The organism is Leptospira terpstrae serovar Hualin str. LT 11-33 = ATCC 700639, assembly GCF_000332495.1.
GTDB classification, from domain to species: domain Bacteria; phylum Spirochaetota; class Leptospiria; order Leptospirales; family Leptospiraceae; genus Leptospira_A; species Leptospira_A terpstrae.
The window spans coordinates 972,727-1,019,419 of record NZ_AOGW02000010.1; the positions used below are offsets into that span (position 1 = coordinate 972,727).

Here is a 46,693-nt window from a genome sequence, read left to right on the forward strand (position 1 = left end):
CTGCAAGTGGTGAATAACTATCATGCATGGAATTGACTGAACCATTGGAAGCTGCGGTTGTAGATGATAACCAAAGAGTAGATTCAGTTAATGAAAATCTAAATTCTTTGCCTTCCCAGAATCCCGAATGATTCCATTCGGAATAAAAAACACCAAGAAACCCGAGTATAAAAAAAGCCAACATCACAAAGAAAATTACCCAAGCGTGGCGAAAGGAATTTGTGATTTTGCCGTATAAAAATACGCAAGAAGCTGGCAAAAAGAGAATCGAAAACATTTGAATGAAGTTTGAAACTGGAGTTGGATTTTCAAAAGGATGAGCACTATTGACACCAAAAAATCCGCCGCCATTGGTACCAATTTGTTTGATGGCAATTTGTGAAGCCGCAGGTCCTAACGGAATCGTTAGAGGTTGTCCATCAAATCCCAATGTATGGATCGGTTCTTGAAACGACTGAACAACACCTTGGCCGACTAGAAGTATCGCCACAAAAAAGGAAATAGGGAAAAGAATATAAAAAGTGGAACGAAATAAATCTTGCCAAAAATTTCCAAATTTAGTGGTTGAAGATGAAACAATTGCTCGACTTACAAACGTTAATATTGAAATTCCAACGCCTGCACTAAGAAAATTCTGCGGAGTAAGTCCCACCATCTGTGAAAAATTGCTAAGTTGGCTTTCTCCAGAATAGGCTTGCCAATTGGTATTCGTAATAAAAGAAATTGTTGTATTCAATGCAAGGTCAAAGTCCATCCCTTTGAAACCCAATGAATTCATAGGTAAAAAATTTTGATATTTTAGGATTAAAAATAAAATTCCGCCTCCTAAAAGATGAAACACAAACAGACTGTTCAAGTATTGTTTTGGTGTTTGCGATGTGGGCTCACCTGAATATAAAAACTTTTGAAACAATCGCTCAAACGGCAAAACTTTTGCATTTAATACAAATGCCATGTAATAGCCGACAAAGGGTGAAACTAGAATTAGTAGCCCAACAAAAAAAGGGAAATAGAGTAACTCAACCATAAGGAAATTCTCTCATGATTTACTCTGATCGTAAAGAGTTGGTGTCTTAAGGTAATCGTTTAAGAGATTAAGAAAAGATTAAGATATTGGAAATATTCACCAAGTCGGAAAATACACCACAAGTGCCCATACCAAAATTAGAAAGATAAAAAACAAAACGGAAAAAATCCCTTTGGTAAAAAATTCAGAATCCAATGAACCTCGCCAAACAATAAACACAGAATCTTTTGCTAATGGAAATTCTTCCCCATCCCAAATGGGATCTTGCAAAACAACTCCTCCCGAAAACAAACTTGAAAGGTGACATTTACTATCTTCTTTCGAATAACAAATGGCATATAACAATGGTTTTATGTCTTTTCCTGTAACAGAACGAATGCGTTTGTATTGAAAACGAATGATAGGTCCATAGACAGAACCACCAGACCTTCGCCGAACAAGAAGTGGAGAACGAAACTCACCGGCATCTGTATCATCCAAATAAAAATCTCGTAGATACAAATAACGGTAATTAAGGTTATCTGATACTTCTTCCGGAAGGACATCCATTTTTGAAGTGATCCCCAAACCATAACCAATGGAATCTCCCAAAAACAAAACAGAATTTCCCCCAGCAAGTAAGGATAAAAAAACAGCGAGTAGAATCTTAAGTCCTGTTCTTTTCGAAAGGACAATTCCTAAAAACAAAACTGGCAAAAAGAATACAAGGATGACCCAAACAGAAATAGATAGCGGGAAAAAGGCACCAAAGGGGAGTAAAAAAAATCCAAAACCCAAAATAAGAGAAAGCCCCGTCCAAAAAATAAATAAGGATGAGGCAGGATCTTCGTTTGGTTCCGGTTTTTTTCTGCTTTGATTTTCAACGAAACCAACAAACATCCATTACTCCTTTACTTCAAATGAACTACGAATGGTTTGCCAATAGAGGTCTGCTGTTTCCTTTTCCCTTTTTGGATAAGATAAGGAAAGAAAGTAACCACGAGGTGCGTTATAAAGATAATACTCTTTCATTTCCATGGCAACCGAATTTCCTATTTCATCCACCTCAGTCCATTCACTCAAATATTCCGATTTGGATTCCGACCTTTTAAAACCCAGTTTACGAATCTGGGTGGGAGTAAGGGAACGTAATGAATCCCAAAATTGAAAGTAATTTTTGGTATCACGAAGTGGCCTTGATTTATCAAAACTAGAGCCAATGGATAAAATGATTTTTGGAAGATTTTTCTTTTTTTTGCCGGAGGTTTGCAGTTTTAAGGCTTCATCCCATTCGGTTTGACCCACAGGTAAATAATTAGAGAGAAACTGTACAAAACGTACCATCCGGTAAATGGTATCTCTGTTTTCACCATAGATTCCTAGGCGATTCCCAAACAAACCCTCATACCTCAAATTCGCAGAAAACCGAATTCGGTAACGAAAGGACTCTGACTCTAAAACAATTTGTTCTTTTGGTTTCGATTCCCCAACATAACATCCGTAAGGTTCACTAACCAAATCCAAGGGTATGGTTTGGTCTGACCATTCATTGGCTGCCCTGTTTGTAATTTCATTGGAACGAACAAGCCACTCTGGGAAAAAACCAGGTTCTTTTTCTAATTTCAATCGATAACAAAGTTGGATCCCTTTTCCAAGAAATACTGCTTCTTTTTCTTTACGGACTTCGTACAGAGCCTCAAGTTCCTTCGCGGCAATGTCTGCTTCTTCTTTTACCGGAAATTCTTTATAATACTCATCATCGATAAGAAAACGCATCTTGCCCGAAGGTGTGACCAAATAATTCCGACCATGGGCATCTTTTTTTTTGACCGTAGATTGTTTGTTTTTAAATTCAGAAAGGAACCTATGGAAACTACGGCTCTCCTCTTCTTCTGCATCAGGAATCCAAGGTTTTTGTAATAAAGGATCCACAATGACTTTAGTATTTGGTTCTGGTTTTACAAAAGAAGCGGGGATAAAAAAAAGAATGAGCAAGATTCCAATTTTTACTTTTTTATCTATATTTGTTTTTAGAAATCGAAGAGAGTGGTTCTCCCCTGACATCGTTAAGCCTGAAATTTGGATTGGATAAAATTCAGTGCCATAGTAAAGATCTTGGAAAAATCTCTTTTATGGTTTTCGTCATTCACACGAGCCAAAAGCCCTTTTAGCAGAGTTTGTACTTGGGTATAATTGGGAACTTCGAAAAATGCTTTTTGGATATGGGGCCAAGCCATTTTTACCATTTGCATAAATTCAGGACTTCCTTTTTTAAACTCTTGAATCATTCGATCTAACGTAAGTTTAACGATCTGATAGTTTTTTAGTTTTTTAACAATTCCCACTAAAACTTCGCGACTCAAATCCGATTTAGAACTCATCATTTGAAAGAGGGAATTCCAATCGACAGGTTCATTTTTTTGTTCTTTGAGAACTTGTGTTCGTAAAGAAACTACTGCCTTTTCAAATTCGGAAAGACCCCGTAACCAGTTTTGGTATCCCACTTGGTCCGATTTGGTTTGGAATCCCGTGATGGTTTGCACAAGTTCCATAAATTCTTTGACACTAAAAATATCTAGGCGTGCAAGATTTGGATCAACTTTGGCGATTGGCTCCGGTTCTTCAAAGTCAACATCGATGTCCTGAGAAAAGTCGTCATCGTCTGTATTTGCATTGGATGTTTGAGATCTTCCTTGTGAGGAATCAGAATCATCAAATTCCAAATCTTCAATTTCATATTCTTCTGAAGGAGCGGAAGTTCCGTTTTTAGATGATGGTTCCGGGATCGGATTGTCTTTGGGGTCTGGACCAATTCTTACTTCTAAGAGTTCGCCCGTGAGGTTTTCGGCAAAGGTTTCTATAATTTCCAATAAGATGGATTTATCTCTTTCGGGAATGAGGGTTTGTTTTTTAGCCACTGGTGTGGGGGGGGCATTGGCAACGGCCAAGGCATCGGTAAGAGACACCGGCTCTTTTTCAGATTCGGCACTGGATGGCATGGCAAGAGCAGCTTTGGCAGACTCAGCCATTAGGCCCTTGGGTTCAATGATCTCACCAGTCAGTGGGTTTTCCAGGACCGTTAAAATTCCTTTTTGAGTGAATACAAAATCTTTTGGATGAGTGACTTGCAATCGTTCTATGATTTCTTCGGCTACAGAGGAGAAACTAGGTGGAGGTGCATTGGTAATTTTGTCCAATTCCTGAGCTTTTAGTTTTTCTTGTACTTTGTTTAGGACTTCGATAAAATTGGAATTTAAATAAGTAGAAACTTCATTTTGAGGAACACCTAACATAGTCGCAAATTGAGGAAGGTGTTCAAAGAACTGGTCAGTCTTTTTGATATTTCCAGTCATGTAGGATTTGATCTGTTTTGCGACCTCTTCCACCTTGGTAGGGTCCATTTTCCTAGCTTTCAGTAGTTTTTTGAAAATATCGATATGGGCGTGGAAATAGGATAAGAATTCCCCATAAGCGGTAAATTCAAACTCTCCGTGCGCTTTTTTTTCTAAAACCTTTTTAGAACCGTCTGACATAGTAGGATCTCATCCAATGCATAGGAAAAGTCACAAGGGTCAAGATTTTTACGAACCGATTGACGAAATGCAGGGAGAACGGAGTTTAGGAATATGAATCGTTTGTTTGTTTTGGTTGTATTGTGTTTTGTCATGATCTTCTCTACATCTTGTCAAAAGAGAGAAGACAAAACCGTGGAAAGAAACCTCTTTACTTTCCTACTTACATGTACGGGGGGAAGTCTCACAGCCTGTAACGCAGATTGTGCAGCCAAATATCCCGATGTGACTGGAGATAATTACCCAGCAGCTTCTACATGTTTTAGTGCCTGCTCCACCAATTGTAACTTATCTACCACCTTACTTTTACTGACTAACAAGTAGTAAGGATTGGTTTTTTTCTTTAGAATTTAAGTTCCATACACGAGGAAACTGGCAGCAACAATGCCTGCCGTTTCCGTCCGGAGCACCCCACCAGGAAGAGTGAGTCTTGGAATCTTGTTTGTTTCCATCCAATCTTCCTCATCCGTATGAAATCCTCCCTCAGGCCCAATGACAGGAATTTTTCCTGATAGAGAACTGACTCGAAAAACTTCCGACCTGTGCGGATGAAAGACCACCAAACTCTCTTTATGCGCATTCATCCAATCATTTGCCGTTTCTATCGAAAGGGTGAGTAGTTCTGTTTGTTTGGACTGGGCGGCCGCTTCCTTTACGATTTTTTCGGCCCTCTCTAAGTTGAATTCTTTACGAATGGAATGTCGAAAGACAAGAAAAACAACAGCATCGAGTCCGATCTCTGTTACCTTTTGTAAAAAAAAATCAAAACGGTTTCCTTTCGGAAGGGCAATGGCTACCGTTTTCCGATCCGTTTTTCTTGGCACTTGGGTTTCGTTTAAAAATTTTAATTCTTTGGAATGAGGAGAGAATTGGTAATCGTAAAGACCACCAACCCCATCCCGAATTTGGATGGTGGTATCTTCCTTACTCAGTCGTAAGGCACGAAGGTGAGCCATCTCTTCAGGAGATAGAACAATAGTGGGTTTTTTGGAAAAGCCAGTGCGAAAAAGAATGAGTCCAGGCTCTAACAAGGGTTTATCGACTTAAGTTATCCACGGCAAACAAGGAAGCATCAGGATTGACAGATTTATCCACTTCTTGGATTTCCCAAACGGTGATACTACCTGTATTCAAATCTAACATCTCGAGCCGAGATGCTTTTTGAATTTCTTCCACCTTTCCTGAAATTTCTTTTACCTTTACTGGTCCGTATTTTAGGTTCAATGTTTTAAATAAAATTCCATCTCGATCATGAAAGTCAACACGGTAAGGTTTTAAATCCTTTTTCCCAATAAGAAGGACTAACTTTTTATAAAAATATGGAAGGATTGGTTTTAAAGAAACTCGGTAATACACTTCTCCCCCAATTTCTAAATCAGCATTCACAAGGGGATTGTAGTTGGCCTGATAAGAATAACCCGAAAGATCTACATAAAAAAAACCTGTTCCCATCAAAGCTTCATACTTTTCATCATCTGTTTTTCGAAAGAGTTTGGCACTGAGAACATTGAAGAAAAAAACATTTTCCCCTTCATCTTTGGTTAGAAGTTTGGATTCGAGTCCCCTTCCTTTTCTGTCAAAAAGAAGGAGTGCGTCTTCTCCATTAAAAAACCGGTTGATCTTCCAAGTTTCTGAAGTTCCATTCCGACGAATGAGGACATAGGTCCCCTTCACAAGACCTTTTCCGAAATCCAATTCTCGGTCAAGCCTTGCTAAAAGTTCCTGCGCCGATAAACTTGTGTCAGGCGGCGCTTGGGCATCCATCGAAACAAAACTAAAAAAGAATATGAAGGTCCAAAGTTTTCGCATGTATAATTTTTATTCCGCTCTCATCGAAGGTTTTGTATAAGAATACAACCCATGAACACTACCTTGTGCTTGGGCCGACTCCGTCCTTCGTTCAAAACGAAGTTTGCCTTCCCGTAAAGCTTTGTGTAGATCGGGAATATTGCGAAATCCCATGTCTTGGAAACTTTGTCTGAGTCCTTGCACAAGGTAAGGAATGAGATTAAGGACAGAACCCTTATCCACAACATATCCAGAAACACCTTGTGCCACTTTGATCTTTTGTGATTCAGAGAAATACCGTTTGTCTCCACCTTTACTCATTGCTTCTAAACTTGCCATTCCTCTGTATTTCTTTAGACGAATTCCATTTTCATAAAAATACTCACCAGGAGCTTCTTTTGTTCCGGCAAACATAGATCCCATCATACACATGGAAGCACCAATCGCAAGAGCATTGGCAATATCTCCAATATTGGAAATCCCTCCATCAGCAATCACAGGAACACCATGGGCTTGCGCATACTCCGCTGTTTTGAATACAGCAGTTGCTTGTGCACGACCCACAGCCATAGTATCTTGTGTGATACAAATAGATCCAGGACCCATACCTATCCGAAGTCCATCCGCACCCGCTGCAATTAGGTTTGCTGCTTGTGCTTTGGTAACTACGTTTCCACCGATGACATCGATATTTGGAAAATTGGATTTAATCCATTGGATCATTTCCATTTGGTAACTAGAGTTTCCTTGTGCAGAATCAATAATGATAGCATCCACTCCCACTCCGGCAAGGGCTGCCATTCTTTCGCGTGACTCAGGTAAGGTGGAAAGAGCGGCTCCCACTCGCAGTCGTTTTTGGTTATCTTTGGAGGATTGAGGGAATTCTTTATTTTTTTTCAGGTCACTGCGGCAAATGAGAGCCACAAGTTTCCCTTGTTTATCCACGATGGGAAGTTTTCCTTTTTTACTCGTGCGAAGTATATCATTAGCTTCTCTTAAACTAATTCCAACATTTGCAGTGATAAGTTCTGTGGTCATCACCTTACCGAGTTTGATGTCACGATCTCTTTCAAAATCTACATCTCGGTTGGTAACAATACCAACTAACTTTGTGTTGGCGGTTCCATCTTCTGTGATTGGAATTCCACTAAAACCGTATTTTTCTTTTACAGCGTCCAAATCAGCAAGAGTATGTTCTGGAGAGAGTAGAATCGGATCTTTGATAAATCCATTTTCGTATCGTTTTACTTTGCGAACAAGATCCACTTGTTCATCGATACTGTTGTTATAATGTATAATTCCAATTCCGCCCATAAGTGCTTGGGCAATCGCCATCTCCGACTCTGTGACTGTATCCATGGGGGAACTCATCAGCGGTCTTTTGAGTGAAATATTTTTGGAAAGTTTTGTTTCTAGTTCCACATCACTGGGGTTAAAGTCGATAAAACCGGGTAGTACTAAAAAGTCCCGATACGTGAGTCCCATGTTGACCGAGAAGAGCTCTTGTCCGTTGACTCCGTCGAGAAGCTCTTGTCCTGGTAGGGGTTGATTTGACATAATTATCCTTCCTTTTTCTACTTTAGGTAAGAAAACTCTCCTTGCAAGAGAATTTCAGGAGAAATTCGTCCGATAATAGTAAGTAACACGACCTTTTATGGAAACTCTAGAAAGAAGTAAGCGATCGTTGGATGTTTTTTCCGACAAAGAAAAAAAACTCCATGTTTTGACCAAATTTTTATTAAACCAAGAATTGAGTCTAAAGGACAATATCCATTCTGGGGAAAGTTGTTTTTTAAAAAAAGTTTCAGCAGACGGGAACAAAGTCCTTATCAGCGTACGTCCAACCCTAACCCTCTCCGTAGGTCAAAAAATCACTCTTTATAAAATTTTAGGAAGATACCTGCATTTAGAATGCACCGTCGAACAAGAAAAGGCGGAATCCCAGTATGTTCTTCATTTAGACAAAATCGCGATTGCTAAAAAAGATAGGGAAAGTTCCCGGATTCCCGTTCCTCCTGGTTCTGCTTGGATTACGAATGTAGTTTCCAGTAAGGCAAAAATCGAAACGGATATGTTCCATGTCCCAACGGCCGTGAAAGTGAATTTTCAGGACTATGAAACGAAATTAAAAGACACTGTTGATTTCATCAAAATATCTACATTTAATTCCAGCGATGACACAGAAATCATTCGCCAAATCAAAAAAACAAAAAAGGGCCTTCTCCTTGAAGATGCCACTGACAGAAAGTGTTACGAAACTTCTCCCAACGAAGATTTTTTGGTATTTTCGGAAGAAATCGAAGAAGATATCGATAAAGAAATCAATAACAAACGAAACCAAAAAATTAAATCAGAGCTCATCCTTCCGATTCTTTATCTAACCGATGAAGAAGAGTCCATCCCTATTGGTTACATTCAAATGCAGAGTAAAACGGAAACCTTTGATTTAATGAAAGCCATGGAGATGAAAACAGTTTGTTTCGAAATGGTAGACCGGATTCGTCATTCCAATATGATCAAATCAGACGGAAAATTCCCGGTCATTGATATTTCCGAAGGAGGACTAAAAGTAATTGTGGACCATCCCGATTTAATCCAAAGTCTTCCCAAACTTTCTGGATTTCAATTTGATATCTTTTTTAAAATGCAATCTCCCCTGACAGCTTTTGGAACCATTAAAACAATTACCAAAAATGAAGAAGGCCACCTAACAGTGGGCCTAGCGATTGCCGGCCACTCCTCTCGTTCTGGGGAGAAAAAAAGATTTTTAGAAAATGTAGAGTTCTTTCGAAAACAAAATCACAAATCGTAAATTATAATTCTCCGTAACCGAGAACTTCCATCGACCACCTCTCTTCTAATTTTCTGGAAGAAAAGGTAATGGATTCTGGATCCATTTCTTCTTTTAAAAAAGCAAAGTCCGGACCGTCCACTTCCTCTCCTTCAATTAAATAGAAGGCTTCTCTTGTAGGATCTAAACTTTGGATACTTGTGGTTCGGATTTTTTCATAAATTAAGTAAGATGTAGAATCTAATTCTTTCTCTCGCCAATTCTTAAGTTCAGTATTGTTTCCATCGAAAACAAAAACCAAACGGTGTTGGAGGTTTTCTCCTCTATGGGCCAAAGTGCGAGAAAGATAAGAATTTCTTTGTGTTTCTAATAGAGAAACCAAACTTTCGATTTCTTTGGATTTTGGAACACAGATCAGAGGCAAAACAAAATCTATCGTACAAAACGGCTCAGCAGTGATTCTTTCCTTAATCAACAAAAGGATACGAGAAAGGTCTTTTGTTAGATTATCTGAATGGAACCAAACACTGTGATGGCGACTCCCCGACAAACTGGACCACTGAGTTTCCAAAATAGGATTGGTTTCTGCTATGGGAAGGGTATTGGAATTTGTTAACACCAAATCAAAACGGTCGTTTTTCTTTGGAATGGCCGCACATAAAAATGGTCTTGGGAATTCATCCAAACGACGTTCGAGTAAGTCCTCGGCAAAAAACAAGGACTCTGTTAAATCACGCGAACTAAAGGTGGGAGTTTGGATGATCCGATACGGCGGGGTTGGCATAAAGGATAAACCTTCTTTTTCAGCATCCCTACGCATGGCAGTTCCAGGAAGGACAGATAGAGGAAAGGCCTGCACCCATTCCCCAAGCCCATGTTCCAAAAAGAAATGAATTCCCCGTTCAACATCGTCTGGTTTGTCACCGGGAAGTCCAATGATGAGATCCAGAAGTAACTCAATCCCCTCACCTGCAAGCATCTTGGCTACTTCTGCTACTTTGTGAGGACTCCCGTAACGTTTCACACGTTTCAGAGTTTCTTCGTTGACTGATTGTAATCCAAGTTCCACGCGAGTGAATCCCGCCTTACGAAGCTTTGTTGCTAGTTTCGGTGTCACACCTTCCGAACGTAATTCGGCAAACATTGACATCTTTCCATCCGAATTCACTTCCGCAATGGCATCTAAAAAATTTTCAAATCCAGGCCTATGGTTGAAGGTGGGATCCAAGAATACTAGTTCGCGAGCCCCCTTTTCTTTTAAGTTAGAAATGAGTTTTATGGTTTCTGGAATGTCTAGGGTACGGAGGTTCTGTGAAGATTTAGGATAAAAACAATAAGTGCACTGTGACTTACATCCCCGCACTGTTTCTAAATACGTGGAACGTTTGGGGTCCACTTGTAAATGTCCCGTTGTATAAGGAGAAGGAAAGTCAGTTAAAGGGAAATCCGCTGCCGCCTGTTTACCAAACGAAGAGAGTGATCCATTTTCCTTTCGGTATGCTATATTTTCCAGTCCTTCTAATGAAGACTTCGAAAGTATGGTGCGCATCAAGTTTCGAAAACTATGTTCTGCTTCCCCTGATACTGCAATGTCATACCCACTTTCACCGAGGACATAAGGATTGTCTTCGTTTACTTCGGGCCCACCAATGAGAATGGTTGTCTCTGGATTTCTTTTTTTTACTTCTTTAGCAATGTAAAGGCTACGTTCCGTATTCCATAAATAAAGAGAGAGTCCTAAAAAATCAGGACCTTCTTTTACGATGCGGTCAATGAGTTCCCGGTCTCCTAAGGAATCAGTATCTTCCGGCGAAACCACATAAGGACTCAGTCCAAGGACCGGGTCATCTTTGGATTCCAGACAACTCGCTAAACTAGCAGCTGCTAGGGGAACATTTCCTGTGGCAGCATAGTAGGACGGAGGTGGTACCGGTAATTGCAAAAATTGTATTTTTGCCATAGCTCCTGCCAGATTCCAGCCAGAGAGAGATTTTCGCAAAACCTTTCAGGAACGAGACACGACCACATCGATAAATAAAATCAAATTTTCAGAGAGATTTCTAGCAAATGTCCTTAACATCATCCGTTCTGAAATGTCGTGGTACATTTGGGAAAGAGTCCAGGCATCTCGGCTAGTTTTAGATTTGTGAAGGTGTTCAAAAAAATAAGGCCGAAACGACCAGTTTTTGCCCAAAAAAGAATAGTCCGGTTCCATTTTGCCTGACTTGTCTCGGGAATAGTTTGGAGAAACTTGAAATCCAAGAGGACTTGTGATGTACATCCGAAAGAAATCCCCATCACCAAAGACATTAGTTTCAAATCCACCCTTCCATTCCCAAATTCCATTCTCTTCTGTAAACCCCATCATAATTTCAGAAAGTTTGTCCTTCCAGATGGTCTCCCATTCAATCTGACGGTTCATTTCGCCTTGTTTACGAGCATGAAAGTATTGTAATGAAGACTGCATCTCCATTCTGTATTCAAATCGTTTCGCAAAAAATGGTTCTGGTTTGGCAAAATAAAATCCTTGGATGTATCTGGCTCCATAGTTTAAAGCATTATAAAGTTCATCTTCCGATTCGATGCCTTCAAAAAGAAGACTGCTTCCCAAAGATTCACCTAACTTTGATAGGTTGAGTAAAATTTCTTTGAAGTTTCTTGAGAAGGTTGACCTTCGTAACATTTGTAAATCGACTTTGATAATTTCAGGATGGAAAAGACCAATTCGGTCTAAGTTACTTGCTTCCGAACCCGCATCATCAACGGCAATCGAAAACCCTTCTTGCCTATACAACTGCAAAACAGGTCGTAAAAGTTCTAGATTATGCGGGAACCGTTCCTCAGTAATTTCAATGACTATCCGCTCCGGATCCAGACCCACTTCTCTCACCATCTGAATGGTTTGGGGAAGTTCTGTTTCCAATTGTAATAGAGCATGGTACATAACGTTCGGTGAAATGTTTAAAAATAACTTGGTTTCTGGTGGCGCTTCTTTTGCAAACTTTTGTAAGGCGGCCATACGGATTTCTTCGTCGACTTGTTTTTTTAGGAAAAATATTTCGTCGTAACCAAAGGTTTGGGACAAAAAGAATTCTCCAAGACTTAACAGTCCTTCCGGTGTGGAAAGACGCCCCAAAAGTTCATAGCCGTAAATGCCAGTGGATTCGGACGAAAGGATGGGTTGGAATACGGGAACAAGAGTTCCTCCGGACAACCAATCTTTCCAATCTCGTAGGAATTTATGACTTTCTCTTTCTGTGATCATAGATGGATACAGACTTTATATTGCAAGATCGGTACCAGTAAGCATTGTAGGGTATTTTACTGCATTTTGCTTAAAGGAAAGGCAATAAGGAACAAGGAAGGTGGGGAAATGTTAATAATGCTTACTAAATAAGCAAAATGAGAAAAAAAAACCATCCAAGTTGCCCAGGATGGCTTCCGCTTTGAGTAGTAATTACTTAATGTCTCTAGCTCTTGTTTTGAATGAATCATCCAATTTTGGCTTTTTAGAAGGTTTTGGTTCTTCCACAACTGGCGTTTGTTTAACTTCTTCAGAGGCACAGTTAATCATAAATACAGCCAAAAAAGCAATGATCAGCATAGACGAAATTTTTTTCATGTTTTTGCTCCTTAGACTAAATTGCCGAGTTTAGTAAATAAGTCGAGGAAAAAACGACCATTCTTATAATGGAGGGGATATGCCCCAAAATAATCAGTTCTTTGTATTTGAAGGGATCGATGGTTCCGGGAAAACCACCGTCTCTCGTTTGGTTTCCGAAGTGCTTCTCACAAAATCCATCCCCAACCTCTGGCATAGAGAACCCACAGACAGTGTGCACGGAAAAAAGATAAGAGAGTTCTTACAAGGAAAACTCAAACTATCAAAAGAAGAACAAATTGAAGCTTTTATTGCAGATCGTGAATGTTCGGTAAATGAAATCATTCTACCTACATTGAAAAGTGGTAAATCTATTGTACAAGATAGATATTATTTTTCCACTGCTGCCTACCAAGGTAGAGATGAAGAACATGCTGCAGACATTTTATATAGAAACGAAGACAAAGGTTTTCCAGAACCAAACAGAGTGTATTTTTTAGACCTTTCTCCAGAGGAAGCACAAGAACGTCGCACAGGTCGTGGCGGAGCTGAAGAAGTATTTGATGAAGATTCTGAACAGTCTCGTATTTACCAAAACTATTTGGCGATTTTACCTGAGTCTACGATCTTCGTTGATGCCACGGCAGAACTCGACGAAGTTGTTGCTTTCTGTGTTGAGGATATTCTCAAGTCTCTCGAAAGTTAACTTAGTTTTTTACCATATAGACCATCATATCACCTAACTGAAACCATTTGACTAAACGGTCCATCACCCGTTTCCGGAGTTTGAAGAAAAATCCTGCTCCGGGACGAGTGGTCATCCCACTTCCATAGGTAAAAGAAACAGGTTTGTGGTAACCCAAAGACAAAAGTAGGTTCTTCAAACCTTTATAAGAGTAGTAGTATAGATGTTCGGGAACATTTAAATACCTCCAACTGAGTCCGCCAAGTTTTGCCAAAAGACCATAACGGCAAGTGGATAAAATAAGCACTCCCCCAGGTTTTAAATGACTTTTGATTTTTTTCAAAGTTTCTTTTGGACTGTGCAGGTGTTCGATGGTGGCCCAAAGTGTGATCACATCAAACTGGTTTTGAAAGTTTGGATCCCAATCTAGAAAGTTCTCTTGAAAGATATTTAATTTTAAAGTTTCCCTTGCAAATCGAACGGGGCCATCAGCAATTTCAATTCCATACGCATCATAGCCCCGATCCTTTTGGTAGGCCACAAAATAACCCGCAGCACATCCAATGTCCAAAGAAGAAAGTTTCGCTTCTTTGGCAAGTCCTGAGATTCGTTCTTTTTCCCAAAAGAAAAAATCTAAATCTTTTAGGTTCAGTTGGAAAACACGAGAGATCTCCGCACGTAATTTATCAGAGTAATAATTGTCATACCCTCGTTCTGTCCTTTGGGTAAAATAGGAATCATCATAGTATTTTTTTACGTCAAGGAAGTTTGGTTGGGGATTCACTTGCACAAGTCCGCAAGAATTACACTCAACGATTGAGAAGGATTCACCTAGTGGGCTTTCTTTCGTAAATATAGGACGGAAGCGGTTTTGGCCGCAGCTATTGCAGGGAATTAGTTCCACAGAATACCTATCGGACAGATTTGGAAAAAACGGAAGTAGTTAGAAACCGAATGAGGTGGAGAAAAAATGCCAAAACACAAAGTACAAGGATGATGCTGGACGATGTTGGAAAATAAATGAGCTCACCATTTCGTTCGATTCCCACCAGTGAAATTAAAAAACCGGAAATAGTCGCAAGAACCGAAAACAAAGCACAAACAAAAGTCAGGAGTTTTAAGGAACGAATGAGAGGGAGTAAGGCAAAGACTGGCAATATCAAATGAGCAATGCTATAAAATGTTCCGAGTAGATTTACCGCAACAGTGAGAGAGGCAGCAAGGATGATATAAAACAAAAGATCAAAGGGAAGAGGATTTCCTACTTGGATTTTGTATTCGTCCCTATCAAAACTAATAAAAAGAAACCTTCTGAAAAAACTCAAATAGAGGATAAAAAAGAAAACTGCGATATAAATCCCAAAGGAATCGGCTCTTACTTGGGAAGTTAATATATCTCCAAAAAAAGCAGCCATCAAATGGTTTTGTACATTTCCTCCCAATGCCAACATGAATTGAGAAGCCGCAGAAAAAAATACGAAGAGAATGCCGAGGATGACCTCTTCTTTCAGTCCGCGTAGTTTTCTCACATACAATAGAGGAAACACTAATACACAGGAAAATACAATCGGGAAAATTTCACCAGGCCACTCCATAAACAAGGATAAGGCGACAGAAAAAGTAACCGCTTGAGACAAAGTCACTCCAAAGAAAGTCATCCCTCGAAGTACAATTAATATCCCAAGAACTGAAAGCAGTGCTCCCACAAGGCTACCCACAACCATTTGTGGTAAAAATAAAGTCCAACTAGAAAGAATATTAGTCATGGTGGTGGCAGTTTGGAGGCCTTTCTCCACTAGTGATATTGTAGAGTTTACCTTCGTCTATTTCGTAAATTTCATCAAACCCAAATCCCCAATCATGTTCCAAACTATGAGTGATAAAAAATAAAGAACGATTTCCTTCTTTTAAGTATTCCGATAAAACAGTTTGAAAGAGTTCTCTGGCATTATGGTCCAAAGAATCCATTGGTTCATCCAAAAAAATTAAATTGGCTTTGGTAAGAAGAGAACGAAGGATTAGGACTTTTTGTAATTGCCCCCCACTACAAAGGGAAATTTGTTTTTTCAATATAGAACTAACACCCGTTCTTTCAATGAGAGCCATATCTTCCTCAGAAAATTTCTTTTTAGGAAGAAAACTAAGTCCAATGTTTTTTGGCATCAAAAGTACATCTTGTACTCTCAAAGGAAATTCCAAAGACATCCGTTTGGCTTGCGGCACATAGGATGTAGTGATTTCTTTGGAAAAGGAAATTTCCCCCGAAAGTGGAGGCAAAAGGTCGGTTAAGGTTCGGAACAGTGTGGTTTTACCAGCTCCGTTTCCCCCAACAAGTGCATAGGTTTTGCCGGAATGGATATGCAAATGGATGTCGGATACTACAGGAAATTCTTTTCTGTAACCCACGGACAAAGCATCGGTATGGATAAAGGTAACGGGAACTTCGCTTTTATTTGGTTTTGTCGCTTGCATCTCGTATCTTTTGTAACATCAACCGAAGTGTGTCTTCATAAGTAAGAGCCTCTGGGCTACCGCCCACGGAAACAGGCAATGTGACTACCACAGAACCTGGAACTTTTGAGGATACATACTCTGCATACTTTGGATTATGATAAGGACCAATCAAGATAATTTTTATCTTTTCTGCAGTCATATAACTAATCACTTGATCCATATAACGGACAGAAGGTGGAACTCCAGGGCGTTCTTCTATCGTTAAGTTTGCATTGAATTTAAAACGAGCTGCTAAATAAACAAATTGGTCATGGAAAACGGCTACTTTTAACCCAAAGTAAGGTTCCATCTTTTTCATTTCTTCTTTGGTCAATTGGATCAGTCGTTTTTTAAAAATATTAAAATTACCCTCGTAGTATTCTCCGTTCAAAGGATCCACTCGAGTGAGAGCATTTTTTATATTTTGGGCCATTTGGATGGCATTGATGGGATCATTCCAGTAGTGTGGGTTTCCATAGATATGCATGTCCCCCATGGAACGATCCATCATCACCGTTGGTTCCCCAAGGATTTTTACTCCAAAAGATGTATCACAATACCCGGGTTGGCCTTTTTGAATTTTGATATTACGGGATTGTTGTTGGAGATACGGAATCCAACCAATTTCTAAATCGAGACCAATCACACAAAGGACATCGGCCTCGCTTAGTTTTACAAGAAAGTCAGGCCTTGTCATCACAAAGTGGGGGTCGTCTGTTCCTCGAATCATTCCAGAAACCTCTGCCCTGTCCCCTGCGACTTGTTCTGCAATGTATTTGATGTCGGGAAGGCTTGAGACAAGAGATACCTTAGCTAGGAGGGTTTGATTAAAAAAAATCGACAGAATAAAACTGAGAACGATACGTTTAGAGAACTGATTCTTCCATACTGTCTGTGACATGATTTGCCTCTTTTGATTTAATAACTATGTGCTGGGTGAGAACCAAGAACAGCAACTGTTTGAATATAAAACCGATACTCTCGCGTTTCTTCCCCTGAAGACCGTGAATAATCTTGTATGTAACGTCTTTCTATTGATCCACGCACCTTACCAAATTCAGAACTATGGAATGTCATTTGAAATGACTGAGCTTCAATTGCATTTTTTGCGGGATCTCCATTTTTATCAACAAGGGATTTGTCCGTAAAATAATCATAACGAAAACCAACAGACCACAGTTGGTGGAATTTAAAATCTAAAAATGCATAAGCGCCCCACTGGTCTTTGGAAGGAGCTTTGAATTTCTGAAAAGTGACAGGGTCCATACTGGAAGGAAAAATTTCTTGTTGGTACCAACCCTCTGCCATAAGCATAATTTCACTTAAATTAGAACGGTTCCAACGAAGGACTGCATCCATCCCATACAATAACCTTTGGTTTTTTCTTTCCGTTGTGGGTTCAAATCGAATTCCCGAAAATCCAAACTGAGTTCCCCAGTTGTTACCAAAATAGTAAAAATGTTTTAAGTGAGCATAGAGCAGAGGATTATTTTTTTGGATCCCGCCATCGTGTGAGTGTCCCCATTTTCTTCCGTTTGTGGCACCTAACACTAATTCCTGAGTAATGAATTTCCAAGGAAATAGAATACTAAACTCAGCGCCGGTATCAATTGCAGATTCCCAACCGATGAATTTTTCGTGAACAATCGGTGTCATGGTAAAAGCACGGTCATGAGCATGGATTTTATTCAAACGACCCACATCAATGAACATCTGCCCTGCTTTAAGAGATGTATTAAAAGGTAAAAAAGGAAACTGTACCCAAGCTTCATGGACTTCAAAAAAATACTTACCATTTTCACCGTGAGCAGCACCCACAAAATTTCCACGCATCCACTGATCCACAGCACCGTTAAACCCAAATTCGGCGGTCCGAATATCAAGTTGGTTGTCAATTCGTTCGCCAGTACCACGAGGTTTATTCCGATCCCAGGCACCAACAATGTCAATGGCCGCGTAAGCATCCATCATAAGATTTTGCGCCGAACGATTGATCTGTTGGTTCGACTGGACTGGTGAAGAAATCCCTCGACTACCTTCCGTTCCCTTTTCTCGTTTTTCTTGGTCTTGTAGGTCCTTTTCTAAATCGGCTTCCCAATCGGAAGTGACAGTATTTGATTTAGAATCTGAGCCCGCATTTTTTTTGTTAGTTTGTGATTTGTTTTCTAATTCTTTTTCCCATTCCGGAACTTCCGCTAAAAGAAGGGCTGAAAACAAAAGGGAGAGAATCACTCCCCCTATCTTGATTTTAGAAAAACGATAGTTTGGTTTCACGTTGTCTTATATAAAAATGAATCTATTGAAAGGAACCTGCGGTTCCAATGTTACTGGAATAGATTGTAATCGATTTTATGGTAGCCTTGTTGATCCGCAACCCAATTCTATCCCCACCAAAATCTGCAGCAACACCATCTTCTTCGAATTGGTATGTTCCTCGGCTAGCGACAGAACAAGCGGACTCCCAACCAAACACATGAGCATTCCCACTTTCTTGGTGAACTTCCAAACAGAGTGTTTTTTCGGAAGATACAGTCGAAGACCAAGTTCTTGAAAGTGTTGCTAAAGCTGAATTGGTACCATTGGATGCGATTTTATTCACAGTGGTTGGTAAAATATGAAATCCAGGTCCGCTTAAGTTTGTTGTAGAAGGAAGGATCGCATCAACACTGGAGTCTCCCTGCGAAAGCACATAGACAATTTCAATACTTGCTTTTTTGTCTCCACCAAGACTGGATAAACTAGATGCATTCGTATAAACAGTAGAACTAGATCCAGTTCCTACGAGCCCACCACTGAGTGAAACGGAAGAGGAAGAAAATCCACTGGCGGCAAGGGCTGCATTGGCATCACCACGACAAACAGTGAAATCAATTTTTCTTCCAGAAGACGGTGCGGAAACATCAGTAACAGTACAACCTGCGTTCAAAAGAAGTGCATAGATTGCATCCGTATTATCTTTCTTATCTTTTGATTGAAAGAGTTCAGCACAATGCATCACAGAGAGAAGGATGGTAGAATATAGGAAAAGTTTGGCAAATTTCATAAATACCTCTGTGGGACAATCATTTGCAACACTGTTGCAAATGCAACCACGTTTCATTTAAAAAATAAGTTTTCTGCGTTTTGGTAAAGAATTTTTTGTTTGGCAAGGTCACTCATTGGTAAATCCAAAAGCCGGGTAATGGGGTGATTTAAGTTGTAGGGGATATTCGGAAAGTCAGATCCAAAATAAATTTGGTCCTGGTAAGTTTCCAAATAGGACACAGCAGCGTCCACATCTTCCGCCTTTCCTGTCGCAAGGAAGTCCACAAAAACCATAGTGGTATCAAGTCCCAAATTCGGATAGGTTGCCAGTAACGAAGCGTAGGCGGAAATTTCATGAGCTCCCATATGGGCTACGATGACCTTTAAGTTAGGGTAAGTTTCCAGAAAAGGTTGAAAGAATTGGATGCCTGTAAATTCGCCTGGAAGTGGGGCCGTACCCGTATGAATGAGAATGGGAATTTGTTTCTTTTGCAAATACTCGAAGGTATCTGCCAGTTCTGGCCGGTTTAAGTTGAGTTTGGAAACTTCGCAGTGGAGTTTAAAACCACAAAATCCGTATGTTTCAACAGCTTTCTTTACATAAGTTAGGACTCCTTCCTCTGGATAAAAAGTTCCAAAGGGAATGGCTCCTTTCCAATTGCTAAAGTTCGCGTAGGTCCAATCATTTAAAGAAGAAGCCATGCCGATTTTGTGTGCATAGTTGAGAGTGGTAAACCGTTCGATCCCATTATGATGGAGGCGCTCCACTCGTTCTTTTTCCGGTAACCGGTATCCAATGGCCCAGTTCACATTGTCGAACCAACGCCAAATGAGTTTCATCACTGTCTCTGGAAAAAAATGAGTGTGGATATCAAAAATATAAGGAATTCCTAAACTACGAATTCGCTCCAAGTGGTCGGGCGTTTCTGAATCTAGGATGGGTGGATAAGAATCTCCCCTCCATAAAAAGGGGGATGAGATTCTTGTGTCGGGTTGGTTGGAAGATGTTACACCTTCCTCTTCTTCCATAAAACAAGCGTAACAAGGAAGAAGAGGATTTGTCTCTACAGGTTTATGCAGTGACTGGCGTTTTTTTCTTTCCACGAATCTTTGTTAGGTTCGCTGCAAGGATTGCTGAACTGTCAAGAATGTAGGCATCAGCAATAGACTTACGATAAGTTCTTCTTTCTACCTTAGAGCGACCAATACTTCTTTCGAGTAACAAACTATTGTGAAAACGTGCTGCTGATTCAACAACTTCAAAAGCCAACTCTTCACGTAGAGGAGTAGAATCAATTTCTGCAAACTCTGCCACAACTGATTCAAATTGTTTGAATAGGTCATTTAAACCATTGCTTGCAGCAAAAGTCGCCATTTCCGATTTTAAGTATTCACGGTAGATTCCTGTTTCTGTCATTCCAGAAACAATTCCCCCAATACAAGCAACAGTCTGTAACTGAGTGGTTCCTTCGTAGATATTGGTGATTCGCACATCACGGTAAAGGCGCGCTACATCATAATCTTCAGTGTATCCTGATCCGCCGTGGATTTGCATTGAATCATAAGCCACGAGATTTGCCATTTCCGTAATATAGTATTTAGAAAGTGGAGTGAATAGTGAGGCAAGTTTTTCCCATTTTTTGAAAGATTCATCTTTTTTGATGTCCTTTTCATTGAGACCTTTCATCTTTCCTCGTTCTTCTTTCCAACGATACTGATCCACTGCAAAACTTGCTTCATACAAAATACAACGCATTGCAGCCACTTCTCGTTCCATTCTTTCTAACATTTTTTTCACCGCAGTGATGTTGTTGATGGTTTTACCAAACTGCACTCTTTCTTCAGCATACTTTTTACCTTCGAAGTAAGCCGCAGTAGCAATCCCCATCGCTTGGGCTGCAATGTTGAGGCGTGCTTGGTTCATCATGGCCATAGAATATTTCACAAGGCCTTTTCCTTCTTCCCCAATGAGAATTCCTGGACTGTTTTCAAAAACAACTTCGCAGGTAGGAGAACAATGAAGTCCCATTTTCTTTTCAATGGAAGCTACGAATACATCTTTGGAATGAACTAAAAAGAAAGATAGCCCACGTGCTCCACTGGTAGTTGTTCCGGTTCTTGCTAGTGTCAAAATAATAGAAGGTGCCGATCCAAACCCACAAGCATGAGTGATGAACCTTTTGGTTCCAGTGATCTTCCAAGTGCCATCTTCGCCTTTGATTGCTTTGGTTTGTAAGTTAGGAAGGTCGGATCCGTAGTTTGGTTCCGTGAGTGCCATTGCCCCACAAAGTTCACCTGCTGCCATCTTTGGAACAAATTCATGAATCATGGCATCGGTTCCAAATCTTTCTACAGTTTCTGCGAGGTTCATACATCCCAGAGTGATGGCAAGGGATCCATCTCCACGAGAAACACATTCGGATAACATGGATTGTACGACAGAAGGAAGACCAAGCCCACCGTAATGTCTATGGATTCCGTAAGGAAGAAGTCCTGCCGATTTTATTTTTTCGACCACATCCAACATAACTTTTGGAAATCCTACTTGTCCGTCTTTGTATTTCAGTCCCTCTTCGTCCATTTGTTTGGATATTTGAGAGATGTCGTTTCCGGCAATGTCCCCACCGGCTTCCAAAGTGGAGCGGTAAAATTCGATGGCATCTTCATAATTTCCGGGAGCAAAGGCGAGTTCTTCCTTTCCCGATTTTTGGTATTCTGCAAAGTCTTCGAAACCTTGTTCGTATTGGTCTACCACCTCGTTCCAAGGGGTAAGAGAATCAAAATGATCAATCAGGTCATCGTTATCGTTAAAATAGTTATTGGAAATCATACAGTCGGCTCCTTAAGCAGGACTTTCACTCAAAGATCAAACTAGGGAAAAGAATTACAAATAATTTTCCCACCTTCCCTGCTGAACGAAACCAAAGCTTGTTAAGTTAATGGTGTTAGACAAGGCTTAACGGATTCGGTTGGCTAAGTCTTGAATGTCCTCAATATGTTCGGCAAGCACCCTTGTATTTTCGGCTACCACTTGGACAGCGTCTTCGATACTTTGTGCAGCACGAGACACTTCCTGGTTCCCTACTGACTGTTCATTCGCAATTGATTCGAGTTGTGAGGAAAGCTCTTTTAATTCTTTTTGTGATTCTACAACCCTAGCATTTAATCTTTGCAAGTCGACAAACTTCTCGTTAAAACTAATCACCTTATTTTGAATTTTGGACATTTCCTTTTCTTGGTTCAGAGCCAGTTCGTTTGCTTCTTTTGCCGAAGCATTTCCTTTCACTAAATCAGATTTTGATTTGTGAATGGTTTTAGAAATGATACTTGCGTTGGTGGCAGAATTTTCAGCAAGTTTTGCCACTTCACTGGCTACAACCGCAAACCCCCGACCATGTTCCCCTGCTCTTGCCGCCTCAATCGATGCATTGAGAGCAAGTAAATTTGTTTGGTCTGCAATTTCTTTCATGATCTGGTTTACATCTTCCACTTTCTGAAAACTCGAACTTACTTCACCTAAAATGGTATTTAAGTTTTGCATGGAGTTCGTCACCAAATTGCTAAATTTAGAAGACTGGTTGATTTGATCCGAAATAATATCAATCTCCCCTCTTACAGTTTTTACAATTCCTTCTAAGGTTTGGCTTTCTTCATTCAATGTTTCAATTCGATTGTATTGGTCTTTGACAAAGGATACAGAATTCTCTGTGGATTGTGAAATTTCAGTTAAGGAAGCAGAGATTTCTTCAATGGAAGCTGCCTGGTTTTGTACAAGACCATTCAAATCATCAGCAAAAACTTTAAGAGCGGCAACGGATTGGTTTAAACTCTCTCCCGTTTCTACCATAGCCTCTTTTTGTGTTTCCATTACTTTTGTATGTTCTTCGGATGTTTTTTTCCCGAGGACCGCCTCATCACGAATGGAAGTAAGTAGTCCCACCATTTTGCCAATCGTGATCGTTGCCATTAACAGAAAAAATACTTTTACAATTTCCACAGGTAAAGAAATCGAATAAGCCATTTTATGCGTATCATTACGATCCACAAATTCCATTCCAACCATCCCAGCCAAAATGAGAGAACCTATTTGAACCAATGTTAATAGAAACCCAATTACGTATGTTTGGCGGGATGAAAAAAGAAATCCTGAATATAATAAAATAAAAAAGGAAATGATATAATTCACTCCATCTTTCAAAGCAGAGGAAGCAATATCCAAATCCATGATACTTTGTCCCAAGGTATTGGACCCAATCAAAAAGATATCAATGATTACAAACCAAAAGGCATGGGGGTCTTTCCCGTTTTTTAATAGCCGATACTGGGTGAAGGCAACCACTCCATAAAAGAAAGTGGTAAAAAGCATCATAATGAGTTGGTCTTTATGAAGAGAGCCTAAACTCCCGAGGATTCCTAAAATAAAAATTACAAGAAGTGTGGAACGGATAGAGTTGATGGTCTTTGTGGCCTTCAGGTAGTACGGATCCAATTGCATAAGAAAAGGATCTGAATCCCAAGGGGGAATTGCAAGGATTTCCCTAGAATACGGAGAAATCCGAGGCTGAAAACTAAATGCAATAAAATTGCATTTAGGACAATCCTATGGCAGAAAAAATACCTGTGACTTTATTCTCTGGATTTTTAGGGGCGGGCAAAACTAGTGGCGTCTGGTAGTAGTTTCAGTCGTACAAGTGAAAAATTAGTCGAGATATCGAATGGTTGCCTATGTTGGACCCCTCGTGAAGACTTACTCATAAAAATCACCAAACTTGCTAAAGACGGAAAGTTTGATTCGATCTTGATTGAATCCACAGGAATTTCGGAACTACTCCCGGCAGAAACCTTTGCCTTTGAAGACGAATGGAGTTAGTTTTCTGAAGGCAGATAGGGTCCACCTGTTTCTCCCCAACCCCACTTTGGCATTGGTTCGTTTGTGTCCATTGGATTCACTTTCAACTGAGAGTTAATTACGGCAAGCCTTGTTCCCCATTCAATGTATCCTACAAATGCAGAACGAAACTCAGGATCACTTTTGAGACCTACTTCATCAGCAGTTTGTAAAAGTAAATGAACCCAACGTTGTCTCATTTCTTCCGTCAACATTTTCCCAATATGTTTTCCGATCATATGGGAATGACTTCCTCCGTCTTTCGAAGTATACAATGGATCTCCGCCAAAAACTTCAGCCACAAAATGAGATACATGTTTTACGTGCTCTGACGACATTTTTTCAAATACCTCACCGAGTAGGTCGTCTTTCAATACTTTACTATAGAACAAAGTAAACAAACCATCGAAAGTTTTTATATCACCGGCCCATTCGTATAAAGTTGGTATTTTTTTCATAAGTTCCCTTTCGCCCACCCATTCCATTCTTTTGATGTACGAAATTTTTTTCCTGTAATGGACATAAGTGCATAATAACTTAGTTTGCGTTTTTCAGAATCATCTCCATTAACAAACGTTAATAGAACTGGAATGGATTTTTTATCCTTACGTTTGGCGATTTCTTCCAATGCCGGCCTGTATACTTCTGCATCTTTTGATTTTGTTGCTTCTTCGATGATGAGACGTGCATCTTCTGTGGGAATCAAAGCCACTGTAGAAAGAATTTGTGGTGCCATCTTTGGTCTATCGGACAGTAAACTTTTTAGTTTGGGTAAACTCGTTGGATCAGCAATGGAACCCAAAGCTTCCAAAGCATAGACCATAAGTTTTGCATCTCCTTTGTCGAGAGCTTTGATGAGATCCGGCACCGCCTCTTTAGCTCCTAAAATCCCCAGTGCCCAAGCAGAACCATAAGGACCCTCGTTCGCACCCGATAATAAAATTTTTCGTAGAACGGGAACCGATGCTTTGTCACCAATCCAACCAAGGGCTTCGGCAAAACTATCTCGTTCTGGTGTAGATTCTTTTTCTAATAACTCTTCTAGGCGTAACCTTGCTTCTTTAAACCTTTGACGGCCTACAATCTTTGCAGCACTCCCCCAGTTCTTTGTGTCTTTTCCACTAAACAAACCAAAGGCTAACTGGGCTGCTTCTTTGGAAGGAATCGAACAAAGCACATCCGTTGCATAAAGTTTGGTTTCAGGATCGTTTGATAATAGGGCTTGGAAAACTTTGGGAACCACAGATGGATTTCCAATTTCAATAAGAGCCATTGAAGCGTTTTCTTTTCCTTTGCTATAAGGAAGGTTTAATGCTTTCACAAGCACATCATTTGCTTTTTTTGCTTTGATTCTGCCGAGTGCCAGGTAAGCTGCAGCAAGTGTTGGGGACTCGTCTTGCGTTTGGGTGAGTTGGAGTAAATAGGATTCAGATGTTGCGATTTTTAATTTTCCCAGTGCCATAGCATAGGTTTTGTCTTTTTCTCGATCTTTGTTTTTTAATGCCAAACTTAAGATTTGAGGGCCTACCGAATTGGCACCAATTTGCACCAAGGCATCTACGGTTTGTAAACGAAGAGTAGGATTAGTATCATCTAACAAAGAGTAGATTCTATTACCCGCAGACGGATCTTTCATCCGAGTGAGTGCATCTAAATATACATCTTTTGGATTTTCCTTATCCGACCATAAAAGATTGGCAATGGCAGCCGAAGAAGATTTGTCTTTTAAATCTCCGAGGGCAATGGCAGCACCTGCACGAACCCCTGGTTCTTTATCCAATAAAAGTTTTTTTAATTTGGGAATGGCCGACTTTTCTTCTCTACTCCCCAACTGTACAGCAGCTTGGGAACGAGTAAAACTGTCTGAAGAATCTAAACTTTCTAGGAGCTCTTTTGTTGTTTGTTCTTCTGACACAGTTTCCTCTACGGAAGGCGGTTCCTGGTTTTGAGGAACCGGATCACAATTCAAAAAGAGAGTGAGGGAGAAAAAAAAAGAAATCAAAAACCAAGTCTTTTGCATGCCAGACAAATTTAATAATTTAAAAACCTGCCTACAAGTGTTAAATCAAAAGCTTAGGATGAATTTTTTACAGATTCCTGTTTTTTTACATTCTTCCTAACTAGGGCTTTTACAATGATAATAAAAATCGAATCATACTGGCACGATCCGATACATTAAGTGCTTTAAAATAATTCTTACTTTTTTCTGCTTCTCCTCCATGCCAAAGGATTGCCTCATCCAATGTTTTGGCACGACCATCATGTAAAAAACGAGCTCTCCCATTCACTGCTCCAAAAAGTCCAATTCCCCAGAGCGGTGCAGTCCTCCATTCCCTTTCCGATGCTTCACCATCCGCTTTTCCATCACTGAGATCCTCTCCCATATCATGTAAAAGTAAATCAGTATAAGGACGTATGGTTTGATTAGAAAGTTGTGGGAAGGAAGCATTAGAAGAAGTTACCAACTTCTCCGTATGGCATTTGTTACATCCTGCCAAAAAAAAATGTTTTTTACCCGAAAGAATTACTGCCAAATTTGCATTTCTTCGGACAGGCACAGCCACAAGTTGCATATACTTAGTAATCGCTGCAATTTTTTCTTCAGGTACTTCGGGGTTACCACCCCCTGTGGAACCGGAACATGAAGACTGAGTGGAACTACAATTTTCTTGCGAAAACATAGGACTCGTAATTCCAATATCGCCGGAAAATGCTGCCGAATTTTGGCGTTTGAGACTGGGTGCATTTGCCTTCCATCCAAATCGTCCCAAAGACTTTCCGCTTCCCGTTAAGTCCCAAAGATAATTGGGCCTTCCTGAAATTCCATCACCATCTAAGTCCATTGGATCAGATTGAGAAAGTATACTCTCTTCTGGAACAGCTTCTAAAAGACCAAGACCTATCACTTGTTGGGTTAACCGAACTGATGTTTTGTGGCCAGAAGCAAATGGCCCATACCCAAGTTCACTAAATACCAAACTAGGTTTCCGTAGTGAATACGAACTACCATCTTGAAAGGTTCCACTAAAGGTATCGTATTCTAAATGGACAGTTCCTTCTTTTGTCACACCGGCCACAGAATTTGGTTGGAATTGTGACCCATACACTGGTTCTGGGTCGTTGCCTTTACTACCCACACCTAACCGTACCAAGGTGAATACCAAAGGATCTCCATCATCTTCGACCGCCCTTCCATTTCCCACATGACACCCTAAACAGGAATTGGAATGAAAGAAGGGACCTAGACCATCACGGTCTGGTAGAGTAGAAGAAAACCCAGGATTCCATGGAACTTCAAATACAGATTGTCCGACCGTAAAGTCAGAAATTGTTGTTAAAGGTGAATTTTTTCCAAACTGAAGGAAAGCACGAGCATCTGTTACAAAACTTGTCATTGCCTTTCCACCAGAGAGTTCTTCTCCCTCTTCATAGTCCCAAGGAAATTTTCCTGATTGGTTTAAACCGAGTAAAGCCAAACAATTGCCATCTTTACAAAGATCCTTTTCATTTGGACAACCGAATTCCGAGGTAAGATTATCAATATTTGACAATCCAATTCCCGTAGAACATGTGTTTGCTTTTAGAAACACACATCCATAGGAAGAAAAAACTATCAAAACCAGTAATAAAACTCTCATTGAAACTAATAAAAACAAAAGTAGAACTAGTTCGGAATGGTTAAAAAGATTGGAGTTGTGGCAGCCCAAGTTTCTTGTAAATCAGCGCGACCAATGGAACCTTTAAAATTCCAACCCCATCCATACAAAGAACCAGATTTAAGAATTGCAAAATTATGCAAAGCGCCACACCCAAAGTATTGGATGCCTTTCACTCCCACTACAATATCTCCCGGAGTATAGAGTTTTGCTGGAGTGGTAAGCCCAGTTCCTAAATTACCGCTGGAATTTGCCCCCCAACCCTTAACAGTCCCATCACTTAAGATTGCAAAACTTTGAGTTCCATTGGCCCATACTGACACTACTTGATAGAGGCCAGTCACGAGTGTTGGAGTAGGAACTGGGGACGGCGAACCACTTCCCCCAATACCCAACTGACCACTCGACGCAAGCCCCCAAGCATAAACAGTTCCATCATTTTTTAGAGCAAGGATATGGTCGCGTCCATTAGCTATATGTACAATTCCTGATAAAGAATTCACTTTTTTCGGTGTAGAGTTTACTTCAGAAGCTGTACCAAGAGTTCCATCTCCTAAATTTCCATATTGGTCTCTTCCCCAAACATAAACATCACCTGATTTTGATAAGGCGGCAGTATGTTCTGATCCTGCTATGACTTGGATGATATCGTTCGGAAGACCAGTCACTGTGACAGGGTTTGCCGAATATGTTCCAGCTCCACCAGAACCATTTCCCAGTTGTCCTACTGAATTAGAACCAAAGGTAACCACGGATCCATCTGATTTCAAAACAACAGCATGATCATAACCATAAATTCCCATCACAGCTCCACTGATTCCAGGAACCTTACGCGGAGGATTTCTTGGACCAGGATCAGCCGCAGCTGCTTGCACTTCACCGGTATTTCCCATACCCAATTGTCCACTGCTATTGGCTCCCCAAGTCCAAACACTTCCGTCCTCAGTGATAGCAAGAGAATTGTTTTGATTGAAACCAATAGATACAACTTGTGAGATCGTAGATAATTTTGTAATGGTTGGGTTAGTTAGATCTCCTGTGGAAGTTCCCGAACCAAGTTGCCCAAAATTATTTCGACCCCAAGTATAAAGGTTTCCGTTTACCACATAACCAGAATGAGATCCACCAGCGGTGATTCGATTTCCGAAATAAGTTAGGATTGTTTTTTTTGCAGACATTCCTGCAGAGTTTGTACAATGAATTTGAATTTTATTGGCACCTAATAGTGGTTTCATGGAAACTAAAGAGTTATTCTCTCCTTTACCGACATTAAAATTTTCTTTTTCTGTATTATTTTGTAAAACATGACAAGACAAGTTGTCAGCTGTTTTTATATTTAAAGGTAAGTCGTATGTTTTAACAATACTACCATCAAGGGGAGAAAGAATTTCAAACTTCGATCCCACATCACGACTCCCTGTAAGGGAAACGAGAAAAATTGTATCTGTCAGATGAGAGATGTCTTCAATTGAAGGTTCCAGATTTTCAGAAGAAGAAATTTTAAAGGTTCCCAGTAATTTCCCATTCACATCTTTCACATGGATTTCATAACTACCACTTCCCAAGGAAAGTTGCCAAACTCCTGTTTCAGAAGTAGTCGCTAGAGAACGGGAAGAACCAGAGATTTTTACACTGGATTCGGTCGCCAATTCTAAACTGGCATTAGGAATGGGGGCACCCGCTCCATCCGTTAAGGTACCAGAAATCGTGGAAAGGTTCAAAGTGAAACCAAGCAAAGCAAGGGCAGAGGGATCATTCGTTGCCTTCTCATTACAAAAACTAGTACAAGCAAGTAACGCTATTACCACGAAAGTCTTTCCTAGGATTTTTCTATATAAGTTCATGAAATCTGTTCTCCAGAATGGAAGTGACTCCGTACTGATACCGAGTCTCAAATTCATGTATTTTTTGAACGTTGTTCCTGTCAAGCACAGATAGAAATTTCTCTTGAAAGGGGGTCTAGGATAGATTAGGCAAAAAAAAAGAGGACCACTGGTCCCCTTTTTTTCTGTCACTGAATGAGAAAGTGATTAAGAATTAGGAACCTGGCTTCTTACTTCTTTTAAAGTGGCCAATTCCTTTTTCCAAAGTTTTAAATCTTTTTCTGCAGATACTTTGACATCACCTGCCGGTTGTTTGTTTTCCATCCAATACTCGACCATTTGTATCCTTGATTCTAATTCATTGATCTTAAAATCAAAATAAGCTTTTTGTGTTTTAGCCGATGGTCGGTCGGTAGCGTTTGGCTCTTCTGCGGAAGGTTTGTCCGACCATTTTTCTTTGGAAATAGATGCAGAAATACTAGCATCCATAGCAGTAAAAGAATCTAACATTTCGAGTTGTTCCTTCTCTTCTGCTTCAGTCATCCGAGTTTTAATTTCTCGAGGAATGTAGAAATTTTTTGGATATTTCGCCGCAAAATCTCTCCACTCTTCTTTTACTTCTTCTTTACGATTCGGTTTTTTTTCCAAAGCAAACGGCCAAAGTACCTCAGCCTGTGCCAATTCCAATTCTTCAGGATTGGGAGCGTCGGAAAACTCAGGATCATCAAACAATGAATTGGCGTGACTTTCTGAATTTCCGAAATCGGAATCGGTGACCTCTGTTTGTTTATTTGTTTTGTGGGAAGAGAACTTCCAAACAACATAAGAAAACAATACCAATAGAAATCCACAAACCGAAATGATACCTATAAACCGCTTGCTCATCTTTTAACCTCTTATGTAAAGATAGAAATTACCCAAGAAATTGCCTGACCAAAGATGTTCTCTGTAAGAAATTTCTTTAAGTCCACAGGATTTCTGTTGAGTGAATCATAATACCAAGCAGTGTATTCACTTACTTGAGGAATTGAATACCCATAACGAGTGTTAATTGCCTTGATTAATTCATTTGCGAATAGTGAATGTCCATACATGTTAGGGTGAACACCATCTAAACCAAAAACTCCAGGTTGGTTTGGAAGAGGCCAATTAGCTCTTGCGTTTCCAGGAGACCAACCTTCAGCACTACGAATCGGTCTTCCGTTTTCTTTTAAATCATCAAATATCACACGTAAATCAGCAACAGCAAAACGCATAGTAGCAGCTTGTGCTTTAATTTCGTTGTTTAACATATTTAGAAAAGTGGAAATGCTTGCGATTTCATTTGCATCAAGAACTTGATTTGGATCCGAAACAGAATTTCTAAAGAAAGCCTTGAGTCCGGTATAGTTTGCACGTCCATTAGGATCTTTGTAATTTTCGAGGAATGCAATGGCAGTTACGTTTGGAACGGTAAAAAGAACTCCACCTTGTAAGCTTCCCATAACAGACATTCTGCGGAAAAATTCACGAATATCTCTTTTGAATCTTGTTTCATCCAAACAGTCGGTTGATGTATGAAGTGCAGTACAAAGAACGTGGTTGGCTCCAGCCGATCCAAATAGAAAGGTAGGTTTTACTTTTTCCATTACTTGGGTCTGAGTACCTGCGTCACGTAGACCAAATCTATGAAACTTATCTGGTTCTTGGCAATCAGCAACTGTCACCCAACGGTAAGTATACCAATACCATTTTGCCCAGTACCATTCTTTTTCTTGTTTGGTGGCAGTGATATCTTCACATTTACCAGATGTTTTAAGAAGGCTTGTATACTCAGCTCCAGTGATACCTGCATGAGTTGGTAGAGAAACAGTAGAGGCATTTCCACCTATGATACTTTCTGCAATACAGAAAATTCCACAGTCCCATTTAAGCACGTCTTCTAAGTTTACAAATGGTCCCTTGAGAACGTTGTAAGAAACGGAAGCACCAGCTTGTTTACTGACAAGGACAGGATAGGCCCAATCTTGTGTTTTTTTCTCTACAGTGACTCCAAAGAAACCTTGGCTTAGGGAATCTCCCACGACACCCACTCTTTGGAACATTTGGCTTTGGGTCTGAGCAGAGAGAGACCCTGCGAAAACCAAGGACCATACCAGTCCTAATGCTACTTTTGCGTTCATATTTCCTCCCAATCGGAACATTTTTAACATATTTTAAACAATTGCCATAGAGTTATGGCTTTTTGAACGAGTGTCAAATAATTTATTTCCGAACCACTGAGATTTTTTGAACGAAGTTCATCAGTTGGCCTCTTATCGATTCTCTGATAAATATCAACGGAACACTAGATAAAACCTATTGCCCTCCCAAGGTGCTTCAAGAACGTTGTTTAAATAATAATGAGAATCTATCTCATTTGGTAGGAGAATACCCTTATGACATCGATGCGAAATCTTACTTTCGTACTATTACTCGGCCTTGTGCTAAATGATTGTACTCCCGAAAAGGAAAACTCGGATGCAAACCTTCTGGCGGCCATTGCCCTGGTCGGCAGTGCCCCAAACCAATCTGCATTTTTAGAAACCTATTCCCAAATCGCTTTTGAAAACTATAGTGATGCTTATTCAGATGTAGTTGCCTTAAGACAAAAAGTAACTACCTTCACCGCAAAGGCCTCCCCTTCTCTTTCAGAGCTAAACGAATTGAAGACCTATTGGAGAAAAGCAAGAAGGAGTTACCTGCAAACAGAGATTTTTCGATTTAGCCAAGGTCCGATTGATAACCCAGCACTCACAGGGGGAGTGGAATTAGAACCTTTAATGAATGCTTGGCCCCTAGATGAAGGTTATATTGATACTGTCATCCTGACAGGAACAATCACAAAACAAGGATTAATTGATGCAAATGGTGGAGACTGTTCCGGTGGAAATTGTCCAGATGGAGATAGTGCCAAAAATATTTCTGTGGGATGGCATGCCATTGAATATCTGTTATGGGGTGCTGATGCGCAAAATAACTTCACACCAGGCACATCGATTACACAAACAAATTTCACAACAGCAAATGGTGCCGGAAGTGCAGCGGCAAAACGTTCAGCTTATTTGTTGTATGCAACGGAAATTCTGGAAGCCCACCTCCTACTCTTAAAGAACTCCTGGGATCCAACGTTATCCACTTCATATGTTGCTAAATTCAAATCGAGTGCCACCTCCTTTGAAAATATACTCCGAGGAATTGCTAGATTCTCTGGTGGAGAGTGGGGTGGAGAAAGGATGACGGGAGTATTTGGCGGAGAACAAGAAGAAGAACATTCTTGTTTTTCAGACAATACAAAAGCAGATTTTTACTTTGATGCCAAAGGATTAGATAACCTTTATAATGGAACTTATAGTGGATCGAAAACCATAAGCGGCTACGGTCTCAAAAATCTTTTGGGTAATGAATCTAGTTATATCAAAGAACGAATTGCCACTGCGGAACTTTTCTGCCTGAATGAATTTACAGAAGATGTTTCTTTGAACCAAGCATGTAATAGTAGCATCGTATCGAGTCGTTTTGATCGAATGATTGCAACCGTAAATGTATCGGGCTCAGTAACAGAAAATGCTGACTATAATATTTTCCGTTACCAAATCCAACCCGCAGTTCAAGAAATAGCGAAAGCTCTACAAAGATCTGCAGCAAGCTATGGAGTCTCCATTGGAGATGATGGCTTAGTTCTTCAATAAATAAATATAGAAATGAAAACAAAACACCTTATCCTACTGACTTTACTTGCTCTTAGTTTCACATGCAAAAAACAAGAAAACGATGAAGCGACCACTGCCCTTATCCTTGCTGCCCTTATATCCTCTCCCCAATGTTCTTCGGGAGATTTTTTAAACGACCCTTGTGAACAATTCAGTGGTGGAGATACTACTACTTTTGATTCCACAGAGTCAGCTTTCGACTTAGAAGCTGCTAATGTTTTAGATTCACGAAGGTCCATTGATTTCCAAGATGGAAATGCTAACTTCAATCGCACTTGGTTACCTGCAGGAAATTCTTCTGTAGCTGGACTTGGCCCTGTCTTTAACAATCGTTCTTGCCAAGGTTGCCACGTCAAAGACGGAAGAGGACGGCCACCTGCTGATGGTACAAGCCTTACTTCTATGCTCCTCCGTTTGAGTGTCACTGGATCCAATCCTACCACCGGTGGACCTGTTGCTATGACCAATTTTGGAACCCAACTCAATACAGAAGGAATTTTAGAATTTGGAACAGGTACCCAAATTCCCAAAGAAGGAATTGTAACCATTACTTATACAGAAGAACCAGGAACTTTTCCCGATGGAGAAAGTTATTCCCTACGAAAACCAAGTTATTCGATCACTTGGAACGTTGGTGGTGGTGCCACTCAAATCAATGTAGCTAATCCTGGCCAACCCTACCATCCTACGAATAATCCTTCTGGTAGTTTTTTCATTTCTCCAAGAACAGCACCCATGATGCCTGGTCTTGGACTTTTAGAAGCCATTCCCGAATCTACCATTCGTTCACTTGCTGACGTTACAGACTCAAACGGAGATGGAGTCTCTGGAAAACCAAATCTTGTTTGGGATACAACACAAGCCAAAGCTTTTCTTGGAAGGTTTGGATGGAAAGCAAACCAACCAAATCTAAACCACCAAAATGCCAGTGCCTTTCTGGGAGATATTGGACTCACTACACCAATCTTTCCTACAGAAAATTGTGTCGCAGGACAAAACCTTTGCGCCGCAAGTCCTACTGGTAATGGAACCAACCCCGAAATCTCCAGCGATCGTTTATCGCGCGTTACATTCTATACTAGCTTAGTGAGTGTTCCAGGAAGAAGGGGTTGGCGGACAGAGGATGTCAAAAAAGGAAAAGAACTATTCATTCAAATTGGATGTTCGTCTTGCCATATCCCAAGGATGAAAACTGGGGATCATTCCATTCCAGAAGTAGCAAACCAAGAAATACGACCTTATACTGATTTACTCTTACATGATATGGGGGATGGACTCAGTGATTTTCGTTCTGACTTTTTAGCAACGGGAAATGAATGGAGGACCACTCCACTTTGGGGTCTTGGTCTCATTGAAAGGGTCAATGGGCATGAACTTTTACTTCACGATGGAAGAGCCAGAGGGATTCAAGAAGCAATTCTTTGGCATGGAGGAGAATCAGAACAAAGTAAAAACAATTACAAACAATTACCCAAAGAATCTAGAACGAAAATCATTAGTTTTCTTAAATCTTTATGAAACCAATTAATATTAAATTAAAAATTCTAACTTACGGGTTCTATTTATTTTTATTCAATTGTGGAGTCCAATCAGATAGTGCTTCTGAAAAGGCACAAATATTGGGTTTGGTCGATACATACTTAAAGACATATACAACTTCCAGTTTACTCGTTGATATTTCTAACAACTTAATCATCCCCAAGTATACAAATTTAGACCAGAAAGTCTCCGCATTACAGACTGCAGCAGCAGCTTACACAACAACACAAGATACTAATAATTTGAATCTTGTTAGGAACGCTTGGATAGAAACTGACTTAGCATATAGGCAAATAGAATGGGCTTATTTTGGACCAGCAAACATTCCGTTTAATGTGTATCTTTTTTTAGATAGTTTTTCGAGAGCCTTCCCTATCGACCCAACGTTGATTGAATCAAAAATCACTTCGAATCTAACGCCGAGCGGACTCCGAGTGGATGGATTAGATACGGTAGAATACCTCCTGTTTAAAGACAATGCCAGCAGTACAAACACTGCATTCGCAGACGTCAACCGAAGGACTTATTTAACCAAACTGATCCAAGATATTAAAACTCAGACAGGATTACTTATTTTTCATTGGGATAAATCAAGAAGTTCTTCTTTTTATTATTCTTTTACGAATGCAGGTAAAGGGAGTCGCGAATACCCCAACACGAAAGACGGACTCACGGAACTGACCAACCAAATGGTATTTTTTTGTAATACAATTGTTGATATCAAAATTGCTGAACCTTCTGGATTACGAGCCACAAATTTAGGAGTAAAGGATATCACAAAGGTAGAAACACCATATGCAAACTTATCCTTTGACTCACTTTTACAAAATCTTCAAGGATTCTCTGATATTGGAGATGCTGGGCTTTATAAATTCTTAGCACTCCGAAGTGAAACGGTGGTTCCAAGACTTCAGGAACAAATCCGAATCACATCAGCATCAGTGTCCTCTTTAAAGTTAAAGTACGGTACCTTTCAAAATGCAATCACAACAGGAAACAGCGATGTGGAAGTGATGCTCAATGAATTTAAGAAACTTAGAGTATTGATTAGCACAGAACTGATCAGTGCCCTCGGCGGAACCATCGGGGTTAGTTCAAATGATGGCGATTAAGTTTTTATTCAATCCAGTTTCTTCACTTTCCCTTCATTTCTTTCGCATTGGGTATGGATTTGCGACAACGATCATTATTTTTCGTTATTTCTATTTCGGATGGATTCATTCTTACTTTATCAAACCAACTTTTTTTTTCAAACACTTTGGTTGGGAATGGATCCACCCTTTGCCACCAGTTTTTACTTATCTTTTATTTGGAGTATTACTCCTCACTGCACTCGGAATTTTTCTAGGATATTTTTTACGATTCAATCTTTTGGTTTTTACCGCTGGATTCACTTGGTTTCATTTTTCAGATGCAACCATCTATTTGAATCATTATTATCTGATTTCTTTACTCGGTTTTTTACTATGGTTATCTCCTGTTAGTAAATCAAATACACCAACCTTTCGTTTTAAAGACTGGCTAAACAATGCAAAACCTATTCCTAAACTATGGTTGTATGCCATTCGATTACAAATGGGTCTTGTTTATTTTTTTGGAGGGATCGCCAAACTCCAACCAGACTGGTTATTCGAAGCTCTCCCATTGAAACTATGGTTGTACCAATCGGAAGGAAAATTTCCACTTTTAGATCCCATCCTTGGCCTTCCCCTCACAGCATTTGTTTTCTCTTGGATTGGACTCCTCTTTGATTTGTCGATTCCATTCTTACTTTGCACAAAAAGGTTTCGTTTGCAGGCTTGGTTAGTCGTTCTTTTTTTTCACTCGTTCACATCCTTTCTTTTTCCAATCGGCGTTTTCCCCATTGTGATGAGTCTCTCTTCACTGATTTTTTTTGCACCTAATTGGCCACAAATACTAATGAATCGATTTTCAAAAAACAAAATCGATCTTTCGGTATCGAAGGTTCCATTAAAAAACAATGCAAATGATTTCGGAATTAGAGAATATATTTTATTCGCCTACTTTTTGTTACAGGTAACCATCCCTTTAAGGCATATACTTTACCCTGGGCAAGTCATTTGGACAGAAGAAACAATTAAATTTTCCTGGCAAGTGATGGTTGCAGACAAAGTGGGATCTGCAGTGTTTACAATTCAAAACCGGCAAATCAATCCCAAAGATATATTGACTGATTACCAATATAGGATGATGACGATCCAACCAGAACATATCCTACAATTTGCAAGATACTTACAAAAACAAGAATATGAACGAACTGGAATCGCTGGAATCCCGGTGTATGTTTTATCCCATGTATCCATCAATGGGAAACCGGCTCGGCCTTTATTTTCACCTAACGAAGATCTTACCAAAATCAAAACAAACTTTTTCCCCTTAAAAGGACTCATTCGATGAATTTTCGAAAACTAAAAATATCCCTTATTTACTTCCTAATCATTTCAGGAAATATACAGATCTTTTCTCAGAATAACACTGAGGAACAAGAAACAAAACCGCAAAAGAGTGAAGGAATTCATGTTATAGGAAACAAAAAAGAAGACTTAAAAAAAATTCCAGGATCTGCTTATATCATAGATAAAAAATATCTAGAAGAAGCTTCTCCCACAGATCCGATGGAAGCTTTAAGAAGGACTCCTGGCGCAAGCGTACGTTTCCAAGATGCAGCAGGACTTACACCAAACATTGGTTTTAGGGGAGTTAGTAACGAAGAATCTAGGAAAACACTCATTTTAGAAGATGGGATTTTAACTTCCCTCTCTCCTTATGGACAACCAGAAAGTTATTATTCTCCCTCGATTGAAAGAATGGAAAGAATTGAAATCATCAAAGGTTCTGGTTCAATTTTATTTGGACCAAACACCATTGGAGGGATTGTTAACTTTGTCACCAAACGTCCGCCAGCGGAATCAACCTTTTATACAAAAAATGTGGGTGGTGAAAATGGTTATTTATCCACTTATAATTCCTATGGAAAAAGTTTTGGATCAAGTGCATTTGAAGTTTCGTTACTAAGAAAACAAGGAAATGGATTTAGAAATCATCAAAGTTTTGATGTTACCGAAGGAAATGTTAAATGGATCCAAGATTGGAACCAAAACCATAGTACAACGATTAAATTAGGATATCATATGCAAAACGCACAGTCCACTTACTTAGGATTGTCACAAGGTCTTTTCCGGATGGATCCAAAAATCAATCCGGCAGAATATGATGAAAAACAATTAAACCGCAGCCAGACTATCATTTCTCATAATTGGAAATTATCCGATGATCATAATCTAATGATAAGAGGTTATTTTTCCCAAGCAGAACGGAATTGGTCAAGACAGGATTTTTTATCTGGAAAATCGACTACAGGTGGATATTTAAATCCCCCCTTAGATACAATTCGTACTTACTCACCAGGTATCATTGGAAATCGACCTGGAGATACTATTTATATGCGAGAATCATATATCAGTAGGGATCAATCCTTTATGGTAGGTGGAATAGAAACAAAATTAGAATCTAAATTTTCTACCTTCGGACTAAAACATGAAACAGACATTGGTGTTCGAATCCATGGCGAAAACAATTTAACGCAAACTAATGTAAAAAAAACAGATGATCCTTTAGGTTATCTTTCCAAAGCAATCATCCAAGAAGATTCTCTATTAAATAATCTTGTACAACCATCACTCCCTAATTTTAATCTAAATCGACAAGAACGTAAGATAGAATCATTCGCAGCTTACTTCCAAGACAGAATTCAACTTTCTGAAAACTGGAAATTAATTCCAGGAGTTAGGTATGAAGAAGTAAGACAAAAAGCGATTACCACAAGAAGACAAGCGACAACAGAAGATTACCGGCTTGGTGCCGTTTTACCAAATGATGTATCGGTCAACAGAAGAAGCTCCAGTGAATCAAGGACTCATGTGATACTTCCCGGACTTGGAATCACATATGATATTACAAAAAAATTCATTTGGTTTTCGGGAGCACACAAAGGTTTCTCACCCCCTACATTTGGTACCTCATTTAGTCCCCAAGGTAACGATTATAGGTTAAAACCAGAAACCTCAACAAATTACGAAACAGGAATTCGCGGCGACATTACATCCTATTTATACACAGAACTTGTTGGATACAAAATGTACTTTCGTGATCAAATCATCAACGTCAACGAGGTGGGAGGAGAAAACGGAATTAGACCAGCAAATACTGGTTATTCGACTCATACGGGTGGTGAGTCAGTGATTGTATGGGATCCAGCAAAAATGCAAAAATCAGAATGGAGAGTTCCGATTGAATTTATTTACTCTCGTATCGAAGCAAAATCCAGAAGTTTTAACCCATTCCCAGTATCACAAACAAGTGACGGAAGAGAAGTTGTAGAATACTTGCCAGCTTATACAGTGAACAACTATCAATACCTTTCGACAGACACAACGGGAAACTATTTACCCTATGTACCGAAAGAAACAGTCACTACAGCTATTAGTGTTTCTTCACCACAGGGATATTATAGTCGTTTAGAATACCAATACATTGGAAAACAATACTCTGATTTATTGAACACAAAAGACGAATCCGAAGATGGTAATAAAGGTATAATTCCTAAAGTTGAACTTTGGAATACTAGTTTTGGTTACAGATCACCAGACAAGTGGTCGGTGTTTATCAATGCTAAAAACATTCAAGACAAACAATATGTCTCTGGTCGGTTACCTACAGGCATCCAACCAGGGCCTTTCCGTCAAATCAATGTTGGATTTACTTTTGAACTGTAACTTCTATTCCATCAACTATTTTTGATTGAGACAAATCGATAGGACAAGAAAGGATAGAGGAAAATTTGGTTTCAAACTTTGAGTTAGAATCAGATAAACCGATGTATTGGCAAATGATATCCATTTCTTGTTCATCTACAATCACTTCACGAATCATTAAATACTCAATAAAATCTAATCGGTCAGAAACATCTGCTATAAAAAGCCCATCCCTAAGTATATCTGTCAATCGATTGACATTTCTACGACTTGGTGATTTTTCTCTTTCCTCTTTTGGTGAAAATTCCTTACGTTTTGTGTCTGCATATTCTTCCCACCTATGAATTGTTTTTAGATTATTTTCCAATTGAAACAAAAAACCTGGGACTGATTCTTGTTTATCAAAAACAACTAACATTCGCAAGTATTGGTATAAATTTGGGTTTCGATACAATAATCGTTTACAATGAATAGAATCAATTTTTTCAAAGATTCGAAGAAAAGAGTCTGTATTCTGTTCCGTTGTTTCGGATACAGATGATTCAAAATACTCCTCCCATTGTTTGGCATTTAAATTGCTAAGTAGATTTAATTGAAAAGTCACATCCTTTTCCACCATAGGTTCGGTAAGTAAAAGATCTAAACTTTTCTCAGAACTAATGATTTTTGCCCAAATGGAAAAATAGTAATCAGGTGTTATATTTCCCGTTTTAATATATTTACCAAAACCATAATAAACTGCCTTACAAATCAAATTAGCAGGCATCGCAGAGTGATTGATTAGCTCTTTTAAAACATCCTCTTCTCTAAGTATCCAACAATAACTACAGAAATACTCTACTAATTCATCAACCTCAAATAGAATTTCCAAATATTCATGAAGATTCGGAGTTGTTAAAAGAAATTCGAAAGATTCCTTGGCATGCTGAGGTGAACTTTTTTTCCAAAACTCATAAACCAAAACTTGCATTTTTGCCCCTCAACTCTTATACAAGGGACGAAAGGAAAACTAGACTTTCAGAATTTGTATTTTGAATTAGAATAAAAAATATGGAAAATATTTAAAAATGGAAAAAAGGACAAGGGTAAGTACGAGAGAAAATTTTAGAATTATTTTAAAAATTAGAGTCTAGAAGTATTTGCCTACGCGATCAAAATTGCCTAATGCCGATAGTATTGTTGTCTCCTCCCAAACATCCAAAACAGCACCATTCCCCCGCATATAAACCAATACATCCCCTCTGTCTTGGGATGGAATTTTTTTAAGCTCCCGTAAAACAAGCGATAATCGATCTGGATCTCTTTTATTGGGTGCGAGATTAGCTTCAGATTTAAAATCAAACCTTTCACTTAATCCTTGGCAAAATGTTTCCCAGACATGAATCGAATCTAAAATAGATTCTAATCTGATTCGATTTTCCATTTCTTTTGGGGTCTGTTCTGCAACTTTTTTCATTCCTGAGACCATCATCATTCGTAAATAATAATAGAGTGTATGGCTATTCAAAAGGATTTTGCGAATTTCGTTTTCTCTGAGATTTGAAAAAATCCCGAGAAGAGCCTGCATCGTCATATTCTTTTCTTCTAATATATCAAAGTAAGCTTCCCAAGTTTGAGGATCCAAATTGGATAAAAGATGGATCTTTAATGTAGGATCTCGGTCCATCTCTTCCGCAAGAGATAAAATTCTTAAACTTTGTGCTGAATTAAACAATTTCCTAACTTGTAAAAAGTAAGCATTGGAATCGAAATTGCCAGATAAAAACTGTTTTCCATAACCAAAATAGATGAACTTCATAAGAAGTTCTGGTGTTAAGTCGACATCATTCAGAAAACGTTTAGAACCTTCTTCAGAACGAAGAAGCCATAAATATTCGAATACCAAGTCACAAAACTCATCTTCGGCTAACATGTGATCTGCCAAAGATTTTAAGTCAGATCCTTGTTCAATGGATTGGAAAAAATCTAATAATTCATTCGGAGATGCATTTTTCCAAAATTCAGATGCTTTCCATCGCATACATATTTTGTAATTGGTTTGAAGGTTATGTCAATTGAATTTTAGAAAGATTCAAATTTGAGTCTATTAATACAAATTCCAATAACTACTTCGCAATAAATTGCCACAGATCTTACCATTAGTGCCAAGATCGATGACTAATACTTGGTCATTCGTATGTGGAACTGTATAAATCTTACCGTTAGGTGCTAATACCGCATCTCCCCACTTGTTTCCTCCCGAGATTCCCGAATTATAAGTAGCAGACACAAAGGTATCTGGATCAAAGGCAATGAAATCAGTAATATCGGCAGGTATAGTGTATATCCTACCATCGGCTCCCAAAATACCACCCCGCCATTTTGCTGCAGCCACAACGGGCGAAAGCCATAAGTTCATTGAATCATTGTTAGGGTCTATAATTAAAAATTCAGTATCATTCGAAGGTATACCGATTAATTTACCGTTAGGTGCAACAAGGCCATGCCTCCACTTTCCAAGTCCTGTTTTTGGAGAAGGAATCACGTAACTTCTTTCAGAAAAAGGATCTAAAACAAAAATGAAATCAATATCGACTGGAAAGGCATAAATCTTTCCATTAGGTGCAAGGACCCCTCCTTCCCACATATTTGAAAGTGAAAGCGGAGAAGGAATAGTTCTGACCTTATCTGTTTGTGGATCAATCACAAGAATTTTGTTAGAACTATTGGGGATTCCATAAATCAATCCATTCGGTGCAAGCACACCACCTCTCCACTTATTAATGCCAATTTCTGGCGAAGGCAATGTATAACTTTGATTAACGGATGGATTGATTACAAGGATTTGATCTGAGTCTCTTGGTATGGAATAAATTTTACCATTTGGCGCAAGCACAGCACCTTCCCATTGTGCCAATCCACTGATTCCTGTTGATAAACCAGAAGCGGTTTGGTTTGTGGGATCTATGACAAGAATATCAGATTGGTTATAAGGGATGGAATAGATCTTTTGATCATTAGCGAGTATTCCGCCTAACCATTTGGCAGCGCCCGTATAGGAAGGAGTAAAAGCTGTGAAACTGACCCCATTAGTTCCAAGTAATGCCTGCTTTCTTATTTCTGATGAAACATACTTCCAACGTCTTGGTTGGATGATTGATAAGGGATCCATTTCGCAAATGGATCGATTGGGCGCGATAGAACCGCAATACTCTCGATCATCATCCACAAGAATCCGCGCAAGATAAAAGTCTTGGAAAGATTCAGATGTAGGATCACAGCCGTTTTCTAAACCAGGAAATTGACAGGAACCAAACAGGCCAATCGCAAAAAACAGGGAGACAAAACGAACTTTTGTTAGGTATTGCATCAATCCGTGCCCACTCTTTTGTGAGTAAAAATAGAGATTGACTTGTTATTTGTCAAACGAAAGAAATTTCCATTCGTGTTAGGAAGAAGTCCTAATCTAAGTTTTTGTCTTCTTATTTATCTAATTTTAGATTGGATGAGACTGAATTACGAATTTAAAAAACGAGTTGCCTTGATCAGCGCAAAAGGCCAATTTTCAATAGAGGCATTTCAGAGAGACCCTTGCAAATGAAAATCCAGAGTTATTTTCCATCTTTTGCTTTGCGGCCTTATATCCAAAAATACCTCATCATAGAAACAGAAAACGGAATCGAAAACCGCATCCTACCAAACCCTCACCTAGTGTTGTCCTTTCAATTACAGGGAAACCTTCGTTCTTTGGAATCAAATACACTCTATGACTTACCTCGGATGGGAATTGCGGGGTTTAGAAAAACGGTGAGAAAAATCATTTATCCCCAAAATTCTTCAGCCCTACTGGTAATCTTCACAGAAATTGGAGCAACTGCCTTTTTTAAGGAACCAATCTCGGACTTTTACGAAAAGACAATCAGCTTAGAGAACTTGATTTCAAATTCTATGTATCGGGAAATGGAAGAAAAATTATTTGAATCCCAATCAAGTCGGGACTGTATCAATTTAATAGAGAATTTTTTACTTCATATTCAAAGACAAAAACAAATCGATCCAATCCTTAGACAAACTCTTGTAAAAATCCAGAACGCAAATGGAAATATAAAAATGAAAGCTCTAAAACAAGGATTACCCATTAGTTTGGATTCCTTAGAAAAAAAGTGCAAAGAGATGGTGGGAACCACTTTGAAACATTATGCAAATATTATAAGAATTAGATCTGCTATAACGTCCTATTCTCCGACTACCTCATTAACCGATCTTGCATACAATGCGGGATATTTTGACCAGTCCCATTTCAACAAAGATTTCAAACTTTATACAGGAGAGTCACCGAAGGTTTTCTTCCAAAACCCACAAAATTGGTAACCAAATTCGCTTTTCTGATTTTTTACAATTTTTAATCCAAAATCGATTGTATCCTAATTTATAACCAGGCTGCAAAAGCCAACAAAGGTTAAGAGGACACAATGAACCAAATTCTAATCGACAGGTTCGAATTTCCAAAGGAAGCCAAAGAAGTCTTTTTAGAACGTGTTAAGCAGAACCGAGACTTAATAAAAACCATTTCTGGTTTTTTGGGTGATACTGCATACATCCATGAAGCAGAGGATAAAATCTTATTCGTGACAGTAGCTACTTGGGAAAACAAAACTAGCTTAGACAATGCCAAAACATTGGTTTTCGCTGCCTACCAAAAACAAGGATTTGTTATGCCTGAATTTTTAGCTCTCCATTCCATAAAAATAGAAAGGGCGATTTACGAACGAATGTCATAATCTTTGCCACAATAAACATCAAATATTCGATAGCCAATCATACAAGCTGTTTGGCTTTTTTTAAACAAACAGTAGTTTTGTGAATGACAACTTCATAAATAGCTGAATTCAATTCAGCTATGCGAAATAAATGGAATGGAATATTCAGGTTGGAAATTTTGAAAAGTAAATTCAAAAAAATCAAATGGATATCTCTCTATTTATTAATTCCTATGGTCATTCTTGGATGTGAGGACAAGGAAACTGAAAAACTAAACCAAAACAATAATTTGATAGTTATTATCATGGAAATTTTACCTGCGATGGTCAACTATTGCCCGCAAGCGGAGTTTGTAGTAGAAAAAGGAACCGAATACCAGATCGCACTTCAAAAGGATAAATCTTCTTGGTTTCAATTTTCACCTAACGGAAACATAACGCCACCGGAAGAAAAAAGAGATTATTTCCTTACTGTCACAAAGGATAGTTCCACATCTATTTCATTGAGGCCCTGGACGTCGTGTAAAACATTTTCCTCTCCTTCCAGATCAACAATGACACCACAATCGGCAACACCCACTGAAGTTATATTCAAAATTGAAAAAGATTCGGTACAGTTTTCCGAAACCAATAGATTTCGAATAGAACTGAATTCCGACACTCAAACAACAGTTAAAATCATCCAAAACTAGTGCAATTTAAGAAGTGAATGAAAAGGTACAATTTGAATTCTAAACTTATATTCATAATACTCTCTATAGTTATTTCATTAACCAAATGTAGCAAAAGATATCCATTGGAGGAAAAGAATGACCCTTTACTTCAATTGTTTGTCATCAATTTTGCAAATGAATACTATTCCAACTCTTGCAAACATCCATCCTTTATTTTTAAGAGAGGGGAATCTCGACCGATGGAATTAAAGTTAAATGAAATGAAATGGTTCCGTTTTTCCGCGGAAGGAACCACTCCCCATTCGTATTCAAATAATCCAGTTTCCAACCATTCCCTTTTTATTGAAAAGGTTTCCGAAACTAAAGTTACGTGGATCACAAGTGACTCTTGTTTAACCTCCCCAACTTATACTTACGAACGAACACCGATCGCAGCAACCCCAACAGAAATAAAATATAATCTTTGGAATTCTGATTTAATTGGCAATCCACCCCCTCCTGATAATGGGTATTATATAAAACTCATTTCAGGAAATCCCAATATCATCATTCGATTTGAATGAAGAAAAAATCCGGCATAGATTTAAATCATAAACCGGATATCAAGTTCTATTATCTTTTGTTAGATCGTATGGATTCGAATGTTTCTTTAAGGCCAATGTAAAATGGAGTTTTTGGAATGTTTCCAATTTCTTTTATAAGAGGAATTTTTGAATGCTACTTTCACGATCATTTTAGCTGCATCGGGTAGGTAAATATATTCTCGTTTAACAGTTGTATCCCCAATAAATAAAGAAGGTTTTCCGAATGCCAAACCCTCTAAGGTAGGATTCAAATAAGAATTTTTACTGGTAGGTCCGTAATAATCTGGCAACCTAACGATCAGGGGTTTCCTCTGTTTCCATCTGGATGAAAATATGAGTTTCTCCATTTCAATTCTAATTTTACCTTTTTTTGAGTTTGGTTTTCTATTATAAGTATCTTCCACCGCATAACCGGAATTTGGCCCATAAACATAGACACCATCAACAAAAACAAATTTATGGGAATTTGCCTCAGCTGCTTTCATTACGGATCCAGCAATTAACAATGATTTTGTGGCCATCTCATGATAAGGAACGTTAGATGCTTGGAAAATTATCGTCGCTGTTTTTGCTTCCTCTCGTATCGATTCCCACTGAAAAACATCACCTAATGCCAATTTCATCTTTTCTGGATTCCCTAATTCCTGAGCCAAATGGTCTAAGGCCTCTTAATTTCTTCCGAAGGCAATGACTCCGATCCCTATCACAATCTATTCCTGAACGAGAGCTTTGCCCGTTCCTCCTGTAGCTCCCAATACCAACACTTTCTCCATTTTTTTCTCCCATTCCTATTTATTGATTAATCAATCACAAAAATCATAAAAATTTTTAGAACTTCAACTCCGGTAAATTCAGAACCAATGTTAGATTACAGAAGATTCCTTTGGCTAGAAATACTTTTGCTGTGAATTCAGGATTGGGGTTTTCTGTTAGGGGGAAATCGGCACTTGCCCATGAGCCACTCCCAGCATGGCCTAACTCGGGTGGGGGTTTGTGGATTCACCTTCGGATTATGTCTCATTGTTTTCTTCGCTCTGCTCATAAAAAAACCCCGCTAGATTTAGCGAGGTTTGAGAGTGAACAATGGTAAATGACTTAACTTTTACAAAATACAACGTAGCGTGACAACAATCCTAACGAAAGGTAATTGGTTTCCTTTATAAAAGGAGGTGATCCAGCCGCACCTTCCGATACGGCTACCTTGTTACGACTTCACCCTCTTCACGAGTTTCACCTTAGAAGTGCCTCTCCTTGCGGTTAAGGACAACCTCTTCGGGTGCTCCCCACTCAGATGGTGTGACGGGCGGTGTGTACAAGGTCCGGG

The 46,693-nt window shown here is 39.2% G+C and carries 41 protein-coding genes, 1 rRNA gene and 1 pseudogene (1 of these 43 cut by a window edge); 13 read left to right on the plus strand and 30 right to left on the minus strand.

Annotation, left to right across the window (positions count from 1 at the left end; all coding sequences use genetic code 11):
• The 4 genes from kdpA to LEP1GSC203_RS13005 all read right to left on the minus strand — a co-directional run.
• Positions 1–1,027 carry the 5' portion of a potassium-transporting ATPase subunit KdpA gene (gene kdpA / locus LEP1GSC203_RS12990; RefSeq protein ID WP_002974188.1) on the minus strand. Its footprint begins 611 nt before the window's first position, so the window shows 1,027 of its 1,638 coding nt (coding positions 1–1,027); its start codon is at positions 1,025–1,027; its stop codon lies off the left edge, out of view.
• Between the two features lie 96 nt (positions 1,028–1,123).
• On the minus strand, positions 1,124–1,906 hold the full coding sequence (locus LEP1GSC203_RS12995) for a hypothetical protein (RefSeq protein ID WP_002973807.1): 783 nt from the start codon (positions 1,904–1,906) through the stop codon (positions 1,124–1,126).
• A gap of 3 nt (positions 1,907–1,909) precedes the next feature.
• Positions 1,910–3,070 carry an LIC10775 family protein gene (locus LEP1GSC203_RS13000; protein ID WP_002973945.1) on the minus strand — a complete coding sequence of 387 codons (1,161 nt, stop codon included), beginning with the start codon at positions 3,068–3,070 and terminating at the stop codon, positions 1,910–1,912.
• Between the two features lie 2 nt (positions 3,071–3,072).
• Positions 3,073–4,539, minus strand: coding sequence for a hypothetical protein (locus tag LEP1GSC203_RS13005; RefSeq protein WP_002973583.1), 1,467 nt, complete (start codon positions 4,537–4,539; stop codon positions 3,073–3,075).
• 93 nt (positions 4,540–4,632) lie between these two features.
• On the opposite strand from LEP1GSC203_RS13005, the gene LEP1GSC203_RS19605 reads away from it, so the two are divergent.
• Positions 4,633–4,902: a hypothetical protein gene (locus LEP1GSC203_RS19605; RefSeq protein ID WP_232225883.1), complete on the plus strand. Its 270-nt coding sequence runs from the start codon at positions 4,633–4,635 to the stop codon at positions 4,900–4,902.
• Positions 4,903–4,928: 26 nt separating this feature from the next.
• Here LEP1GSC203_RS19605 and LEP1GSC203_RS13010 read toward each other — a convergent pair whose 3' ends face one another.
• From LEP1GSC203_RS13010 to guaB, 3 genes are read right to left on the minus strand one after another with little or no spacing between them, the layout of a single operon-like run.
• Positions 4,929–5,609: a 16S rRNA (uracil(1498)-N(3))-methyltransferase gene (locus LEP1GSC203_RS13010; protein ID WP_002974355.1), complete on the minus strand. Its 681-nt coding sequence runs from the start codon at positions 5,607–5,609 to the stop codon at positions 4,929–4,931.
• Between the two features lie 4 nt (positions 5,610–5,613).
• Complete coding sequence (locus LEP1GSC203_RS13015) at positions 5,614–6,387, minus strand: outer membrane lipoprotein-sorting protein (RefSeq protein WP_002974206.1); 774 nt, start codon at positions 6,385–6,387, stop codon at positions 5,614–5,616.
• Between the two features lie 9 nt (positions 6,388–6,396).
• A complete protein-coding gene (gene guaB / locus LEP1GSC203_RS13020; RefSeq protein WP_002974250.1) occupies positions 6,397–7,923 on the minus strand; it encodes an IMP dehydrogenase in 1,527 nt (508 codons plus the stop codon).
• Between the two features lie 97 nt (positions 7,924–8,020).
• On the opposite strand from guaB, the gene LEP1GSC203_RS13025 reads away from it, so the two are divergent.
• Positions 8,021–9,178: a DUF1577 domain-containing protein gene (locus tag LEP1GSC203_RS13025; protein ID WP_039937841.1), complete on the plus strand. Its 1,158-nt coding sequence runs from the start codon at positions 8,021–8,023 to the stop codon at positions 9,176–9,178.
• Between the two features lies 1 nt (position 9,179).
• Here the strand turns inward: LEP1GSC203_RS13025 and LEP1GSC203_RS13030 are convergent, their stop codons facing one another.
• The 3 genes from LEP1GSC203_RS13030 to LEP1GSC203_RS19870 form a co-directional block, all read right to left on the minus strand.
• Positions 9,180–11,117, minus strand: a complete 1,938-nt coding sequence (locus tag LEP1GSC203_RS13030) for a B12-binding domain-containing radical SAM protein (RefSeq protein WP_039937843.1) — start codon at positions 11,115–11,117, stop codon at positions 9,180–9,182.
• A 45-nt stretch (positions 11,118–11,162) separates the two neighbouring features.
• Positions 11,163–12,422: an EAL domain-containing protein gene (locus LEP1GSC203_RS13035; RefSeq protein WP_002973685.1), complete on the minus strand. Its 1,260-nt coding sequence runs from the start codon at positions 12,420–12,422 to the stop codon at positions 11,163–11,165.
• A gap of 192 nt (positions 12,423–12,614) precedes the next feature.
• Positions 12,615–12,779 (minus strand): hypothetical protein, encoded by a 165-nt coding sequence (locus LEP1GSC203_RS19870; RefSeq protein WP_002973824.1) that lies wholly within the window; start codon positions 12,777–12,779, stop codon positions 12,615–12,617.
• Positions 12,780–12,858: 79 nt separating this feature from the next.
• Between LEP1GSC203_RS19870 and tmk the strand changes: the two genes are divergently transcribed.
• A complete protein-coding gene (gene tmk, locus LEP1GSC203_RS13045) occupies positions 12,859–13,464 on the plus strand; it encodes a dTMP kinase (RefSeq protein ID WP_002974427.1) in 606 nt (201 codons plus the stop codon).
• Position 13,465: 1 nt separating this feature from the next.
• Here the strand turns inward: tmk and LEP1GSC203_RS13050 are convergent, their stop codons facing one another.
• The 9 genes from LEP1GSC203_RS13050 to LEP1GSC203_RS13090 all read right to left on the minus strand — a co-directional run bounded on the left by LEP1GSC203_RS13050 (position 13,466) and on the right by LEP1GSC203_RS13090 (position 23,455).
• Positions 13,466–14,347, minus strand: coding sequence for a class I SAM-dependent methyltransferase (locus LEP1GSC203_RS13050; protein WP_002973563.1), 882 nt, complete (start codon positions 14,345–14,347; stop codon positions 13,466–13,468).
• A 7-nt stretch (positions 14,348–14,354) separates the two neighbouring features.
• Positions 14,355–15,209, minus strand: coding sequence for a metal ABC transporter permease (locus tag LEP1GSC203_RS13055; protein ID WP_002974311.1), 855 nt, complete (start codon positions 15,207–15,209; stop codon positions 14,355–14,357).
• Positions 15,202–15,915 (minus strand): metal ABC transporter ATP-binding protein, encoded by a 714-nt coding sequence (locus LEP1GSC203_RS13060; RefSeq protein WP_002974235.1) that lies wholly within the window; start codon positions 15,913–15,915, stop codon positions 15,202–15,204. Before LEP1GSC203_RS13060 ends, LEP1GSC203_RS13055 begins: the two co-directional genes overlap by 8 nt.
• On the minus strand, positions 15,893–16,837 hold the full coding sequence (locus LEP1GSC203_RS13065; protein ID WP_002973557.1) for a metal ABC transporter substrate-binding protein: 945 nt from the start codon (positions 16,835–16,837) through the stop codon (positions 15,893–15,895). The genes LEP1GSC203_RS13060 and LEP1GSC203_RS13065 overlap by 23 nt, the downstream gene beginning before the upstream one ends.
• 17 nt (positions 16,838–16,854) lie before the next feature.
• Positions 16,855–18,210 (minus strand): TonB-dependent receptor, encoded by a 1,356-nt coding sequence (locus LEP1GSC203_RS13070; protein WP_002974434.1) that lies wholly within the window; start codon positions 18,208–18,210, stop codon positions 16,855–16,857.
• 22 nt (positions 18,211–18,232) lie between these two features.
• Positions 18,233–18,979, minus strand: a complete 747-nt coding sequence (locus LEP1GSC203_RS13075; RefSeq protein ID WP_002973853.1) for a hypothetical protein — start codon at positions 18,977–18,979, stop codon at positions 18,233–18,235.
• Positions 18,980–19,032: 53 nt separating this feature from the next.
• Positions 19,033–19,989, minus strand: a complete 957-nt coding sequence (locus tag LEP1GSC203_RS13080) for an amidohydrolase family protein (RefSeq protein WP_002973982.1) — start codon at positions 19,987–19,989, stop codon at positions 19,033–19,035.
• Positions 19,990–20,032: 43 nt separating this feature from the next.
• Positions 20,033–21,790 (minus strand): acyl-CoA dehydrogenase family protein, encoded by a 1,758-nt coding sequence (locus tag LEP1GSC203_RS13085; RefSeq protein WP_002974175.1) that lies wholly within the window; start codon positions 21,788–21,790, stop codon positions 20,033–20,035.
• Between the two features lie 126 nt (positions 21,791–21,916).
• Positions 21,917–23,455, minus strand: a complete 1,539-nt coding sequence (locus LEP1GSC203_RS13090; protein WP_002974298.1) for a methyl-accepting chemotaxis protein — start codon at positions 23,453–23,455, stop codon at positions 21,917–21,919.
• A 107-nt stretch (positions 23,456–23,562) separates the two neighbouring features.
• Here LEP1GSC203_RS13090 and LEP1GSC203_RS13095 point away from each other — a divergent pair.
• Positions 23,563–23,821 (plus strand): annotated as a pseudogene (locus tag LEP1GSC203_RS13095) (GTP-binding protein); the annotation flags it as partial.
• A 5-nt stretch (positions 23,822–23,826) separates the two neighbouring features.
• On the opposite strand, the gene LEP1GSC203_RS13100 reads toward LEP1GSC203_RS13095, so the two are convergent.
• From LEP1GSC203_RS13100 to LEP1GSC203_RS13125, 6 genes are all read right to left on the minus strand, one after another.
• The gene (locus tag LEP1GSC203_RS13100; RefSeq protein ID WP_002973731.1) at positions 23,827–24,306 is read right to left on the minus strand and encodes a group II truncated hemoglobin; all 480 of its coding nucleotides are present in this window, start codon (positions 24,304–24,306) and stop codon (positions 23,827–23,829) included.
• Positions 24,303–25,868, minus strand: coding sequence for a HEAT repeat domain-containing protein (locus tag LEP1GSC203_RS13105; protein ID WP_002974030.1), 1,566 nt, complete (start codon positions 25,866–25,868; stop codon positions 24,303–24,305). The genes LEP1GSC203_RS13100 and LEP1GSC203_RS13105 overlap by 4 nt, the downstream gene beginning before the upstream one ends.
• A 109-nt stretch (positions 25,869–25,977) precedes the next feature.
• Positions 25,978–27,486 (minus strand): di-heme oxidoreductase family protein, encoded by a 1,509-nt coding sequence (locus LEP1GSC203_RS13110; RefSeq protein ID WP_002973673.1) that lies wholly within the window; start codon positions 27,484–27,486, stop codon positions 25,978–25,980.
• Positions 27,487–27,512: 26 nt separating this feature from the next.
• Positions 27,513–29,348, minus strand: a complete 1,836-nt coding sequence (locus LEP1GSC203_RS13115; RefSeq protein WP_084764954.1) for an RCC1 domain-containing protein — start codon at positions 29,346–29,348, stop codon at positions 27,513–27,515.
• Between the two features lie 186 nt (positions 29,349–29,534).
• Positions 29,535–30,212 carry a hypothetical protein gene (locus tag LEP1GSC203_RS13120; RefSeq protein ID WP_002974401.1) on the minus strand — a complete coding sequence of 226 codons (678 nt, stop codon included), beginning with the start codon at positions 30,210–30,212 and terminating at the stop codon, positions 29,535–29,537.
• An 11-nt stretch (positions 30,213–30,223) separates the two neighbouring features.
• On the minus strand, positions 30,224–31,489 hold the full coding sequence (locus tag LEP1GSC203_RS13125; protein WP_408605599.1) for a hypothetical protein: 1,266 nt from the start codon (positions 31,487–31,489) through the stop codon (positions 30,224–30,226).
• 255 nt (positions 31,490–31,744) lie between these two features.
• Between LEP1GSC203_RS13125 and LEP1GSC203_RS13130 the strand changes: the two genes are divergently transcribed.
• Genes LEP1GSC203_RS13130 through LEP1GSC203_RS13150 form a run of 5 tightly spaced genes read left to right on the plus strand, consistent with a single transcriptional unit; the run spans position 31,745 to position 39,393 of the window.
• Positions 31,745–33,037: an imelysin family protein gene (locus LEP1GSC203_RS13130; protein WP_002974149.1), complete on the plus strand. Its 1,293-nt coding sequence runs from the start codon at positions 31,745–31,747 to the stop codon at positions 33,035–33,037.
• 12 nt (positions 33,038–33,049) lie between these two features.
• Positions 33,050–34,576, plus strand: a complete 1,527-nt coding sequence (locus tag LEP1GSC203_RS13135; RefSeq protein ID WP_002973788.1) for a di-heme oxidoreductase family protein — start codon at positions 33,050–33,052, stop codon at positions 34,574–34,576.
• Positions 34,573–35,709 (plus strand): imelysin family protein, encoded by a 1,137-nt coding sequence (locus LEP1GSC203_RS13140; protein WP_002974419.1) that lies wholly within the window; start codon positions 34,573–34,575, stop codon positions 35,707–35,709. Before LEP1GSC203_RS13135 ends, LEP1GSC203_RS13140 begins: the two co-directional genes overlap by 4 nt.
• On the plus strand, positions 35,699–37,015 hold the full coding sequence (locus tag LEP1GSC203_RS13145) for an HTTM domain-containing protein (RefSeq protein WP_156808596.1): 1,317 nt from the start codon (positions 35,699–35,701) through the stop codon (positions 37,013–37,015). The genes LEP1GSC203_RS13140 and LEP1GSC203_RS13145 overlap by 11 nt, the downstream gene beginning before the upstream one ends.
• The gene (locus LEP1GSC203_RS13150) at positions 37,012–39,393 is read left to right on the plus strand and encodes a TonB-dependent receptor family protein (RefSeq protein WP_002974243.1); all 2,382 of its coding nucleotides are present in this window, start codon (positions 37,012–37,014) and stop codon (positions 39,391–39,393) included. The genes LEP1GSC203_RS13145 and LEP1GSC203_RS13150 overlap by 4 nt, the downstream gene beginning before the upstream one ends.
• Here the strand turns inward: LEP1GSC203_RS13150 and LEP1GSC203_RS13155 are convergent.
• The 3 genes from LEP1GSC203_RS13155 to LEP1GSC203_RS13165 all read right to left on the minus strand — a co-directional run bounded on the left by LEP1GSC203_RS13155 (position 39,377) and on the right by LEP1GSC203_RS13165 (position 42,721).
• Positions 39,377–40,342: an LBF_1199 family protein gene (locus tag LEP1GSC203_RS13155; RefSeq protein WP_002973660.1), complete on the minus strand. Its 966-nt coding sequence runs from the start codon at positions 40,340–40,342 to the stop codon at positions 39,377–39,379. The genes LEP1GSC203_RS13150 and LEP1GSC203_RS13155 overlap by 17 nt on opposite strands.
• A 159-nt stretch (positions 40,343–40,501) precedes the next feature.
• Entirely contained in the window at positions 40,502–41,392 is an 891-nt protein-coding gene (locus LEP1GSC203_RS13160) for an LBF_1199 family protein (protein WP_002973776.1), read from the minus strand.
• A gap of 66 nt (positions 41,393–41,458) precedes the next feature.
• Complete coding sequence (locus tag LEP1GSC203_RS13165) at positions 41,459–42,721, minus strand: NHL repeat-containing protein (protein ID WP_002974447.1); 1,263 nt, start codon at positions 42,719–42,721, stop codon at positions 41,459–41,461.
• 227 nt (positions 42,722–42,948) lie between these two features.
• Here LEP1GSC203_RS13165 and LEP1GSC203_RS13175 point away from each other — a divergent pair, with 227 nt between their 5' ends.
• The 4 genes from LEP1GSC203_RS13175 to LEP1GSC203_RS13190 all read left to right on the plus strand — a co-directional run bounded on the left by LEP1GSC203_RS13175 (position 42,949) and on the right by LEP1GSC203_RS13190 (position 45,348).
• Complete coding sequence (locus LEP1GSC203_RS13175; protein WP_002974294.1) at positions 42,949–43,722, plus strand: helix-turn-helix domain-containing protein; 774 nt, start codon at positions 42,949–42,951, stop codon at positions 43,720–43,722.
• Between the two features lie 101 nt (positions 43,723–43,823).
• Complete coding sequence (locus LEP1GSC203_RS13180; RefSeq protein ID WP_002974200.1) at positions 43,824–44,132, plus strand: antibiotic biosynthesis monooxygenase; 309 nt, start codon at positions 43,824–43,826, stop codon at positions 44,130–44,132.
• 158 nt (positions 44,133–44,290) lie between these two features.
• Entirely contained in the window at positions 44,291–44,803 is a 513-nt protein-coding gene (locus tag LEP1GSC203_RS13185) for a hypothetical protein (RefSeq protein ID WP_156808587.1), read from the plus strand.
• Positions 44,804–45,024: 221 nt separating this feature from the next.
• The gene (locus tag LEP1GSC203_RS13190) at positions 45,025–45,348 is read left to right on the plus strand and encodes a hypothetical protein (protein ID WP_002974407.1); all 324 of its coding nucleotides are present in this window, start codon (positions 45,025–45,027) and stop codon (positions 45,346–45,348) included.
• Between the two features lie 86 nt (positions 45,349–45,434).
• Here LEP1GSC203_RS13190 and LEP1GSC203_RS13195 read toward each other — a convergent pair whose 3' ends face one another.
• Together LEP1GSC203_RS13195 and LEP1GSC203_RS13200 are read right to left on the minus strand one after the other, a co-directional pair.
• On the minus strand, positions 45,435–46,022 hold the full coding sequence (locus LEP1GSC203_RS13195; RefSeq protein WP_051064164.1) for an NAD-dependent epimerase/dehydratase family protein: 588 nt from the start codon (positions 46,020–46,022) through the stop codon (positions 45,435–45,437).
• 509 nt (positions 46,023–46,531) lie between these two features.
• A 16S ribosomal RNA gene (locus tag LEP1GSC203_RS13200) occupies positions 46,532–46,693 on the minus strand; the annotation flags it as partial.

Excerpts from the sequence above, each read along its gene's own strand:
- LEP1GSC203_RS13155 (WP_002973660.1), bottom strand. The coding sequence starts at position 40,342 with ATGCAAGTTTTGGTTTATGAGTTTTGGAAAAAAAGTTCACCTCAGCAT.
- LEP1GSC203_RS13105 (WP_002974030.1), bottom strand. The coding sequence starts at position 25,868 with ATGCAAAAGACTTGGTTTTTGATTTCTTTTTTTTTCTCCCTCACTCTC.
- LEP1GSC203_RS13025 (WP_039937841.1), top strand. The coding sequence starts at position 8,021 with ATGGAAACTCTAGAAAGAAGTAAGCGATCGTTGGATGTTTTTTCCGAC.
- LEP1GSC203_RS13175 (WP_002974294.1), top strand. The coding sequence starts at position 42,949 with ATGAAAATCCAGAGTTATTTTCCATCTTTTGCTTTGCGGCCTTATATC.
- LEP1GSC203_RS13100 (WP_002973731.1), bottom strand. The coding sequence starts at position 24,306 with ATGAAAAAAATACCAACTTTATACGAATGGGCCGGTGATATAAAAACT.
- LEP1GSC203_RS13015 (WP_002974206.1), bottom strand. The coding sequence starts at position 6,387 with ATGCGAAAACTTTGGACCTTCATATTCTTTTTTAGTTTTGTTTCGATG.
- LEP1GSC203_RS19870 (WP_002973824.1), bottom strand. The coding sequence starts at position 12,779 with ATGAAAAAAATTTCGTCTATGCTGATCATTGCTTTTTTGGCTGTATTT.
- LEP1GSC203_RS13005 (WP_002973583.1), bottom strand. The coding sequence starts at position 4,539 with ATGTCAGACGGTTCTAAAAAGGTTTTAGAAAAAAAAGCGCACGGAGAG.
- LEP1GSC203_RS13110 (WP_002973673.1), bottom strand. The coding sequence starts at position 27,486 with ATGAGAGTTTTATTACTGGTTTTGATAGTTTTTTCTTCCTATGGATGT.
- guaB (WP_002974250.1), bottom strand. The coding sequence starts at position 7,923 with ATGTCAAATCAACCCCTACCAGGACAAGAGCTTCTCGACGGAGTCAAC.
- LEP1GSC203_RS13150 (WP_002974243.1), top strand. The coding sequence starts at position 37,012 with ATGAATTTTCGAAAACTAAAAATATCCCTTATTTACTTCCTAATCATT.
- LEP1GSC203_RS13080 (WP_002973982.1), bottom strand. The coding sequence starts at position 19,989 with ATGGAAGAAGAGGAAGGTGTAACATCTTCCAACCAACCCGACACAAGA.
- LEP1GSC203_RS13000 (WP_002973945.1), bottom strand. The coding sequence starts at position 3,070 with ATGTCAGGGGAGAACCACTCTCTTCGATTTCTAAAAACAAATATAGAT.
- LEP1GSC203_RS19605 (WP_232225883.1), top strand. The coding sequence starts at position 4,633 with ATGAATCGTTTGTTTGTTTTGGTTGTATTGTGTTTTGTCATGATCTTC.
- LEP1GSC203_RS13180 (WP_002974200.1), top strand. The coding sequence starts at position 43,824 with ATGAACCAAATTCTAATCGACAGGTTCGAATTTCCAAAGGAAGCCAAA.
- LEP1GSC203_RS13160 (WP_002973776.1), bottom strand. The coding sequence starts at position 41,392 with ATGCGATGGAAAGCATCTGAATTTTGGAAAAATGCATCTCCGAATGAA.
- LEP1GSC203_RS13030 (WP_039937843.1), bottom strand. The coding sequence starts at position 11,117 with ATGGCAAAAATACAATTTTTGCAATTACCGGTACCACCTCCGTCCTAC.
- LEP1GSC203_RS13165 (WP_002974447.1), bottom strand. The coding sequence starts at position 42,721 with ATGCAATACCTAACAAAAGTTCGTTTTGTCTCCCTGTTTTTTGCGATT.
- tmk (WP_002974427.1), top strand. The coding sequence starts at position 12,859 with ATGCCCCAAAATAATCAGTTCTTTGTATTTGAAGGGATCGATGGTTCC.
- LEP1GSC203_RS13135 (WP_002973788.1), top strand. The coding sequence starts at position 33,050 with ATGAAAACAAAACACCTTATCCTACTGACTTTACTTGCTCTTAGTTTC.
- LEP1GSC203_RS13140 (WP_002974419.1), top strand. The coding sequence starts at position 34,573 with ATGAAACCAATTAATATTAAATTAAAAATTCTAACTTACGGGTTCTAT.
- LEP1GSC203_RS13125 (WP_408605599.1), bottom strand. The coding sequence starts at position 31,489 with ATGAACGCAAAAGTAGCATTAGGACTGGTATGGTCCTTGGTTTTCGCA.
- LEP1GSC203_RS13055 (WP_002974311.1), bottom strand. The coding sequence starts at position 15,209 with ATGACTAATATTCTTTCTAGTTGGACTTTATTTTTACCACAAATGGTT.
- LEP1GSC203_RS13090 (WP_002974298.1), bottom strand. The coding sequence starts at position 23,455 with ATGCAATTGGATCCGTACTACCTGAAGGCCACAAAGACCATCAACTCT.
- LEP1GSC203_RS13035 (WP_002973685.1), bottom strand. The coding sequence starts at position 12,422 with ATGATCACAGAAAGAGAAAGTCATAAATTCCTACGAGATTGGAAAGAT.
- LEP1GSC203_RS13115 (WP_084764954.1), bottom strand. The coding sequence starts at position 29,348 with ATGAACTTATATAGAAAAATCCTAGGAAAGACTTTCGTGGTAATAGCG.
- LEP1GSC203_RS13060 (WP_002974235.1), bottom strand. The coding sequence starts at position 15,915 with ATGCAAGCGACAAAACCAAATAAAAGCGAAGTTCCCGTTACCTTTATC.
- LEP1GSC203_RS13190 (WP_002974407.1), top strand. The coding sequence starts at position 45,025 with ATGGAATTAAAGTTAAATGAAATGAAATGGTTCCGTTTTTCCGCGGAA.
- LEP1GSC203_RS12995 (WP_002973807.1), bottom strand. The coding sequence starts at position 1,906 with ATGTTTGTTGGTTTCGTTGAAAATCAAAGCAGAAAAAAACCGGAACCA.
- LEP1GSC203_RS13120 (WP_002974401.1), bottom strand. The coding sequence starts at position 30,212 with ATGAGCAAGCGGTTTATAGGTATCATTTCGGTTTGTGGATTTCTATTG.
- LEP1GSC203_RS13075 (WP_002973853.1), bottom strand. The coding sequence starts at position 18,979 with ATGAAATTTGCCAAACTTTTCCTATATTCTACCATCCTTCTCTCTGTG.
- LEP1GSC203_RS13065 (WP_002973557.1), bottom strand. The coding sequence starts at position 16,837 with ATGTCACAGACAGTATGGAAGAATCAGTTCTCTAAACGTATCGTTCTC.
- LEP1GSC203_RS13085 (WP_002974175.1), bottom strand. The coding sequence starts at position 21,790 with ATGATTTCCAATAACTATTTTAACGATAACGATGACCTGATTGATCAT.
- LEP1GSC203_RS13130 (WP_002974149.1), top strand. The coding sequence starts at position 31,745 with ATGACATCGATGCGAAATCTTACTTTCGTACTATTACTCGGCCTTGTG.
- LEP1GSC203_RS13145 (WP_156808596.1), top strand. The coding sequence starts at position 35,699 with ATGGCGATTAAGTTTTTATTCAATCCAGTTTCTTCACTTTCCCTTCAT.